Genomic DNA, 56429 nt, shown 5'->3' on the forward strand with positions numbered 1-56429 from the left:
CAGGAACAAGATCAGCACGCACCCCGCCCACCCTGCCGACCAAGATCGTCGAGCACAAGACCGGCAGCTCAACTCATTCTGAAACGATCAGTAAGTACGGCAACAGCGAGGGAGCCTGCTACGCGCTGAACGTACGGGCAGCCACGGCGGCTCAGCCCGGCGCCAACAGCGCCGCCGACGCCCCTTCCGCCGGATCGCCGACGGACGACACGTCAGACCCAGCGGCCGGCCCGGACGCCACACCCGCGCCCGAGGACACTGCCGCGGAGGCTGAAGCATCCCAGTCCACTGCCGCCTCGGCGTCGGCCTCAGGCAGTGCGGCTCTCGCTGCTCTACAGCACCAGGCCCTGACCCGCACCTACACGCTCGGCGACTACACGGTGAACCTCACCAACGCCGACCCCTCCGGGTATGACATCAACGACCAACAGATCTACATCGCCGGCACGGTAACCTCCCACTCCTCCGATACCGGCACCATGAAACAGTTCGGCGTCGTCGTCACCCTGCTGCGCGCGAACGGCTCGGTCGACACCAGCGGCACACTGTGCGTCGAGCTCATGGGCGGAACCTCCGACGTGGTCGACACCACTACGGACGGCGGCACGCCGGACTGGACCTCGATCCGCATCACGCGCAGCCCCACGACGCCGTGCTGAACGGGCTCAGACGGCCTCACCGTGCAAGGCCGTCGTCCGGTTCGGCCCGACCCCTGTGAAAGTGCGAGATCTCGTGGGTTCAATCCCGCTTCTTTCCCTCGCTCTACGGAGAAGACGTCGCCGAGGCCCATGTCATGCTGAGGAAGCAGTATCGAGTTCACGGCTTGTCGAAACCGTAAGCATGCTCAAAGCACATCGGGCAGAGATCGCGGCGGCCGTCTTTGGTGGGCACCACCACGCTTCCGCAGCCGTACTCGCACGCGACCAGCTCCTCGTAGCTGTTGCCGCAGGAGAAGCACAAGGGGCTGGGTCTGTCCGGGGCGGCGGCGGTGCGCGCATCCAGGACCAAGAGTCCGGACCTGCAGTCGGGGCATGCGCGGGGCAACGGTCCGTCGCCACCGTTCTCGAAGTCCGCGTAAGCCTTTGGGTCCAGGACGTTCCTGGCGTAATGGTGGGCGAGTTGCTCTGGGGTGGCCCAGGTCTCTTCGCAGAAGCGACAGCTGAGCGGGCTGTCGACAACCAGGGGCAGGGCCGGCTGCGAACACTCGGGACACGCGACGGTCTGGGCGGCGTACGGCTCGAGTTCGGGACGCAGCCGGTCCATGCGGGTCTTGATGAAGGCCTGAATCTTCGCCAGTCGGCTGCGGACAGTGTAGATACCTTCGTCCGCGAACTCCGCCTCCCCACCGCTCAAACCAGGAACCAGATGGTCGGTGATGAACCGGAGCAGAATGTCCAGGACCTGGGCGGCGCGGGACTCCACGGCGGGGGCGGGCACGGACAGGCCGTAGTGCTGGAGAGCGTTGCGCCACTTTGCGAGCTGGGCTATCTGCTTCGTGTCCTTCTCGGAAACGACGATTCCTACGATGCCGCGCAGGCGGCTGATCGCCTCGGCGGTGCCGCAACTCTCGAACTCACCGTTCTCGAAGCGCACCCGGTCGGCCTTGCCTGGATCCTTGAACACCAAGCTCCAGTGCTCCTGCTGTAGACGTGCCTTGAGTAGCACCTCGGTGGCGGATTGGAGGTGAAGCACGGCGTACTTCAGATCCCAGACGGTCGGCTCGCCTGCCAGGTGGTTCACGACGCTTTGCAGGTAGTCGATGCCGTTGGCGATCGGGGGGAAGTGCACGCGCGGGCGCTCGCTCGGGATCAGCTCAGTCATGCACGCAAGCTAGCGAAGCGAACGATGTGGTCCCTGCCCCTCCTGTCCCTGCTTCCGACGTTGTTCGAACGGTTGATGCCCGGTGCGACTGGGTGGCCCCAGCCGTTCTACCGCCCGCCGAATCGAGCGCCGACGGGCGCCGGGAGGTACGGCCATCGGATATCGCCCCCCGATACCGATCATGATGGCTCTTCCAACGAGACACGGAAGCGGGAACGAACCCACAGGATCTCGCACACGAAGGAAGCGACGCCATCGCCGTACCACCGCCACGATGTCCGACGACACCCTGGACCATGTCCGGTGCGGCGAGAAAGCCCTTGTCCTCGCAGAAGCGAGCGAGGTCCGCAACAAATACGTCCTCGCTCCCCCGACAGGCGCGATCTGATCTCCGGCCCCCCTGATCCCTCGGCCTTGGCGGCCCGCCATCCACTACAATTGAAGAGTTGTTCAATTCACTAGTTGCCCTGTCAAGCAAGATTCAACAGGAGGAGGTCCTGGGTGGGCGGGTTCGTCGAAGCCGTACGGGAACGGGTCCGTGAGGCACGTGCCCGGCTCGCAGCCGCGCTGGCAGCCGAGGACGCCTACGAGGTAGCCGTGGCGGAGGACGAGCTGGACGACGCGATGCGGGTTGCGCGGCGGCACGGTGTCGACGTCAGTGCCGGCCCGGCCATGGACACGACCGAGGAGTGACCCGATGCCGGTTCCGCTGTACGAGGCGAAGGCGGAGTTCTTCCGGATGCTGGGGCATCCGGTGCGTATCCGGGTGCTGGAGCTGTTGCAGGACGGGCCGAAGCCCGTGCGGGAGCTGCTCGCGAAGATCGAGGTCGAGCCGTCGAACCTGTCCCAGCAGCTTGCCGTGCTGCGCCGCTCGGGCATCGTGACAGCTACGCGCACCGGTTCCACGGTGGTGTACGAGCTGGCCGGCGGTGATGTGGCGGAGCTGCTCGCCGCAGCGCGGCGGATCCTGGCCGTCCTCTGGTCCGGCCAGCGGGACCTGCTGGGTGAGTTGCAGGCTGCGGAGCCCTCACCGTGACGAGCGGGGGAGGGTTTCGACTGCCATGGCGGCGGGCTCGGCCGGCGGCCACGATCGAGCATGTGCCGCCAGCGGTGCGGCGGCACATCGTCTCGCTGAAGCTGGGGCCGGACACGGTCAGGCGGACACGCGAGGCGGTGGCCCGGCACCTGCCGGACGCGGGCGTGTCCCCGGGTTCGGCGTTCGCGGACGCGGTGCTGCTGGTGACCAGTGAGCTGGTCACCAACGTGCTACGGCATGCCGCGCACTCACCGGTGATCGATGTCGGGCTGACGAGCGCGGCCGGACAGCTCGTCGTCAGCGTCGCGGACGCCGAACCGCGCCTGCCGGAGCTCACCGACAGCGGCATGCGGGCGGGGCTGCGGACGGTGAGCGAGCTCGCTGCCGACTACGACGGTGACATCAGTGCCGAACCGGCTGTCGACCACGACGGCAAGGTCGTCCTCGTACGGTTCCGGATGCCTTCGTAGAGCGCACCGGACGGGAGCCAGGCAGGAGACACTCCAATGAACAGGGAAAAGAAGAAGGCCCAGGACAGGGAGAGCCGGGAGGAGCGCGGCATGTGGCTGCGCGCCTTCTACTACATCTTCGGCACGCACATCATCGCGGGCTGGGTGATGCTGCTGTTCTACCTCGCAGACCACGCCGGCAAGTGACAGGGCGTACATCCGCAGCCCAATGCCGACGCGCCTTCACCATCGGACGGACCAGAGCGAGGCGAGCCAGAGTGGCCGTACCCGGAGAGACGACTCCCTGAAGTGATCACCGTCTCGGGGCACCCCGATCTCACCGCGCCCGCTCTGGCGCTGCTTGAAGAGGAACTGGGCAGGCGCCTGACCACCCGCGCACGAATGGGGAAGGCCGGTCTGGTGCAAGCCGGGCAGGAGCTGCCGGTGGTCTTCGGGCGGGCCGCCCGCCCGGCGGAACTGGCGCCGGTCACCGTGCTGCCCTCCAGGAACGGCGTCCCGGAGGTGTTGGAGGCGCGAGACCGTCGAGCGGCGGGGGAGTTGCCGCTGCTCTCGCAGCAGGCGCGGCTGCTGGAGTACGGCCCGAGTGCCCCTCACGCTTGCTGATCATGGCCTGCGGAGACGTCTTCGGGGCTGTGCGTAAAGCGACCCTGTTATCTCTGGCAAGGAGGAGACCGTGCCTCCGTCGTGCCGCTCGTCGATTTCTGAAGTCGCCTGCACGGATGTCCAAAGTCCTCTGCACGCCTGCATCTCGAAGGCGTTCGTCAGTACTCTGGATTTCCGGGATGTCGTCTTGTCTGGTGGTCGATGATTGGGTGTCATGACGAGGCATGGATGGGTTTGGGGCGGAGCTGGCGTCATAGCCGTGGCGGTGGCTGGACTGAGCGCCTACTTCGCGGTGGTCGGGTTGGACAAGGCCGACAAGATGGCCAGTGTGGTCGGGGGCTTGGCCGCGTTGGTCGGGCTGGCCTTAACGGCCTACGGGGTCAGAGCCCCCGGCGAAGGCCCGCGTGTGGTGCAGCGGGCCAGGGCGTCTGGCCAGGGTCGGGTGACCCAGGTCGGCGGGAATGAGACGACCGGTGAGTCGGGGGGCGGGGCAGCGAGGGGCGTTCCCGGAGGCGTGCAGCAGGACGCCGAAGCCACGGAGAAGGGGACGATCTCCCAGGTCGGAGGGGATCAAGACCCTCCGGGTCGGCCGTGACCGGGCGCTGGCCCCGCCGGGGGCGGGGGTCTCAGGAGGTGTCACAGGAGGCCACGGCGTCAGGTGACGCCCGGATCTACCAGGCGGGCAGGGACCAGCACGTCCATCACCACCACCCGACGGGTGAAGGGTCTACGGCAAGGGTGCCGGTAGGGCGGACGGTGGATCATTGGGATCCCGTGGAACTCGGGGTACACCGGGCCATCGAGGGTGGGGCACTGCCGCCGTACGTGCGGCGGCAGCATGATGATCTGCTGGATGCAGTGCTCAACCCGGAGCTGGCCACCAACCGGCTTGTGGTGCTGCGTGGGGGCTCCTCCACAGGCAAGTCGCGCACGGCCTACGAAGCGGTGATGGCGCGGTGGAAGCGCTCGCCGTTGTTCTACCCACGCACGGCGGCCGAGTTGGCCCGGCTGTTGCGAGAAAGGAGCATGCGCAGTGCGGTGCTGTGGCTCAACGAACTGCGCCACTACGCCGATGAGCCCGGTAGATCGGAGGTGTTGTTCGAGCTGGCCGAGCTCCTGACCGGCCGCGACCGCATCCTGGCCATCACCGCGGTGTGGCCGAATTTCTGGGCCAAGTATCGTGCCAACCCACCCGGCGAGCCAGGCAGCCCCGATCCGTACCGGGCGGTCCGGGAACTACTCTCGCCATTGGCGGACCTGGCCAGCACCGATCCTCAGAATGTGGACGCTGGTCGTGGCTGGGTCATCGACGTACCCAACCACTTCACCGCCAATGACCTCGACTATGCCCGCCGCCTCGACGACACCGTGCTACACAATGCCATCGCCGCTGCCGTAAACGCCGATCCACCGGGCCAGGTCACGCAGTACCTGGCCGGTGTTCCCGATCTACTCAACCACTACCAGGGGCCCGGCGCCGACCCCTACGGGCAGGCCCTGATCACCGCGGCCATGGACGCCATACGACTCGGGCACGACCAACCTTGCCAGCCTGAACTACTACAGGAGGCCGCGATCGGCTACCTGGGCTCTCGGCGCCGCACCGTCCCGGCCGCACAGTGGCAGCAGGACGCCTTGGCCTACGCTATTCAGCCTCTCAAAGGCGCGGTCCAGGCATTGGAACCGGTTCCGCCCGAGTGCGGCACCGGCGTGGTCAGCTACGTGCTGGCCGACTACCTCGACCAGCACGGCCGCAAGACCCGGCGTACCGCGGACGTTCCCATGGCCCTCTGGCAAGCACTCCTCGATCACGGTGATCCCCGCGAATACCTGTCCCTAGCTGCCGCAGCTCAGGCACGAGGGCTGCTTCGGCTCTCGTTTCGCTTCTCCTCTGCTGCGGCGGCAGCCGGAGAGGAAGCCGGGCTCAGCATGACTGCGCGCCTCCTGAGAGACTCCGACCGGATCGACGAGGCGATCACCTGGTATCGCCGTGCAGCTGAGGCTGGAGTCGAGGACGCACTATATAGCCTGGCTGAGGCATTGCGCTCTGCGTCCCGTGCGGATGAAGCGCTTCTCTACTACCAGCGCGCTGCCAAGGGCGGCAACAAGCAGGCCATGAGTCACATGGCTGACCTGTTGCGGCGGGAGGGCAACCTCGATGGAGCCATGGTCTGGGAACGACGTGCTGCCAACGCCGGAAACCCCGACGCGGCGCTCCGTGTGGCGGAGCGGCTGGTCAAGGTGGGCAGCTTGGATGAGGCGATTGTCTACTACCGCCGAGTGGCGGGAAACGGCAGCCTGTCTGCCGCGAGGGAACTCGTCGTTCTGCTGACCGAGGTCGGCAGAGCCGAAGAGGCCGCAGAAGTGGAGCAAGACGCTGACACACGGGAGTACTACGCCGACCTGGATGAAATTCGTGCCATCGAGGACGAGGACAGGCGCGATCTTCAGTGGCTGAGTGAGGAGGCCGAGGGTCTGGCCGATGCGGGAGCCATCGAGAGTGCGCTCTTCTATTACGAGAAGTGCGCCGATGCGGCAGGCGACGACATCACGCCCTATGCGGGGTGGTACGCATTCGGAGCCATGCGTGATGCCGTGCGCCTACTTCATCGAACGCGTGGGCTGGAGGCCGCTCTGTCCTGGCTGTGGAATCGAGCCAAAGCTGCCGATGACAGGGCCCTCGACGAGGCCGTCAATCTGCTGCGGGAGGCCGGACGGGCATCAGAGAGCGATCAACTGCGCCGTTTCGGGTGGGAGCTTGACGGGTCGATCTCCCCTCCCTGGCGGTCTTTGCCCGCCCTGCCTCGGTCCGGCTGAACCGCGATATCGGCGAGCAGTACCATCCACCTGGTGAAGGATGTGGAAACTCGTCCGGCAGCCAGCGGCCCGAGCGGGGGTTGGGGTGCAACTGCTGGGTCTCCTCCCGCCCGTGCTGCACACGACTACGGCCAAGTCGACCCGCAGTGCAGGCCACTTCGGGGCGTCCGAGAGTTCACAGCCCCCTGCACTCGGTAGCGGACTCGCAGCTCACCAGTACGGGCGACTTCGGACATTGACACAGCTGCCCGCCGGGAGGGCGTTGACCGTTCGCAGGGCGGCGGACGTGTTCCTCGACTCGCTTGACAACGCGAACACCCTCCGGTCGTACGGCATCGGGGTCGGCAAGTCGGCCGCACGCCTCGGCGAGATGCGTCCGCTCGCCACTGTCTCGGACGACGAGATCGGCAAGGCTCTCGAACTTCTTTGGGGTACCTCGGCAGTCAACACGCGGAACGCTCGCCGGGCGGCGGTGCTGTCCTGGCTGGGCTGGTGCGCCGAGCGCGGGTACGACGGCCCGCGGTGCCGGCCTGGGTGAAGCGGCTGCCTCCGCCGGAGTCGCAGACCCCGGCCCGCTCGAAGATGGCGATCGATCGGCTGATCGCCCGCCGCGATGTCCATCTGCGGGAGAAGACGCTGTGGCGGTTGCTGTACAAGACGGTCGCGTGGGTGGAGGAAATCCTTGGCCCGATGTTCACCCACGGCAGGCCCGGTCCCGGGAAGGTCCTCGGCTCCCGCGATGTCTGCCCCGATACCGGGCTGGCCCGGCTGTCGTACGGGCAGGCCCGCGCTCTGCTGGATGCGCACACGGCCGTCGGCGGGTGCCAGGCACAGGATGGGGCCTGCACGAGTACCGGCACTCGGGACTCACCCACCTCAGCGAGGGCGGGGCCAGTCTGCCGATGCTCATGGCGAAGTCGCGGCACAAGAAGCCGGAGAACGTACGGCGCTACTCCCATCCGTCAGCGGAGGCGATCGCCGAGGTCACCAGCCTGCTCGCGCCCGGCGACAGCCGACACTGAACCCAACGCTGTTGGCCGGCGGGCTCGTCGTCGAAGCCGGCCGACCCCCGTCTCGTCTCCGCGCCAGCTGATGCCGGTACGGCATGGAGGGCGGATCGGTTCGGCGAGCCCTGCCCAACCCAACCCGGCACCCCTGCTGCGCCTCCAGCCCGCCAGAACTCGCCTTCGGCAAATCTCTTGTACTCATTCAAAATCTTGTGCATCATTCAATGCATGCCTTCACAGGAACTGCTGAACGACATCTTCGACATCCGCTGGCCGCTGCCGCACTTCCCCGAAGATGACCAGGCCCCTCCGGGCCAGCGCAGAGCCGCGGAAGACGCGTTGGGACAGCGCGCGGCCTACATCAGGAGAATGGGAGCCGCAGCGGCAGAGCACGGCGGCCCGGACCACGATCCACTCCTCGCCTCTCTCGGGGACCTCGTCGCGATCAAGAAGGCCGCCGACGAGCAGATCCGGCTGCTCCTGGCCTACGGCCGGGTCTACGTCACCCCGCGGCCGCACACGCTGGAAACCCTCGGCCAGGCCGCCGGTCTCACGCCCTCCGGCGTCAGCCGCGCCTTCGGCGCCAAGGAGATCCTCGCCGTCGGGAACCTGACCGGCCGGCGCCCCGCCGCAGTCGAGATCAGCGATCACCACCCCGACCTCTTCCCCGGTGATGACAGCCGACGGCGGTGCACCTGGGGAGGCAGCAAGAACAACCCCTGCACCGACGAGCCCAAGTACGCCGTCACCGACAAGTCAGGCACCAAGTGGGCCTGCTGCGACAGCCACCTGCCCGGTTACCTCCGCTCCCGCCCCCACGCCTGAGCAGCCGAACGGGCTCTCCATGTACACCCGGTACTGCCGAAGCTGCCGCCGAGTAGCGCTGCGGAGGTACGCCAGCACACTGCGAGTACACCGTGACCCCTGCCTTGAGCGGCCGTCCTGGCGGGGGGTCACGGTCTCATCGCTTCTACGAACCGACCAGGTCGCGGATGCGGTCGAGCTTCTACTCCGGGGTCAGCACTTCGCCGTGATCCGCCAGGGCCTCCAGTGCCGCCCGGACGGTCGCGCTGGTCCGGGTGGAGAACGGCGTTGATGATCCGGGCGCGGGTGCCGCCGTCGTTCTCATAGATCCAGACCCTCTGCGCCTGGCAAGGCACGGTGTTGTGCTGCGGGTCGAGCGTGCCCTCCGGGAAGCAGCCCAGCCTTTCCCTGTCCAACGCCTCCGCCACCTCGACGAGCACCCACTTGCCCAGCTTCGTGTGACCGAACTCCTTCCTAAGGCCCCGAGGTTGGCCCAATCAGCCCGCCCTCCGCACGGCACCATGCCGCGATGGTGGTGCTTTCGCCAGGGCCGAATCATCCGTGATTGACATGCCCACTTCAGTGGCGGGTTACAGGTCGTTTCCGGCGTAGGAGAGGTTGAAGCTCTTGTTGGTCAGGGGGAAGTCCGGAACGATCGTGTCCGCGAGGGCGACCGGCAGGGCGGGCCAGTTGAAGAAGGACGGGTCGACGGGCTTGACCCGGGCCAGGGTGTTGTCGGGGGCGAGTTCGACGCGGGTGGCGATGGTGCCGCGCCATCCCTCGACCAGGCTCGCCCCCGTGCGCGGGCCCGCGCCGGGCTCCGGCGGGGCGGCCAGTATCGCCTTCGGGGCTTCGAGGTCCGCGGCGAAGTGCTCGATCAGGGCGAGGGAGGTGTCGATCTCCTCGGCGCGGACGAGGAAGCGGGCCAGGACGTCGCCGCTGTCGTGGACGGGTACGTCGAGGGCGTTGGCGTAGAGCGTGAAGGGGTGGGTGATCCGGGCGTCGGCGGGGATGCCGCTGGCGCGGGCGACGTAGCCGAGGCAGCCGATCTCGCGGGCGGCGTCCGTGTGCAGGATGGCTGTACCGGTGAAGCGGTCACGGACGGTGGAGTGGCCCAGAGCCAGGTCCGTGATCTCGCGGATGTCCGCGCCAATGGTCTTGAGCCGGGCTGGGTCGGGCAGGGCGCGCAGGGCCGCTCCGCCCGGGACGACTCCGCCGCGCAGCAGACGGTGGCCGGTGGTCTCCTGGTTGAGGCGCAGCAGTTGTTCGCGGACGCGCTGGGCGTGGGTGTTGAGGATGCCGTGGCCGACGTCGTTGCAGAGCATGCCGAGGTCGGCGACGTGGTTGTGGACTCGTTCGAGCTCCAGGAGCAGGGCGCGGGCGCGCTGGGCCTCGGGGGGAACCTGGGTGTCCGTGCCTTCCTCGACGGCGAGGCAGTACGCGAGGGCGTGGCCGACGGCGGTGTCACCGCTGATGCGTTCGGCCAGCGGCAGTCCGGCCGCGATCGAGCGGCCCTGAAAGAGCTTTTCGATGCCCTTGTGGACGAACCAGAGGCGGGCCTTGAGTTTGAGGATGGTCTCGCCGACGACGGAGAAGCGGAAGTGGCCGGGTTCGATGAGGCCGGCGTGGACCGGGCCGACCGGGATCTCGTAGACGCCGTCGCCCTCGACCTCCAGGAAGGGGTAGGGGCCTTCCTGCTCACCGAAGGCCGGCGGAGGCCCGGCGTCGGGCCGCATGGGGTACCAGCCGCGCGGCCAGTGGAAGTGGCGTACGAGACGGCGGGGCAGGGGGTGGTCGAGGGGGGTGATACCGAAGAGGTCGTGCATCTCGCGCTCGAACCGGCCCGCGGGGAAGGAGAGGTGGGCGAGGGTGGGCACCTCGGGGTGGTCGGGGTGGAGGCGGACGTGGAGTTCGGTGCGGGTGTCGGGCGGTCCGGAGGTGAACAGGTACACCACGCGCGGGCCGGTGTCGTCCATGTGTGCGGCGACCAGTGCGAGCCGGTGGCCTTTGCTGAGCAGGTCCTCGGCGTGCTGGGGCAGTGCGGCGGGGCTGATTTGGTACGTCGTACGCGTCACTGTCAGTGGCCTCCGATCGCCTGGGCGGCGGCGTGGAGCAGGTCGGTGAGCGGACCGGTGGCGATGCCCAGGGCGGCGCAGGCCGCCAGGCCCAGCGACAGAGGCCAGTCGGCGGCAGAGCCGCGTTCAACCGGTGTGCCCGGGCCCAGGAGCATGCGGGCGGTACGGGCGGCGAGCGCCGCGAAGGCGACGAGGACGAGCAGCAGGGCCGCCGCCGTGGCCCAGGCCAGACCGCCTCCGGCGGCGAACCCGGCGCGGGCGATGCCCAGTTCGGAGGCGAAGAGACTGAACGGCGGAAACGCCATCAGCGCGACGATCGCCAGCCCGAACGCCCCGGCCACTGCGGGAACTTGGGAGAGCAGGCCGCGGACCCGGCCGATCCGCGCCGTACCGGTCAGGTGAAGGATGCGGCCGGAGGCGCAAAACGCGACGGACTTGGCGAGCCCGTGCCCGGCGATGTGCAGCAGGGCCGCGGACAGGGCGAGCGGGCTGCCGATCGCCGTGGCCAGGGCGATCAGGCTCATGTGTTCCATGCTGGAGTAGGCGAGCATCCGTTTGTAGTCGCGCTGGGCCAGCAGCAGTCCGGCCGCGAGCGCGAGCGTGAGCAGGGCGATCCCGGTGAGCAGGACACGGGTGAAGTCGGGGCCGAGGGCGGCATCCGCGATGACCCGGTAGCGCAGGATCGCCGCGAAGGCGACGGACAGCAGCACGCCGGACATGAGGGCGGAGACCGGGGCGGGGGCCTGGCTGTGGGCGTCGGGCAGCCAGGCGTGCAGCGGGATCAGACCCGCCTTGGCGCCGAAGCCGAGGACGATCAGGGTGATGCCGAGCCGGGTGACGGCCGGGTCGAGTCGGTCGGCGCGGGCGACGAGGGTGGGCCAGTCCAGCGCCCACGCCTCGGCGATGCCGGCCTGCCGGGCGGCGTAGTAGATCAGGACGGTGCCGAGGAAGGCGAGCGCGATGCCCGCCGAGCAGATGACGACGTACTTCCAGGCGGCCTCGACCGAGGTCCGGGTGTGGCGGTGGCCGACGAGGAAGGCGGTGACGATGGTGGTGGCCTCGACGGCGACCCACAGCACGCCGAGGTTCGCCGTCACCACGGCCAGGCACATGGCGGCCAGGAACGCCTGGACGAGGACGTGGTAGCGCCACGCGGCCCGTGCCGATGCCCGTCCGGCGGTCCGCTCGCCGGCCAGATACGCGGGAGCAGAGGCGCAGGCGATCAGCGCCACGGTGCCGACGACCAGCAGCATCCAGGCGGTCAGGGCATCGGCCCGCAGCAGTCCGGCGTACACGGACAGCGGTCCGTCGTCCACCACGGCCCTCGCCAGCAGGCTCCCGCACACAAGGATCACAGCAGGCGAGACGAGGACAGCCCAGGCAGAGGGATACCGCTGCGGAACATCCCTCACCTCGGGTGCTTCTGTCACCAGGAGGGCGCCCTCCCCTGGCATCTGTCGAGGCGCTGCCGGCACCTTGGCCGGGGTCCGGACCCGCAGCCCGGTCAGCGCGTACACGCCCGCCACGGCGAGCGGGACGGTGACGGGCAGCGTGAGGAGCAGCGCGGAAGCGGTGGCCCCTTGTGATGGATGCAGCATCAGTCGTGCAGCTCCCGCAGGTCGTCGATGTCGGTGGTGCCGAACGCCTCCCGCATCCGGGTGGTGAGGACCTGCAGGACGAGGACCGCGAGGAGGACATCGAAGGAGACACCGAGTTCGACGATGAGCGGTACCCCGGAAGTGGCCAGGAAGGCGGTGGCGGTGATGCCGTTGTCCAGGAGCAGGAAGCCGACGACCTGGGCGAGGGCACGGCGGCGGGTGACCAGGACGAAGAAGCCGATCAGGACGACGGCGAGGCCGACGGGCAGGGCCCGGGTGGCGGGGGTCGGGTTCAGCGCGGTCAGGGGCCGGGCGACGGCGTAGGCCAGCAGGGTCAGCAGGGCGGCGGTCAGCAGCGAGGCGGCGACGTTGACTAGGGGCTGGGTCTCCCGTACCTCCTCACCACGCACCCGGTCGGCAGCGAGCGCTGTCAGCGCACGCCGCATCAGATACGGCAGGGCGCCCGCCCTGAGCAGGCCGACACCGATCCCCACACCGATCAGGTCCCACCGCTCCTCGTGTACGCCGAGGAGTACGGCGATCGCGGCGAGCGCGATGCCCTGAAGGGCGAAGACCCGGACGATCGCGGCCAGTTCACGCAGCCACAGCACGATCACGGCCGCCAGTAGGAACGCGCCGCAGGCCAGATCAAGGAGCTGGGTGTACAGGCCGTCGCTCATGCCGCTCCGTTCAGGAAGTAGGAGGCGGTCACCGCGAGCAGCGCCAACAGGAAGGACCCGGCCAGGAGTTCGGGCACCCGGAACAGCCGTACCTTGGCCCAGAACACCTCGGCCGCCGCCAGCACCGCGCCCAGGAGCGTGACCTTCGCCGCGAACAGCACCAAGGCCAGGACGAGCGCACCCCAGGAGCCGTCGGTGGCGATGCCCCAGGGGAGGAACAGCGAAGACAGCAACCCGAGCAGCAGGGTGAGCCGCATCTGGGCGCCGAGTTCGACCAGCGCCAGGTCAGGTCCGGCGTACTCCAGGACCATCGCCTCGTGGATCATCGTCAGTTCGAGGTGGGTGGCGGGGTTGTCCACGGGGATCCGCCCGGTCTCCGCGAGTACGGCGACGGCGAGCGCGGCGGTGGCCAGCAGGCCGGCCGGGGAGGCGAGGCGGGCCGGATCACGGACCGCGCCGGTGACGATGGCCGGGATGTTGGTCGTACCCGACGGTATCGACAGGGCGAACACCGACAGCAGGATGGTCGGTTCCACCAGCGCGGCCACCGTCATCTCCCGGGAGGCGCCCATCCCGCCGAACGCGGTACCGGTGTCCAGCCCGGCCAGAGCCAGCGCCAGCGTGCCCAGCGCGATCAGCGCCACCACCACGATGAGGTCCGCGTGCCCACTGACCGGGGTGTCGGTGGACAGCAGCGGCACCAGGGCTGCGGCGACCACGGTGGTCGCGACCAGCAGAGCGGGGGCGGCTCGGAAGGCGGCACCGGTGCCCACCGGTGTGATGGGCTCCTTGCGCAGCAGCTTGCGCGCATCCCGCCACGGCTGGAGTACTCCGGCCCCGGCCCGGCCCTCCATATGGGCGCGTACCTGCCGCATCCACCCGGTCAGCAGCGGGGCCCCGGCACCGACCACGACGATCTGGCCGGCCACGGCCGTGTATCCGACAGCACTCATCTGTTCGCTCTCACCAGCCCACCGCCAACGCCAACAGCAGGACGACCAGGCCGACGAAGCCGTAGCCGAGATAGAGGTGGACACTGCCGTTCGCCAGCCGCCTGGCGGCCCGACCGGTGCCGGCCAGAGCCCGCAGCACCGGCTCGTACAGCCGGTGCTCGATCCGGTCGGGCACCCGGTGCTGGAAGCGCACCCGTTCCACCAGGTACGCCGACTCGCGCACCGGTGTGACATCCACGTCCTGCTCGGGCGCGAGAACGTCGTCGAAAACCCGCTGCAGCGGCTCGGCGAACGAGGTCGCCGTATAGGCCATGCGCGGACTCGGCGCCCCGCCGCCGCAGTCCCACAGCCGGGCGTTCACCCGGCGCCGCCGCCGCTGGTACAGCCGGGGCAGCCCCACGGCCACCCCCATCGCGGCGGTCAGGGCGGCCACCACCCACAGCGGCGACAGCGTTGCCGAGACATCCGCGAGCCGAACCTGCAGCCCACCGCCCGACACCGCACCGCTGCCCGGCAGCCCGGTCGCGCCCACAGCTCGGTCCAGGCCGTCGCCCAGCAGCCCGGGCACCAGCGCCAGAGCCACGCACGCCGCCCCGAGCAAGCCCATTCCGGCCAGCATGAGGAAGTGGGCTTCCTCGGCCGAGGCGGCCTTCTCACTGCGCGGCCGGGCGAAGAAGCCAACGCCGAGGGCCTTGACAAAGACCGCCGCCGCGATGCCGGCGGACAGCGCGATCAGCGCCACCGACAGCGGCAGGACGACGGCCATGGCGACGCCGGGCACGTCCAGTCCGTGGATCAGGGACTGCAGCAGCAGCCACTCGCTGATGAACCCGTTGCCGGGCGGCAGGGCCACGGCACCCAGCGCGGCCAGCGCGAACAGCCCGGCGGTGGCCGGCATCCGCGGCCGTAGCCCGCCCAGCTGGTCGAGGTCGCGCACGCCGGTCGCCCGTAGCACCGACCCGGCCGCGCAGAACAAAAGGGCCTTGAAGGCGGCATGGTTGACGACGTGGAGCAGGGCCGCCGCCAGTGCCAGTGCCGCGAGCGGCTCGTCGCCGTAGGCGGCGAACAGCCCGGACGCCCCCACGCCGATCAGGACGAGCCCCATGTTCTCCGAGGTCGAGTACGCGAGCAGCCGTTTCAGGTCGGAGGCCATCGCCGCCTGCAGGATGCCGTACACCGCGCTCGCGCCGCCCACCGTGATCAGCCCGAGCCACCACCACGCCGGTCCGCCGCCGAGCAGGTCGAGACCGGTGCGGACGAGGCCGTAGATCCCGAGGTTGACCATCGCGGCGCTCATCAGCGCCGACACCGGGCTGGGTGCCTCCGGGTGGGCGCGCGGCAGCCAGGCGTGCAGCGGCACCGCGCCCGCCTTCGACGCGAACGCCGCCGCGACCAGCACGAACACCAGCCCGCGAACCTCGGGCGACACCGCCGGCTCGCCCGCCCGCAGCGTGGCGAACGTCTCCCCGCCGGCCTGCGCGGCGAAGAGGGCGAACCCCGCGAGGAGCAGCACCAGTCCGAGGTGGGTCATCACCGCGTACCAGACCCCGGCCTGCCGCACCGAGGCCCGCTCACGGTGCTCGGCCAGGACCAGCAGCAGGGAGGCGAGCGCCATCAGCTCCCACAGCAGAAGGAACGTCGACACCGACGCCGCCACGGGCACCAGGACCAGCGTCAGCGCGAACAGCGGCAGCACCGCCTGCGCCGTACGGGAGGCGAGGGCGTGCGGCCCGTGCCCGGCCGTGTAGCCGATGCCGTACACCGCGACCGCCGTCACGACCGCCCCGGCCACCGCCATGAACAGGCCCGCGAGCGCGTCCACCGCGAGATGCGTCCCGGCCAGCGGCAGCACCCCCGGGAAGACGGCCGTCCAGCGGTCTCCGCCCAGCGCTGCGACACCGGCCGCGCCACCGCTCACCCCCACACCCGCCGTCAGAACCCCCACCACCGCACCGCGCATCCGGTACGGCAGCACGCTCCCGGCCAGCGCCCCCGCGCCGCCCAGCGAAGTGGCCGTCGCCAGGGCGGCCGGGATCACGCTCACCGGCCGGTCACCCTCCTCAGGGCCGCCACGATCTCCCCCGGCTGCGGCGGGCACCCGGGCACCGCCAGGTCCACCGGTACGACATCGGCGACCGCGCCCTCGACGCCGTAGCCGCCGGCGAACTCCCCGCAGTCGATCGCGCAGTCCCCCACCGCGACCACCAGCCGCGGCTCCCCCATCGCGGCGACCGTCCGGCGCAGCGGCTCCGCCATGTTCCGTGTCACCGGCCCGGTCACCAGTGCCACGTCCGCGTGCCGGGGCGAGGCCACCAGCCGGGCGCCGTAGCGTTCGGCGTCATACACCGGGTTGAAGGCCGCCGCGATCTCGATCTCGCAGCCGTTGCAGGAACCCGCGTCCACGCACCGCACCTGCGCCGAACCGCCCAGCTCCGGCGCCCGCTCGGGCACGTCGCCGGTCGGGCGCGGCGGCGCGGGTTCGGCCACCCGCCCGGTGTCATGGATCTTGCGCAACAGCCCCATGAACCTCTCCTCGTTACGGTGAGGACCTCTCCGCAGATGACCAACGAGCCTTCCCGCGGTCGGAGTCACGGCATTTTCCGACGCTTTTACCTGTAGGGAGGAGGCGGCCGCCTCCCTGACCCTTGAGCGCTGTCCAGCTCACGGGAGACGGCCGCCGTATGTGGGCCGTCGTCACGACGGCGGTTTGCCCTGGGGCTGGGCGGCCTGGAGGTCGGCGAGCAGTTCGGCCTGTCCGCTCAGTACCCCGGAAAGAATGGTGCGGGCGACCCGCAGCAGCTCGGCGACATGCGGGCTGGTCAGCGAGTAGTAGACCGTCGAGCCCTCCCTGCGCGTCACGACCAGGTTCGCCCGCCGCAGCACGGCCAGTTGCTGGGAGAGGTGCGCGGGCTCGATGCCGACCTCGGGCAGCATCTCGGCGACCGCGTGCTCGCGCTCGCTCAGCAGCTCCAGGACCCGGATGCGGGCCGGATGCCCGAGCGTTTTGAAGAACTCGGCCTTCAGCTGGTACAGCGGCGTACTCACCTGGCCTCCCCCTTCCCGCAACAACAGCACGGCACTGCCGGCCGGACCTCGGCGCATCGCATCCACCCACTCGTCACACGCATGCGGCCCATCCTCACCCGCGCGAGCGGCCGCACCGAATCCGCGCTGAGACACCGGGCCGCCGATTCCGGCGATGATGAACTCTGGAATTGCTAACATTAGCAATTACTGAGGCTGTGTGAGGGAGGTTTGCGTGAGGATCACTCCGCTGCGCGGTAACGGCGTCACCTGGTTCAAGTGCCCGGCCTGCCGCCTGAAGTGCCGCCCGGCCGCCGTCGGCGAGGACGGCAGCTGCCCGGGATGCGGCCATGGCCGCATGCTGAGACTTTCGTTCGGCGGTCGTACCACCAGGCAGCCTGTACGGAACGACCGCGACTGATCCGCGCACGGCAGGCCGACGGGGAGGGTGCGATGGGCGGCTGGGGGTCCCAGTCCGGCAGCGGGGTACGTTTCGAGTGGGGCCCCGCGGGCGCGGCGCACCTCACCAAGGGGGCCGCCTGTGTGGTCGTCGTTGACGTGCTGTCCTTCACCACGGCGGTGAGCGTCGCCACCGCGAAGGGCATCCGTGTCCTTCCCTTCTGGTGGCCTGCCGCGGGCGCCGGTGACGCCGAGCGCGCCGGTGCGGCCATGGCCGCCGAGGCATACGCCCGCCAGTCGGGCGCCCGGCTGGCCGCCGGACGCCGGACGGTCAGCCCCGACACCCCGTGGTCGCTCTCGCCCGCGCATCTGCGGACCGCGCCGTTCGTCGCCCGTCTGGTGCTCCCCTCGCCGAATGGTGCGTCCATCGCGGCCACGACCCCGCGCGGCGTGCCACTGGTCGCCGCGTGCCTGCGCAACGTCACGGCGGTCGGCAGCTGGCTCACCTCGCGTGGTTACGGCTCCCCCGCGCGCCCGGTCGCCGTCGTCGCGGCCGGAGAACAGTGGCCGGACGGCCGACTGCGCCCCGCCGTGGAAGACCTCATCGGTGCCGGAGCCCTCATCAGCGACCTTCACTCGCAGGGCGCCGGCCCGCTTTCCGCCGAGGCCGCCGCCGCGAAGGCGGTCTACGACGGCACGGCCGACCTCGGCCGCGCGGTCGCCACCGGCGCCTCGGGCCGCGAACTGACGGCGCTGGGCTTCGCGGAGGACATCGCCATCGCCACGCAGGAGGACGCCTGCACGCACGTGCCGGTACGGGACGGCGACGGCGCTTTCGCCCGGGGCTGACCGGGCCGGATCAGCGGTCGGCGTCCTGGGTGGGCCAGCCCGTGGTGCGCCACTCCTGGCGCTCCTCGCTCTGCTCCGCTTTCTGCCCGGTCCGGTGTGCGGCGAGCGCTGACAGCAGATCCGCGTGGACCGGGATCGGTGGGCAGTCACCGGCCGGGACGAGGGAGCCGTCGGCGGGGATCGCGGCCAACTCGAGGCTGCGGCCCGCCTCGGCGAGGAGCTGAGCGGCGTCGATGATGGCAAGCTGCCCCTCGGGCGACCACCCGCGCAGCTCGGTGAGGTCCACGACGACCGGGCCGGTGCCACGGGCGAGGGACCAGCCGATGGCTCCGCGGAAGCGGTGCACGGCGTCGGGGCCGAGATGCCCGGCGACAGAGAGGACGCCGAGATCGTCCTGGACGGTGTAGCGCCAGTCGATGGTCATGGTGGTGCACTTCCTTGCGCGATCGGATGGTGGAGGTCTGCGCTCCGGTCAGAGAGGGAGGGTGATCCAGATGCTCTTGCCCTGGCCGTCGGCGTCACCGCGGACGACGGCGGTGCCACCCAGGGTGATGACGAGCTCCATGACGGTGCCCAGCCCACCCGCGCCGTTTCCGGTGACCGCCCCGTACAGCTGTGGCTGGTAGGGGTGGCGGTCGTGCACGGCGAGGGCCAGACAGTCCGCGCCCGCCGCGTAGATCACGGTGACCTGAGGGGAGAGCACGGCGGCATGCCGGACACAGTTGGTCACCAGCTCGCTCAGGATCAGCAGCGCCGGATCCACAGCGGGGTGGCGTAGGCCGATGCCCCACTCGACCAGCACCTGTTCCGCGGTCTCGCGCGCCAGGCGGACGGCGGGCGGCCGGCTGGGCACGGTGAGCACATGCCGACGGGGCAGCGCTTCGAGCCGGACGGACATCAGCCCACCGCGCGGGCGAGGCGGAAACCGGTCACCGTCTTGGGGTGGATGCGCAGCACGGTGTCGTGCGGACCATGGGTCCAGCCGGCCAAGGTACGCCGGTGGTGGGCGGCCTCGTTCGGGTCGTCGATCACCTCGGCGGGGCCGGACAGGGTCACGGTCCAGCCGGTGCCGGCCGCGACCCGGATCTCGTCCACCTGATACGTCACCACCTCAGGCACGACAGCCGCCTGGACGGGAGCCCGGACGATCAGACGCCCGTACTCCCACACATGCCGGGCAGGCCGCACGACGGTCTGCTCCCGCTGCGCGTACACCAGCCGCCCCAGACTGCTTCCCTCCACCAGCCACAGCGCCTCCGCACCGGAGACCTCGGCCATGCGCAGGGCCGCGGGAAGCGTCATCGGGCAGGCTCCTCACGGGATTCGGGGGACTTCGTGGCGTTCGGGATCGCCGTCCGCCGGCGGGGGGCGGGCAGGACCCCGGCCAGCTCCAGGTGGTCGCGGGCGCCCCGGATGGCCTCCGGGGTGGTGGTGTACTCCCGGCCGTCGTGCCGAAGCAGCTCCAGCGCGCCGACCGAGTCCAGGACCTGGCGCTGGCCGGGGCGAACGCCGGAGGCCAGGACGAGGATGCCGCGCCGGCGCAGTTTCTGGACCGCGTCCTTGAGGACGAGGGCGCCGGTCGCGTCCATCGTCGACACCCGGGACATGCGCAGGATGACCACCTGGACGTCCGCGACCTCGGTCAGTTCCAGCAGGAAGCGGTGCGCGGCGGCGAAGAACAGCGGCCCGTCGATGCGGTAGGCCACGATGTGTTCGGCGAGCAGGGCGTGTTCCTCCGCGCTGTGATCGCCGCGGTCGAGGGATACCTCTTCGAGGCGGACCTGCCTGGCCACCGCCCGCAGCGCGAGTGCGCCGGATACGACCAGGCCGATGATGACGGCGTAGACGAGGTCCAGGGCCAGGGTGGCGACCGCGGTGAGGACGAGGATCAGCGCGTCCGAGCGGGTGGCCCGGGCCATGGCTCGCAGCGAGCCCACCTCGACCATGCGGATCGCGGTAGCCAGCAGCACACCGGCCAGTGCCGCGAGGGGAATCCTCGACACCAGCGGCGCGGCGGCGAAGACGATGACGGCGAGGATCGCGGCGTGGGTGAGGGCGGCCAGGCGGGAGGTCGCTCCCGTACGGACGTTGACGGCGGTGCGGGCGATCGCGCCGGTCGCGGGGACACCGCCGAACAGCGGGGCGGCGATGTTGGCGAGGCCCTGGCCGAACAGCTCCCGGTCGGGGTCGTGCCGCTGCCCGACGGTCATGCCGTCGGCGACCGACGCGGACAGCAGGGACTCCAGGGCCGCGAGGGCGGCGACCGCGACGGCGGGAGCGAGCAGCGAGCCGAGCGCGCCCGGGTCGAGGAAGGACAGGGACGGGACGGGCAGTCCGGACGGCAGGTCGCCGATCGGCTTCGCCGCGTCCAGGCCCGCCACCTGCGCCACGACGGTCGCGGCGATCACCGCGACAATGGAGAAGGGAATCGTCGGCCGCCACCGGGCGCCGACGAGCATGACGACGGCCACGGCCACCGCGAGGCCGACGGCCGTCCAGTTCGAAGACTTCGCGAACTCCTCGATCGCCCGCCAGGTGACCACGAGTACGCGGTCGCCTTCGGGCTTGGGCACACCGAGGGCGTTCGGGATCTGCTGGAGCCCGATGACGCAGGCGATACCGAGGGTGAAGCCCTCGACCACGGGGGCGGGCACGTACTGCATGTACTTCCCCGCCCGCAGCGCCGCCAGCGCCACCAGCATCACGCCCGCCATCAGACCGACAGTGAGGACGCCGGTCGTCCCGTACTGGCCGACGATCGGCACGAGGACGACCGTCATCGCGCCGGTCGGCCCGGACACCTGGAGGTTCGATCCGCCGAAGACCGCGGCCAGCGCGCCCGCGACGACCGCGGTGGCCAGTCCCGCCTGCGCGCCCAGCCCCGAGGAGACCCCGAAACCGAGCGCGAGCGGCAGCGCGACGATCGCCACGGTCAGCCCCGCGAGCAGGTCCCGGCGCGGGTCGCGCCGCAGGTCCGTCAGGTCGGCGCGGCCGGGCAGCAGGTCGGTGAGCCGGGCCCACGCCCGGCTGATCCCCGAGGTCATCACGCGACGACCCCGGCTTCCCGCAGCTCGGCCAGCAGCTCATTGCGCCCGGCGAGCATCTCGGTCAGGATCCGGCGCGCGGCCTTCATCAGATCGGCGACGTCCCCGCCGGCCAGTTCATAGACCACCGTGGAGCCCTTCCGGGCGGACGTGACGATCCCGGACCGGCGCAGGACGGCCAGTTGCTGGGACAGGCCGGAGGGTTCCACCTCGATCGCGGCCAGCAGGTCTCGCACCGGCATCGGTCCGTCCTGGAGGAGCTCCAGCACGCGGATCCGTACGGGATGCCCCAGCATCCGGAAGAACTCGGCCTTGGCCTGGTACAGCGGAACCGACACGACTCCTCGACTTCCCTGGACGACACCCCACCCGGGGGCCACGCGGAAGGTGCTGCGCCCGCGGCAACCGTTGGCAGGCGCAGCCAACAAAGCATCTAACCAATTGCGAAATTTTGCAATTCAGCATCCATGCGCGACCGTCTGCGACCACCCACGGCTCAGCCCGTCCGGCCGCTCACCGCTTGTCTGCCCGCTCCCACTCACGCCCCGGCCCGAGCGTGGGACTGCGCCTTGCTCTGCCCGGTGCGCGTCGCGGGAGAAAGGGTCCGCGCGCCGAAGAACTCCATCTCACGGCGCGAAAAAGTCCGACGCGGGAGACGAACAAGCCGATCGCCGGGTCCCACCATGCGGTTGCCGCACTTCTCCAGCCGGCCAAGGGGACGCATCCACCGACATGGAGCCACAGCCTCGCGCCCTGCGTCAGGACAGGGCGCGAGGTTGTGCCCGCAGCTACCTACGGGTACAGCCATCACAGCATCTAGTCAATTGCGAAAATACGCAATCCGCCGTCCGACTGGCGCCTGGAACACGTCCGCGGGCAGGTCAGGCCTTCTTGACCACGCTCGACTTGAGCTGCATCGCCCCGAAACCGTCGATCCGGCAGTCGATGTCATGACCGTCGACCCCGTCGACGAGGCGGATACCACGCACCCTGGTGCCGGCCTTGATGCCGGAAGGGCTCCCCTTGACCTTGAGCGCCTTGACCACGACCACGGAGTCACCGTCCCGCAGAACGTTGCCGACAGCATCCTTGACCACGCGCTCGACGGGAGCATCGGCCTCCTGGGCGCCTTCGGCGGGCACCCACTCATGGCCGCACTCCGGGCAGACCACGAGGGCGTTCATCTCGTAGGTGTACTCACAAGAGCACTTCGGGCAGGGAGGAAGGTTCTCGATCATCCCGCCAGGGTATCCGGCGCCATCCTTTCCCCGACCAGGTGCGAGGAGCCCCGCACCACCCGCCCGAATCCGCGGCGCCCCGTTCGCAGCCGCGAATGTCCTGCTGATCCGGGGACCGGCGAAGACGGATCGCCGAGCCGCAGCCGGAGCTGGTCAACGACGTCGACGGCCGAGACCCTGGCTCGTGAGTACGGGCGCGGTGTCCCCGCCGACGCCCACGGCATCACCACCGCGATCCGGGCCGCCGCCGGACTCGCGGCCGGTCTTCTGGTCGGGGCCCGGATGCACGAAACGTACCCGCGTCCTGCTCCTCAGGACACCTGACCGCACGGTGACCTGCCGCCTCGCGTGGCACCGCCCGGCAGGCCGACGACTCCCCGCCAGGACAACCGAAGCGTCGGTCAGTCGGAGAGCCGGATCCCCGAGCGACGCCATCGCCGATCCTCACTGTCGGTCGTTGTCACCCCGGTCGTCCGTGGCGGCCTTGGAAAAGCCGTCCTGCCAGGCGGCCTTCGCCCCGGAGTCGCCGATCCGGTACACGTCCACCACCGCGCCTGCGGCCACCCCCACGGACAGCACCGCTGCCGCCACGCGGACGACCAGCGCGGACCGGGGCGAGGCCGACCGAGTCCGCTGCTCCCCGGAAGCGGCCTGTGCCGCGGCCGGCCTGCGGGTCGTCCACCAGACCGCCGTCGCCAGCACGAACAGGCCCACGGCCCAGGGGAGCAACCCGTCGCCGAGCTCGGCGTGCCTGCGTACCAGGGCGTTGCTGTCGACGTGTTCCTCCAGCCACTCGCCGGCCTCCGTGGCCAGCGGCACGCTCGCCAGCGTCAGCAGAGCCAGCACCGGCAGCACGATCCCCATCCGCCGGGCGGCACTCGGCCATATCGCACCGACCACGACCGCCAGAGCACTCAGAGGAACCAGCACGACGACGAAGTGCACGATCAGGACGTGTAGCGGCAGACCGTTGACAACGGTGAGGCTCATCAGGTGTTCCTCCAGAAAGCGACCGTGAGGAGTAGCCGGCTCGGGCTCGTCCCGGCGTGCCGGCGGGTGGGGCGCGTCAGCCTGACACAGGAACCTCTCAGGTTCTTCTCAACCCCCGCCCTGTCGGGAGGCAGTGGACGCGGGTCTCGCGACCTCCACTGCCCCCTCCACGGAGCGCTGAGGGACGAACGGCCCCTTGTGGCGCGGGCGGGCCGCGGACGCAGACTGGATGACGTGGGGCGTAGCGGATCTCACCGTCCGAAAGCAGGTCTGACGCATGAACGGGCAGGTCGCGGGCTTGACCGAGGGAACGCAGGTGCTGGTCGTGGAGGACGACCGCAGCATCGCGGAATCATTGGTGCGTGGCCTGCGGCAGGCGGGATACGCGGTCGAGGGGGTGCGTACCGGCCGGGCAGCCCTGACGGCTGCGTCCCCCGACGTCGTACTGCTCGATCTGGGGCTGCCCGACATCGACGGGATCGAGGTGTGCCGGATGCTGCGCGCGCGGTCGGATGCCGCGATCATCGCGGTGACCGCGCGCGGCGAGGAGGCGGACCGGGTGGTGGCCCTGGACGAGGGCGCTGACGACTACCTGGTCAAACCGTTCGGGCTGGCCGAGCTGCTGGCGCGGGTCCGGGCCGTGCTGCGCCGCAGACGCCCCGTCGGACCGGAGATCCTGCGGCACGGGCCGCTGGCACTCGACCTGCGCACCCGCCAGGTCTCGGTGGACGGCCGGCCGGTCGCGCTGACCCCGAAGGAGTTCGGGATCCTGGAGTGCCTGGCCGCCGACCCGGGCAGGGTGGTGAGTCGGCAGCAGATCCTGGAACGGGCCTGGGACGCCCACTGGTACGGCCCCACGAAGGTCCTGGACGTGCACATCGCGGCGCTGCGCCGCAAACTCGGCGTGCCGGGGCTGATCGAGACGGTCTACGGGCACGGTTTCCGGCTCGGTGCGGCCGAAGGGGCGCGGGAGCGGCCGTGAGCCGGCGCCTCACCTGGACGCTGCTCGCCCTGACCTCCGTCCTGCTGGTGCTGGCGGTCGTACCACTGGCCGTGCTGATGACGGCACGCGAGCGCGTCGCCTTCCGCGACGACCAGCGCGCGGCCACCCGCGTGATCGCCGCGGCGGCCGAGGAGCACCTCTCCGACCGCAAGCCGGCGACCGGAATGCGCCAGGAGTTGGACGCCGCGGCACGGGCCGGGGATTGTGCCGCCGTGTACGACGCCTCCGCGCGCCTGGTGGCGAGTACGCCGTGTACCGCCGCCCAGGGTGAGGACTCACAGGAGGTGGTGGCGGACGTGCTGGCCGGGCACGAGCCGGAGCCGCCGGAGAGCGAGGGCCGGCTGCTGACGGCGGAACCGGCCGGTGAGGTCCGACAGCCCGCCGGCGCCGTCGTCCTGGCCCGCTCGGCGGCCCCGCTCGATGGCCGTGTCGCCGCGATCTGGGGGTGGTCCGCGGCGATCGCCGCCGCGGGGCTCGTCGCGTCCGTACTGCTGTCCGTCCGTCTCGCCCGCTGGGTGAGCCGTCCGTTGTCCGCGCTCGATGCCAGCGCCCGGAAGCTGGGCGAGGGCACTCTCGACGAGCGGGCCGACGTCGGCGGCGGTCCGCCGGAAGTGCGCCGTCTGGCCGCGACGTTCAACACCATGGCGGCCCGCACGGAGGCCCTGGTGCACGGCCATCGGGCCGTGCTCGCCGACGTGTCCCACCAGCTGCGCACCCCGCTGGCGGCGCTTCGGCTGCGGCTCGATGTCCTGAGTACCGGTGCCGAGGGCGACACCGCCGCGGAGCTGGACGCGGCCCAGGAGGAGATCGCGCGGCTGTCACGGCTGGTCGACGGGCTGCTCGCGGTGGCACGCGCCGAGCAGGCGACGCCCCGGCCGGCCGCGGTCCGGGTCGACGACGTGGTCACGGAGCGGGTCGCCGCCTGGTCGCCGGTGGCCGAGGAGCGCGGCGTGCGTCTGACGGCGTCGGAGGGGCCAGCCCTGACCGCCTCTCTGGGCAGTGGTCACCTGGAGCAGATCCTCGACAACCTGATCGCCAACGCCTTGGACGCCGTTCCCGACGAAGGGAACGTGACCGTCGACTGCCGGCTGGTGGGGGACGCGGCCCGGGTGTGCGTGAGGGACGACGGCCCGGGGATGCCCGCCGAGGCCAAGGCGGTCGCGTTCCGGCGGTTCGGCAACCCCGCGGCCAGGGGCACGGGTCTGGGGCTGGCCATCGTCCACCGGCTGGTCACCGTCAACGGGGGCGGCGCGCGGCTGGAGGACACTCCGGGCGGCGGGCTGACCGTCGTCCTGGACCTGCCTCTGTGGGCGGGAGAGCCCTGAGATCTTTACCGGTTCTGAAGAGGACGTGAGCAGGTTCCCGAGTGCCGTGCGCACAGCCTGGAGTTGCACGCAGCCGATTTTCCGGGCCGCCGATCCACCAGGAGCCGCTGCCATGTCCCCCTCGTCCGACGATTTCGACCAGCTCCTGCCCCCGCCGGACCCGGCACGCGCACACGATCGTGATCGCGGCCTGCGGCGGAGCCGCCGCCTCACCCGCTGGATCGCCGTCGCCGCAGTGACCGGCGCGGCGGCCCTGGGCAGCCTCTACACCCACCTGCTCCCCGGGAGTTCGGCCTCACCCGTGCCGTCGAGCCCGCCCCTGCACAACCCTGCGGCACCCTCCGCCGTCACCCCGACATCCGGCGGCGACAACCACGGCGACTCGGCCCGTCACGAGAACGACGACGACGGCGAGGACGACGACCCGGGTGCGGCCCCCGTGTCGCGGCCGGCACCGCAGCCCCCGGCGCAGCCGCCCGCTCCCACCCAGCAGCAGCCTCACACCACGACGGGGGCGTCATGACCGCCCACACTCCCGTACCGTCCCTCCCCGAGGCCGTGTTCCCGGCGCTCGGCACCACGGCCGTGCTGCTCGTGACCGACCCGGACGCCGTGCCGGACGCGGAGGCCGTCCTGCGCGCCGAGCTGGCCGCCGTCGACCTCGCGTGCAGCCGTTTCCGGCCGGACTCCGAACTCACCCGCGTCAACCGGAACGCGGGCAACCCGACGACGGTCGGCGAACGCTTCGCCGAGGCACTCCAGGCCGCCCTCCGCGCCGCCCGGCTCACCGACGGGGCCGTCGACCCGACCGTGGGACGCACCATGACCGCCCTCGGCTACGACCGCACCTTCGCCGCTCTGCGTCCCGAGGACACCCGTCCGCTGCCCCTTGCCCTGCCCGCCCCCGGATGGCGGCGGATCGTCTTCGACCCGCGCTCCCGGCGGCTGCGTCTGCCCCGGCACACCCACCTCGACCTGGGCGCGACCGCCAAGGCCCTCGCCGCGGACCGCGCCGCCCGCCGCGCCGCCGCGGTCACCGGGTGCGGAGTCCTGGTCGGTCTCGGCGGTGACCTCTCGGTGGCCGGTCCGGCCCCGGCAGGGGGCTGGCGGATCGCCCTCGCCGACGACCACGCCCGGCCCGCCACGGACCCCGGCCCGGCCGTCGCGGTGACCGGCGGAGCGCTGGCGACCTCGGGCATCCGGGTACGCACCTGGCGGCGGGCAGGACGCACCCTGCATCACATCGTCGACCCGGCCACCGGCGAGCCCGCCACTCCCGTCTGGCGCACGGTCACCGTCGCGGCCGCGACCTGCGTGGACGCCAACACCGCCAGTACGGCGGCGATCGTGCTCGGCGGCAGGGCGGTCGACTGGCTGCTCGGCGCGGCTCTGCCCGCCCGCCTGGTGGACCTGGACGGCCGTGTCGTGCGTCTCGGCGGATGGCCGTCCGACACCGCCGCCGTCCCCGGAGCCACCGATGGAGGTCCGCGATGACAACCCTGGCCCTGACCGGAAGCCCCCTGTGGTACTCGAGCCGCGCGGCCGGAACCCTGGCCCTGCTGCTGCTCACCGCCACCGTGATGCTCGGCATCGCATCCGGCGTACGGGTACGGCCGCGTCGGCTCGGCCGCTTCGAGCGCGCCGCGCTTCACCGCAACCTGTCCCTGCTCACGCTGGTGTTCCTCGTCGTGCACGTGGTGACGGCGGTGCTCGATCCGTTCGTCCGCCTCGGGTGGGCGGTGTCCGTGGTGCCGTTCGGGGCGTCCTATCGTCCGCTGTGGCTCGGGCTGGGCACGGCCGGGCTGGATCTGCTGCTGGCCGTCGCGGTCACCAGCGCGTTGCGCCGACGCCTGGGGGCGCGCCGCTGGAAGGCCGTGCACTGGCTGGCGTATGCCGCCTGGCCGCTCGCCCTCTTCCACGGGGTGGGCACCGGCACCGACACCCGGCTCCCCTTTCAGCTGTGGCTGTACGCCGGGTGTCTCGGCGCGGTGGTCGCGGCCGTGTGGTGGCGGCTGGTGAAGGCCGGTCCGGGCCGGGTTGCCGGGCGTCTGACGGCGGCGGTCGCCGCGACCGCCATTCCGGTGGTACTCACCGCTTTCCTCGCCGCCGGGCCGCTGCAGCCTGGCTGGTCCCAGCGCGCCGCCTCGACGGCAGTCCTTCTCGGGGGTGGACGGTGAACTCCTCGGCCGCGGCGCCCTTCGCGCCCCACCACCACGCCCCCGGAACGGACGATCCGGCCGGCCCCCGGCTGCTGGCGGGCTGGTACGCCACCGGCCGGCCTGCCGACCTGACCGAGCATCTGAGGCGCTACGGGCCACCCCTCACCGGCGACCGCGGCCCCCTCCCCCTCGTGGAGGCCGTGACGGCGGCCGGGCTCACCGGGCGCGGCGGCGCCGGGTTCCCGACCGGCCGCAAGCTGGGCGCGGTCGCCGCGCGACGGGGCCGCCGCGTGGTCGTCGTCAACGCCATGGAGAGCGAACCCCCAAGCCTCAAGGACCGGTTCCTGATCGCCGTCGCACCCCATCTCGTCCTCGACGGCGCCGTGCTGGCCGCCACGGCGGTCGGCGCGGACACCGTCCACGTGTGTCTCGCCCGCGACCGCGCCGCTCAGTACCGGCAGCTGAGCAGCGCCGTGCACGAGCGCCGTCGCGCCCGCCTCGAGCCGGTACGGCTGCGTCTGAACGCCCTTCCGCACTCCTATGTCGCCAGCGAGTCGACGTCGCTCGTGCGCTGGCTCAACGGCGGCCCGGCCCTGCCCCAGGGCAGCCCGCCGCGGACCTACGAGCGGGGTGTCGGCCGGTGTCCCACGCTGGTCCACAACGCCGAGACCCTCGCCCATCTGGCGCTGATCGCCCGCTACGGACCGGCCTGGTTCCGGCAGGTCGGCACGCCGGACGAGCCCGGCACCCTGCTCGTCACCGCCTCCGGTGCCGTCCGCGCCCCCTCCGTGCTGGAGGTGGCTCTGGGAACGCCGCTCGCCACGGTCCTCGACCGGGCGGGCGGTGCCACGCAGCCCTTGCGAGCGGTCCTGCTCGGCGGCTTCTCCGGAAGCTGGCTCCCCGCCGAGCATCTGCGCACCCCGCTCACTCGGCGCGATCTGGCCCCGCTGGGGGCGGCACCCGGTGCCGGGGTGCTGGTCGCGCTGCCCGAAGAGTCCTGCGGCCTGACCGAGACGGCCCGCATCCTCACGTACCTGGCAGCGCAGGGTGCCCGCCAGTGCGGGCCCTGCCGTCTCGGTCTGCCCGCCGTTGCCGAGGACTTCACCGCCCTGGCCGTCGGCCGGGGGCATCCGGCCCTGCTGTCCCGCCTGCGCCACCGCGTCGGTCTGCTGCCCGACCGGGGCGCCTGCCGCCACCCCGACGGCGCCGCCCGCCTGGCAGCCTCCGCCCTGCACACCTTCGCCGACGACGTCGACCACCACCTCGCCCACGGCACCTGCCCGGCCGCCCATCTGCCGCCCCGGATCCCCGTGCCACCTGCCACCGCCCCGGAGAGCCGGCGATGAGCCGCCCCCGCACCCTGCGCATCGACCGCATCGCCTGTACCGGGCACGGCCTGTGCGCAGAGTTGCTGCCCGAACTGATCGACCTCGACGAATGGGGCTACCCGATCCTCCAGGACACGGCCGTCCCCGACCGACTGCGCGCCCACGCCCGGCGGGCCGTGGCAGCCTGTCCCGTCCTCGCCCTGCGCACGGACGACGAACGGACCTGACCAGCTGGAGTCCGGCCCGGCGTACGGCCCAGGCGGCGGGGCCGTTCGTCCCCTGGCGGGAGTGCGGGTGGCGGGGTGTGCTGGACGGGGACCGAAGTGAAGGTCGTCGCATCGGACCGAGCGAGGTGTGCCATGGTCAACGCGACCGAAACCACCGTCGGGGCCCGGCTGCGCCGCTTGGCAGGCGCGGTCGTCTCGTCACGGCTGGAACCCGCACTCCTGGCCGTCACAGCGGCGGCTCTGACGGCCGGCGGCATCGCCTGGCTCGTCGGCGCCGGCGGCCTCGCGGACCTGTTCTGGGGCCTGGGCACGGTGTCCGCCGTCGTCCCCGCGGTGGGGTGGGTGCTGGACGCGCTGCGGCACGGGCGGGCGGGCGTCGACCTGATCGCCGTGCTCGCGCTGGGCGGCACCCTGGCCGTGGGCGAGTACCTGGCCGGGGCCCTGATCGCGCTGATGCTCGCCACCGGCCGCACCCTCGAGGCCGCCGCGCAGCGGCGTGCCTCCCACGACCTGCGCGCCCTGCTGGAACACGCGCCCCGCTCGGCGCGCCGCCGTACGGACGCCGGGGTGGACTCGGTGCCGCTGGCAGAGGTCGACCCGGGCGACCTGCTGGTCGTGGGTCCCGGTGAGGTCGTCCCCGTGGACGGCCGGGTGGAGAGCACCACCGCCGTCCTCGACGAATCGGTGCTCACCGGCGAGCCCCTCCAGGTCGAACGGCCGCAGGGCGAAACGGTCCGCAGCGGTGTGGTCAACGCCGGCGGCGCCTTCGAACTGCGCGCGACCGCGACCGCGGAGGACAGCACCTACGCGGGAATCGTCCGTCTGGCCCGGCAGGCCGGGGCGGAGTCGGCGCCCGTCGTGCGGCTGGCCGACCGCTACGCGGCCTGGTTCCTGCCGCTGTCGCTCGCGGTCGCGGGGCTGGCCTGGCTGGTCAGCGGGTCCGCAGTACGGGCGGTCGCGGTCCTGGTCGTCGCCACGCCGTGCCCGCTGCTGCTGGCCGCGCCGGTCGCGATCGTCTCCGGTCTTTCCCGGGCCTCCCGGCTCGGCGTGGTCATCCGCGACGGCGGCGCCCTGGAGAACCTCGGCCGCGCCCGCACCCTCCTGCTGGACAAGACCGGCACCCTCACCGGCGGCCACCCCCGTGTCCTGGACGTGAGCGCGGCCCCCGGCCGCAAGCCCGCGGAGGTGCTGCGCCTGGCGGCATCCCTCGACCAGTACTCGCCGCACGTCCTGGCCCGGGCCATCGTCGACGCGGCCCGTGAACGCAGGCTGGAGTTGTCGGTGCCGTCGGACGTCACCGAGGAGGCAGGACGGGGTGCCTCGGGCACGGTGGACGGGCACCGGGTCCACATCGGCCGTCTCGGCCCCTGGGACGGTCAGCCTCCCTGGGCCCGCGCCATCGACAACCGCGCTCTCCTCGACGGTGCGGCCGTCGCCTGGCTGACCGTCGACGACAAACCGGCCGGCGCCGTCCTCCTGCGCGACCCCGTCCGGCCCGACGCGCCCCGCACCCTGCGTCACCTGCGAGCGGCGGGTATCGAACGGTTGCTGATGCTCACGGGCGACCGCGCCGAACCCGCCCAGGAGGTCGCCGCCGTCCTCGGCCTCGACGACGTGCGCGCCGAGCTCAGCCCGGCCGGCAAGGTCGCCGTCGTGCGCGCCGAGCGCGAACGCGCGGTCACCGTGATGGTCGGCGACGGCGTCAACGACGCGCCCGCCCTCGCCGTCGCCGACATCGGTGTGGCCATGGGCGCACACGGCTCCACCGCCTCCTCCGAAGCCGCCGACATCGTCCTGACCACCGACCGCGTCGACCGCCTGGCCGACGCCGTCTCCATCGCCGTACGAGCCCGGCGCATCGCCGTGCAGAGCGCGCTCGGCGGCATGCTGATGTCGCTCACCGCCATGGCCGCGGCCGCCTTCGGCCTCCTCCCGCCCGCCGTCGGCGCGCTGCTCCAGGAGGGCATCGACGTCGCGGTCATCCTCAACGCGCTGCGCGCCCTGCGCGTCGACCAGGCCGCGCGGCCGGCGCTCACTCCCACCGCCGAAGCTCTCATCCACCGCTTCGCGGCCGAACACGACGACCTCCAGGACGTCCTCGAGGCCGTACGCGACGCCGCCGACCGGCTCTCCGACAGCCCCGGCCCCAAGGCCCTCTCGGCCGTCGAGGAGACCCACCGGCTGCTCACCGAACGGCTGCTGCCCCACGAACACGCCGAAGAACACCAGCTCTACCCCGCCCTGGCCCCCACCCTCGGCGGCCCCGAAGCCACCGCCACCATGAGCCGCGCCCACGCCGAGATCGAACGCCTCTCCCGCCGCATCGCCACCCACCTGCGCCTCGCCCACGCCGACGGCGGTCTCAGTCCCGGCCAACTCGACGACCTGCGCTCCAGCCTCTACGGACTGAACACCGTCCTGCGCCTGCACTTCACCCAGGAAGAGGAGAACTACTTCTCGCTGGCCCCGTGAGACAAAGGGGCCGACGCCCTGCTGTTCGCCGACGCGCACCGGCTCGTCGGGCTGCTCACGGCCCGGGACCGCGCCCCGGCTCGGCATTCACGGGGCCGCTTGGACCACATGAGTACCCGATCGGCCCAGTGCACGCGTCGGCCCGAGGAGCACCCTCGAAGAAAGGACCTGCGCGAGAACACCGCGAAGGAGGCCGGAGGCCCGGCGTTCGCGGTTCACCAGCAGGACGGCCGCGACCGAAGAGTACCCACGAGCGCCCCCGCCCGTGGCAGGGACACCGTCGGAGGAGCGGCCGGGACAAGGAACGAAGGAACGACGTCATGGCCAGAGCGATATGGACGACAGCAGATGTGTTCGCCGGGCGGGGAGGCGCCCGTACGGACGAGGGCGGCGTGATGAGTGGCAACCTGACCCTGCGCACGACGTGGGACGGTGTTCAGGCCGAGGTGGCGGTGCGGTACACCGGCACCTCCCAGTGGTACGCCCTCGCCGGAAGTCCGGTGACCTGCCTGTCCCAGCAGGACAGCAGGCAGCTGCACCAGGCGGTGGTGGACGCCGTGCGAGCGGGCGGCGGCGCGACCGTTCCGCGGTATGACCACGTCGGCTGGCCTGCCCGATCCCGGTGATCCCGGTGGGCGGCGGCTGGTCGCGGCCTGCAGGGGGCATGTCGGGCCCAGCGCGGGTGCGCCGTTGCCGCGCATCAGGGAGCCGGCCGCGCGCGGTCGGCCACCTGGCGGCTCCCGACGGCTGGGGTCACGCTGGAAGGACGGCGGCACGGGATTTTTCTGGAGGTGCCATGAGCGGTGCGGACGGGCGTGGACCGATCGTCGTGGGCGTCGATCCCGACCCCTCCAAGCGGCTGGCGCTCGCTTGGGCCGCGGACGAGGCGGATCGCCGCGGGCTGCCGGTGCGGCTCGTCCAGGCCCAGGGGGTGCCGACGGGTGGATACCGGTCGGGCGAGGTACGGCCGTCCTGGGAGGAGTGGAACCGGGCACTGCACGAAGCGGGCGCCGAGGTGCTCAAGGCGGCGGTCGACTTCGTCGAGTCCCGACGGCCGGCGGTGGAGGTGTCGACCGTGCTGGCGGAGGGCGAGCCGGCGTGGGTCCTGCGCGAGGAGGCACGGAACGCTTCCCTCGTCGTGGTGGGCTCCTGGCATCTGAGCACCCGGCGCGAACTGTTCACCTCCACCGCCGTGGCGCTGCCGCTCACCGCCCACGCGCCCTGTCCGGTCGTGGTCGTCCCGGAGCCGGAGCACATCACCCAGGCGCCCGCGTACTTCGTGGTCGGCGTCGACGGCAGTCCGCACTCCGCCGCGGCGGTGGACCTGGCGTTCGAGGAGGCGGCCTTGCGCGGAGCGGTCCTGCGGGCCTTGTACGTGTGGCATCCGCCGCTCCTCGGTGTGCTGGACGAGGACGCCGCGGTGCGGGAGTGCCGCCGGGTGCTGTCCGAGACGGTCGCGGGCCGCACCGCGACGCACCCGGAAGTGGAGTTGCACCACGAGGTCGTGCGCGGCCATCCGGTGCGGGTCCTGACGGAAGCCTCGGAACACGCCCTGGGCCTGGTCGTGGGAACCCGGGGGCACGGAGGGTTCACGGGCATGCTGCTGGGCTCGGTGAGCCAGGGAGTACTGCACCACGCCCACTGCCCCGTCATCACTGTCCCGGTGTGAGGAAGCGCCGGACGGCCCCGTCCCCTGCACCGGACGGCCCTGGTGGTGCCGGCCCGCCCGTCACACGATGAGGTGACGCCGCAGCTCGGGGGCGGCGCACCGGCGGAACGGCCGCCGCACTCACTGGAGTCCGTGATGGAAGCCTCACGCAAGGCCCCGATCCGCCCGGTTCGGCCGGAGACGAGCGCCTCGGCGCCGTACGGGTTCGGATGATGCGCGCCGGTACGGACCCGCTGGTACCGGGCAGAGGGGCGGACGAGGCGGTCGGCGCCCCTCCCGGTTCCGGTCCGCGTCCGCGTCCGCCGGTACGGGAGCTCGCCGCCGGTGATGTCTTCACCGCGCTCGGTACGTCACGGCGCGGCCTGTCGGCGGAGCGGGCACGGGCGGGGCTCGAGCGGTACGGGGCCAACGAACTGCCCCGTACGAGGCGCCGCCCCGTCTGGAGGCAACTGGGCGCACAGTTCACGGACCTCTTCGCGGTCGTGCTGCTCGTCGCCTCGGGAATCACCTTCCTGGCGTACGGGCTTCAGGAACCGCGTGACGTGGGCACCCTGCAGCTCGCGGTGGCGATTCTGGGCGTCGTGGTGCTGAACGCGGCCATCGGTTTCGCGCAGGAGTACTCGGCCGAGCGGACGGCTCAGGCCCTGGAGGCGATGGTGCCCCACACCTGCCGGGTGCTGCGCGGCGGGGAACGGCTGGAGGTGCCCGCCCGGGACCTGGTGCCGGGGGACGTGGTGGTGCTGGAGGCCGGGGACGCGGTGTCGGCGGACTGCCGGGTGGTCGAGGCGCACGAACTGGCCGTGAACAACGCGCCGTTGACCGGTGAGAGCAACGCGGTGGGCCGCACGGCCGATCCGGTGGCGGCCGGGCCGCCGCTCGAGGCCCGCAACTGTGTGTTCATGGGGACCGACGTGGTCGCCGGGTCCGGGCGCGCCGTGGTCTGTGCCACCGGTGCGGCGACCGAGTTCGGTCGGATCTACCGGCTGGCCGCGGCGGCCCCGCGGCAGAAGACCCCGTTGCAGCACCAGGTGGCCTCCATGGCGCGTCGGGTGGCGGGGGCCGCGCTGGCGATCGGCGCCCTGATGTTCGCCGTGCGGCTGCCCACCGGGCAGTCGGTGGTGAGCCTGTTCGTGTTCGCGCTCGGGGTGATGGTGGCTCTGGTGCCGGAAGGGCTGCCCGCCACCCTCTCGGTGTCCCTGGCGATCGGTGTACGGCGGATGGCGCGCCGTCAGGCCCTGATCAAGCAGCTGCTGGCCGTGGAGGCGCTCGGGTCGACCACGGTGGTGTGCACCGACAAGACCGGGACGCTCACCCAGGCGGAGATGACCGTCACCCAGGTGTGGGCGGGGGGTACGACGCATGCGGTGACCGGGGTGGGATACGCGCCGGACGGGGAGGTCGCTGACGCGGCGGTGCTGCGTGAGCTGCTGCGGGTGGCGGGCCTGTGCTGCAATGCCCGGCTGGTGCCGCCCGAGGACGGGCAGCGGTGGCGGGTGCTCGGCGACACCACGGAGGGCGCGTTGCTTGTCGCCGCCGCCAAGGCGGGTCTCGATCCGGGCGCGGAGGAGGCGGCGGCTCCGCGCGTGACCGAGTTCCCCTTCGACTCCGACCGCAAGCTGATGACCACGGTGCACAAGAGCGGTCTGGGCTACCAGGCGTGTGTCAAGGGGGCGCCCGCCGAGCTGCTGGCGCGCTGCACCGACGTGGAGTGGGAGGGCCGGGGCGGGCCACTGAACGAGCGGGACCGGGCGGCGGTCCTGGCGGCGAGTGACGAGCTGGCGTCGCAGGGGCTGCGGGTGCTGGCCGTCGCCCGCGGGGAGCTCGACGGGCCCCGCCCCGCACAGGAGGAGGCCGAGTCGTCACTCACGCTGCTGGGGCTGGTCGGCATGCAGGATCCGCCGCGTCCAGAGGTCACCGCCGCGGTCGCCGCCTGCCGTCGGGCCGGTATCCGGATCGTCATGGTCACCGGCGACCATCCCCTCACGGGCGAGGCCGTGGCCCGGCGGGTGGGGATCGTACGGGGGCCGGATCCGATCGTGGTCACGGGGGCCCGGCTGGACGCGATGGACGACAAGGCGCTCGACTCGCTGCTCGCCGAGCCGTCCGAGCTGCTGCTGTGCCGGGTCAGCCCGGAGCACAAGATGCGCGTGGTCACCGCCTTCCAGCGACGGGACGAGGTCGTGGCGGTCACCGGCGACGGCGCGAACGACGCCCCCGCGCTCAAACACGCGGACATCGGCGTGGCGATGGGGGCGTCCGGCACCGACGTGGCCCGGGAGGCGGCGTCGATGGTGCTGCTGGACGACTCGTTCGCCTCGATCGCCGCCGCGGTGCGGCTCGGCCGGGCCGTGTACCAGAACATCCGCAAGTTCCTCGTCTACCTCTTCAGCCACAACATCGGGGAGCTGGTCCCGATTCTGGCGGCGACCTTCGCCGGCTTCCCGCTGGTGCCGATCAGCGCGGTGCAGATCCTGGCGATCGACCTGGGGTCCGACGTACTGCCCGCCCTGGCCCTGGGAGCCGAACCTCCCGAGCCCGACGTGATGGAGCGCCCGCCACGGTCACGGCGGGAACGGCTGTTCTCGGCCGCCGTGGTGGAGCGGATCCTGTTCCTCGGCGGCATCCAGGCGGTGTGCGTCACCGCCGTCTTCTTCTGGCACATCGATGCCTCGGGCATCCCGTTCGACGACTTCACCAAGGACACGCCCGCCTACCGGGAGGCGATCACCATGGTCCAGGCCGGGATCGTGCTGAGCCAGTTCTTCAACGCGCTCGCAGTGCGCACCGACCGGCAGAGCATCCTGCGGGTGGGGCTGCTGTCCAATCCGGCTCTGCTGGCGGCGGGCGGCTTCGGCGTCGCCCTCATGGCCGCGATCAGCTACGTGCCGCCGCTGCAGGCCGTCTTCAACACCGCCCCGCTCGACGCCGCCGACTGGGCCCTGCTGACCGGGCTCGGGACCCTGCCCCTGATCGCGGACGAGATCCGCAAGTGGCGGCTGCGCCGCCGCGCCGAGCGCCGGAAGGGAGCACAACGGTGAAGGTGATCGTCGTCGGCTGCGGACGGGTAGGGGCCACCCTGGCCGGTCTGCTCGCCTCCGAAGGGCACGACGTGCACGTCGTCGACCGCCGTGCCAAGGCGGCCCGGCGGCTGCCCGACAGCCCGCGCATCCGCTTCCACGAGGGCAACGGCTACAGCCGCGCCGTGCTCCGGGCCGCCGGCGTCGAGCACGCGGACGCCTTCGTCGCCGTCACCTCCGGGGACAACAGCAACATCGTCAGCGCGCGCACGGCGAAGGAGACCTACCGGGTGCCGATCGTCCTCGCCCGCATCTACGATCCCCGGCGCGCCGACATCTACCGCGACCTCGGCATCCCCACCATCGCCAGCGTCCGCTGGACCGTGCACCAGATCCACCAGATGCTGCTGCACCGCCACCTCAGCCCCGAACTCAGCTTCGGCAACGGAGAGACCCTGCTCCTGCGCTCCGAGGTGCCCGGCTACCTCATCGGGCGGCGGCTGGCCGAGTTCGAGGTCGACGGCGAGATCCGCGTCGTCGAAGTCACCCGCGCCGGCCGCTCCTTGATTCCCGTGCACAGCACGCCGGCGCGAGCGGGCGACCTGGTCACCTTCGCCGTCGCCGCGACGGCGCTCGGCAGGCTGCGCGGCTTTCTCGACAAGGAGCTGGGGACATGAACGTGATCATCGCCGGGGCCGGACGGCTCGGCACCCAGATCGCCCAGGTACTCTCCGCCGCCCGCAACGAGGTGACGCTGATCGACGCCGACGACGACCGCCTCGCCGAACTTCAGGACCGTGTTCCGGTGCGGCTGGTCGCCGGGGACGCCTGCGAACCCGCCCTGCTGGAACACGCCGGCGCCCTGACCGCGGATCTCGTCATCGCCACCACCGGGGACGACGAGGACAACCTCGTCATCAGCCTGCTCGCCAAACGGCAGTTCTCGGTGCCCCGAGTGGCAGCCCGCATCAACGACGCCGACAACGCCTGGCTGTTCGACAGCCGTTGGGGCGTCGACGTCGCGGTCCCCGCCGCCACCCCGCTGGTCTCGCTCATCGAGGAGGCCACCGGGGCCACCGACACGGTCGCCCTGCTGCGGCTGAGCAAGGCCGGCGTCGACGTCATCGAGACGGCCATCACACCGCGGTCCAGGACGGCAGGTCGGGCTTTGGGCGACGTCCGGCTGCCCGAGGGGACGGTCGTCGCCACGATCGTCCGGGACGGACAGCCCACCGTGCCGGATCCGGCGGTCCGGCTCCGCCCCGGGGACGAGATCCTGCTCGTCTCGCACACCGCGACCGAGCAGGAGATCCACGCCGCGTTCCAGTGAACGGTCACCGCCCGGTGCTCCGGGCCGCCCAGCGCCGCCGGACCCCGTCCTCGTGCTCGGCCTGTTCCAGAGCGAGGTCGGCCCGGTCGAGCGCCTCCCGCAGGCGGGGGATCCAGTGCCGTCGCAGGGCGCGGACCCGGTGCCGGGTGCTGATGACCTCGGTGCCCAGCAGTTCGGCGGCGGCGTGGGCGGCGGCGTACTCGGCGGCGGCGCGCAGGGCACGGCCGTACGCCGCTTCGGCGTGCACGAGTGCCGTGTTCCCGGGAGCGGCGGCGGTGAGCGGGCGGGCCGGCACAAAGGCAGTGGCCGTCGCGGGGTGGCGAACTCCCATGGAGGTGGTCCAGCGCACCGTGACCTCGGCGGGACCGACTCCCTCGGCAGCCGTGTCGAGGGCCTGTTCACCGCCCAGGAGAAGCCCTCGCAGCAGCCAGTCCTCGGCCTCGGACAACAGATCCCGCCAGGCACCGGCGGCCTTCTTCTCCGCGTTCAGCAGCCGCTCGTGCTCGGCGCGCAGGATGCGGAGCTTCTGCTCCAGCAGGTCGGCTCCGCGCTCGGCGACATCGAGGCTGTGCCGCAGTCGCAGCCGCCCCGCCCGACCGGGCGGCGCGGGCCGGGCGCCGGTCATCGGGAGGTCTCCGTGTCCGGGGCGTCCTTCGCCCCGTGGGCGTCGAGGAGTGCGGCGGGGAGCATGGAGAGCTGGCCGCGGGGCAGCGTGAGCAGGGCCCGCCAGCCGCGTTCCAGGGAGGCGTCGAGGCTGCGGGGCTCGTCGCTGCGCTGGTCGGCGAAGTCCCGCAGGAACGCCTCGTCGAAGTCGAGGTAGCGGCGGTCGGTGGGGCTCAGCGCCGCCTGGCCGACCAGGTCCGCGAGGTCACGGATCTGCCGTGCTCGGGCGAGGGCGGCCAGCAGCTGGGCGGCGACGTCGAGGTGGTCGTCGCGGGTGCGGCCGGGCCCGGCGCCCTTGCGCATCAGCCGGGACAGGGAGGACAGGGCGTCCAGCGGCGGGTACACGCCCCGCGCGTGCGTCTCGGGCGAGAGCACGATCTGGCCCTCGGTGATGTAGCCGGTCAGGTCGGGTACGGGATGGGTGATGTCACCGGCGGGCATGGTGAGCACCGGCAGCACGGTGACCGAGCCGGGCCGTCCGCGGACGCGTCCGCAGCGTTCGTACAGGGAGGCCAGGTCGCTGTAGAGGTAGCCGGGGTAGGCGCGGCGGGCGGGGATCTCCCCGCGGGCGGCGGACACCTCGCGCAGGGCTTCGGCGTACGTCGTCATGTCGGTCATCACGACCAGGACGTGTCGTCCGTCGGTGAAGGCGAGGTGCTCGGCGACGGTGAGCGCGATCCTCGGGGTGAGGATCCGTTCGATCACCGGGTCGTCGGCGGTGTTCAGCAGCAGGACCAGTTCCCCGGCCGCGGACCGCTCCTCCAGGGCGTCGCGTACGAAGGAGGCGTCGGCGTGGGTGAGTCCCATGCCGGCGAAGACGACGCTGAACGGTTCGCCGCCCGCGGTGGCCTGCGCGGCGATCTGGGCGGCGAGTTCCAGATGCGGCAGCCCGGCCACCGAGAACACCGGCAGTTTCTGTCCCCGTACCAGCGTGGTCAGGGCGTCGACGGCTCCGACACCGGTGAGCACCGGTTCGGACGGCGGTTCGCGCCGTACCGGGTTGAGGGGAGCGCCGCCCACCTCGGCCTGGTGGGCGCCGAGGACGGGTGGCCCGTCGTCGAGGGGGTCGCCGCGGCCGTTGCAGACGCGGCCGAGCCAGTCCGTGCCGACCGGGACGCGCAGCGGGCTGCCCGAGAAGACCGCGCGGACGCCCTGCGGGTCCATGCCCGCCGTGCCCTCCAGCACCTGGACGACGGCCAGGTCACGGTCGGCGTCCAGGACCACGCCGTGGCGCCGTTCACCCGAGGCGAGGGTGAGGCGCGCGTACTCGTCCCAGCCGACCCCCGAGACGCCTTCGACGATCGCGAGCGGCCCGCGGAGTTCGCGCACCGCCGTGTACTCGATGCCACCGGACAGGCTCACGGCCGCACCTCTCCCAGCCTGGAGAGCATGGCGTCACGCCGCGCCGCCACCCCGTCGGTGTCGTGCGGGCCGGTGTCCTCCCGGGCGCGCAGCAGCGGACCGAAGTCGACCTCCTCGACCGACGCCGCCGGTACACCGGAGTCCACGAGCTCCCGGCAGCGGTCGACGACCGCCAGGACGGCGTCGACCAGGGCCGCCGTCTTCTCCGGCCCGCAGTAAGCGTCCCACTCCGACAGCGCGCTCTGCTGCAGCACGCCCTCCCGCACCAGGCGGCCCGCGAGCACGCTGATCCGCTCCCGCTCCGGGAGGGCGGCGATCCCGATCAGGTCCACGAGGTCGGCCAGCCGGTCGGCTTCCGCCAGGGCCGCTCCCACCCGGTCGCGGCGCCGGGACCACGCCGGATCCCCGGCCGCCCGGTGTCCGGCGGCCAGCACGGGAACGTCCCGTGAGAAGGACCCGGCCCAGGAGACCGCCGGGTAGTGGCGGGCGTAGGCGAGGTCGCGGTCCAGGGTCCACAGGCAGCGGACGAAGCGTTCGGTGTGGGCGGTGACCGGTTCGGTCATGTCCCCGCCGGGCGGGGACACCGCGCCGATCACGGTCACCGAGCCCCGGTCACCGCCGAGCGTGGTCACGGCGGAGGCCCGCTCGTAGAAGGCCGCGATGGCCGAGGCCAGGCCGGCCGGGTAGCCTTCCTCGGCGGGCAGCGCGCCGGTACGGGAGGCGAACTCGCGCAGCGCCTCGGCCCATCGGGAGGTCGAGTCGGCGATGACCACCACGTCCAGGCCCATGTCACGGAAGTACTCGGCGACCGTCACCCCCGTGTGGACACTCGCCTCGCGCGCCATCATCGGCATGTTGGAGGTGTTGGCTATCGTCACCGTGCGCTCCGCCAGACGTCCGCCCGTGCGCGGGTCCTGAAGCTCCGCCAGCTCGGTGATGACATCGGCCATCTCGTTGCCGCGCTCTCCGCAGCCGACGTAGACGATGACGTCCGCGTCGCACCATTTGGCGATCTGCTGCAGCAGCACCGTCTTGCCGGTGCCGAAGCCACCGGGCACCGCGACGGTGCTGCCACGGGCCACGGGGAAGAGCAGGTCGATCACCCGCTGGCCGGTGTCGAGGGCCTCGTGGGTGTCGACGCGCTCCCGCACGGGGCGGGGCCTGCGCACCGGCCACAGGGCGCCCAGCCCCACCTCGGTGCCGCCCACCACAGCCACCGTCGCGTCCTGCGGCTGGTTCCCGGGGCCGGCGATCTCCGTCAGCGTGCCCCCGCGGCCCGGTGGCACGAGGACCTTCACCCGTACCGGTCCCGCGTCGCGGATCTCCCCGACCGCCTCCCCCTCGGCGAGTTCCTCGCCCGCCGCTGCCAGCGGCGAGAAGAACCAGGTGCGTTGCTCGGCCCCGGTCCGCCGCGTGTCCGGCAGCAGCCAGTCGCCGGCGCCGGACAGCGGGCGCAGCAGCCCGTCGAAGATCCCTCCGAGCAGGTGCGGACCGAGCCGTACCGACAACGGACGGCCCTGGGGCAGCGCCGGCTGTCCCGGCGCGAGCCCGCCGGTGTACTCGTACGCCTGGACGGTGACCACGTCACCGCTGATGGCCACCACCTCGCCGGGCAGTCCGGCGGGGCCGATCGAGACCAGGTCGTACATCGCGGTGCCGCTCGTGTACTCCATCTCGACCAGGGGTCCGGTGACACGCAGGACCCGGGAGACCGGTCGCCGGGCGGTGGGCGGCCGGTCCGTCCCGGTGGACGTCGTCACGGCTCCCACAGGTTGCGCACCTCCGCTCCCATGCCGTCCAGGGCCCGATCGGCCAGCGCGGTCAGCGACAGGTCGACCCGCCTTCCCGGTGTCCGGGCCACCACTCCCCCGTCGGCGTGCTCGGTGACCTGGGCGTCAGGGCCGAGGACCGCGCGGGCCCGCCGCTGGAGTCGCTCCCGGACAGACGCGTAGCCGTCGGCCCGGCGCAGTTCGCGGACCCGTTCCGCCGCCTCGCGGCGCAGCTGCTCGTACGGCTCACGGCGCGCGGAGAGCGTGCGGGATCTGGCCTCCCTCCGGGCCCTGACCAGGAGGTCACGGGCGGCGTCCGCGCCGTCGGCCTCCCCCTGCCGGCGGGCGTCGTCGAGGATCGCCCGGGCCTCGGCCCGGGCCTGGTCGAGCCGGGCGGCAGCCTCCCGTCCGGCGCGGGCCAGGAGCGTGTCCGCATCGGCGTGAGCGGCTCGCAGCAAACCTGCTCGGACCGGCTGGAGCGCGTCCGTCTTCTGGTCGGGGGCACGGGTCGTCACGGCGGCATCACCACGGTCAGGCGGCGGTGCGCGGGCGGCGCCGGATCGTGTTCGAGTGCCTCGGCCGCGGCAGGGGTGAGGATCACCAGGTCGATGTCGTCCGGCAGACTGCGCCGGCCCCGGCGTACGGCCTCGGGGTCGTCCGCGACGACGACGACCGCGCCGGCCAGAGCGAGACCGGCCACACGGGACCGCTCTCCGAGGGCGGCGACGCGTCCCATGGTCACGCCTTGCCGATGAGGATGACCGCGACGACCAGGCCGTAGATGGCGATGCCCTCGGCCAGACCGACGATGACCATGGCACGACCGAAGAGTTCGGGCCGTTCGCTGAGCGCCGCGAGGGCCGCCGCACCGGTGTAGGCGACGGCGATGCCCGCCCCGATCGTCGCCCCGGCCACCGCGATCGCGGCACCGATGAGGGCGGCGGAGCCGGAGCCCGAGTCCTGCGCCGCCGTGGTCGCGGCCTGGGCCGATCCTCCTCCGAGTGCGAGCGTCAGAACCACGGTGGCAGCCACCAGGAGAACGGCGTCGGCGGCGATCATCCACCACAGGGCCGTCCGTCCCGAGCGCCGCAGCACCAGGCGTGCGGCGACGAATCCGGCCGCGATCACGGGCAGGGCCAAGAACCAGGTGCTCACGACTGCTCCTCCCTCACCGGGCTGTGCTCGACGGGCAGCTGCCAGGGTCTGAAGGGACGTCCCTCTCCCTCGAAGAGCCGGGAGAAGAGTTCGTAGTACTCCAGGCGCAGTGCCTGGACACCGGCCACCAACGCCTCCAACGAGAAGGCCAGGCCATTGCCCGCGAGGAACACCAGCAGCGCGGCGGCGACGCCGACCGGGCCCCGCCCCGCCAGCGCTGTCGTGCCGTCCCAGACGATCGCGCCGAGCGCCGCGTGGGTGAGCCCGAAGGCCGCCAGCCGCGCGAAGGACACGACGTTGGAGCCGATCCGGACCACCGCGTCCAAGAGCTGGACGCCGGTCTGCACGACACCGCCCGGCCCGCCCGCCGTGGTCGCGTAGAGACCCGCCGCGACCAGGACCAGACCGGCGACGGCGACCACGACCCACGCGGCGGCGAACGCCGTCCGGCCGAGCCACAGGCATCCGGCGCCGGCCGCGAGGCCGAGATAGAGCGCGGCTCCGGCGATGCCGGTCTGCGCGTACAGGGCCGCGGCCGGTCCGCTCTCCCGCCACCGGTTCACGATCCCCGCCGCGTAGGCGAGGGCCAGCAGCACGGCGCCGAGCACGACGGCGGCGGCCAGCAGCCGCATGGGCTCCTCCAGCGGCGCCAGCCACAGCACGGGCAGCACTCCGGTCGGGCCGAAGAACTCGCCGTACGCCACGCCCGCCAGGGTCGCGGCCAGCCCCGCCCCGGCGACGAAGGGCCACAGGGGGCGCAGCGCCGCCAGTCGGCGCGGCCGCCCCGCGCGCAGCAGAAGGGCGAGGGCGACGAGCAGCAGCCCGTGCCCGGCATCACCGAACATCAGGCCGAACATCACCACGTAGACGATCCCGGCCGGCAGGGTGGGGTCGAGGTCCGCATAGGGCACGGCGCCGTACGTGCTGACCAGCGGCGTGAACGAGCGGCGCACGGTTCTCGCCGGTGGCTTCGCGGCCGCCCCTGTGAGCAGGGTCGGCGGATCGACACCACGCGGGGACCTCAGCACCACGAGCGCGCCCCCGGCACCGGCGATGCGCGCCGCCGTGGTGCCCACCTCCGCCTCCGGGCACCAGCCGGCCAGTGCGGCGGCCTCGCCATGCCGGACCGCGCTGCCGAGTCGTTCCTCCAGCTGCGCCTCACCGGCCAACAGGTCCGCCCGGCCCGCGCGCTCCAGGGCGTCCAGGTCCGGAGGAGTCTCACTGAGAACCGATTGTCCGGGTTCGGTGCGCAGCCGCCGCAAGCGCGTCGTCGCGGGCCCTCGGACGCCGTCCGGCCCCCCGTCACCGGCCAGATCGATCTCGACGCAGCCGGCCTCGGCGATCCGCACCAGGCTCTCCCGCAGCGCCTTCTCGGGGGCCACGACGGCCACCCTGCGCATCCGGACCGGGACGGCCGCCTCAGCCCGGGGCACGGAACACCTCCGCGGGCCAGACCACGGAGCCACCGCCCCGCGCGGCCAGCTCCAGCGCCCCGCGGGTCCGCCACGCATCGGCCGACAGCAGTGCCGCGGCCCCCACGACCGGCTGCGGACCGAAGCGGGCCCGCCGCAGCAGTTCACGGCCGTCCCGCTCGACCGCGTCCCACCAGCGTGCCTCCGCCCGCCACAGGTCCGCCGCCTCGCCGACATCGGCGAGCAGCCATCCGGCGGTGGCCGGCAGCGCCGGCCGGAAATCGGCGTACGACGCCGCGCCGACCGCTCGCGGGCCGAGCAGGCGGGCCGCCCGGCGGGCGGTGACGTCCGGCAGCGGGCGGCCGGCAACGAACACCTCGCGGCCGAAGAGCAGGGCGAGCCGGGCCGCGGCCCAGCGCGCCGCGTCGGGAACGGCGGCGGCGAGCCGTACGGCGGCGGAGACCCGCATGCCCGTGGCGATCGCGGCCGGCGAGTCGCCCCCGGGGTCGCCCCAGGCGGAGGCCGCCAGCGCGGTACGCAGCTCCGACGGCGAACGGGTGCGGGCGAGCCGCGTCCAGGCCGTCGCCAGCGCGCCCAGACGGTAGGGCGGGGGGTGGAGACGTTCCGTGCCCGGCTGTCGCGGGTCGGCCAGGAGTTCGCTCAGACGGTGCTCGGTGTTGGAGATCTCGAATCCCGCGGCGAGGGCCCGGACGGCGTTGGCGCCAGTGGCAGGCTGCCAGCCGGCGAGGACCCGGAGATGCCAGAGCAGTGTCGCCGAGATCGCACGCTGGGCTTCGGCGAGCGTGGCGCCCGGGGTGACGTCGTGCCGGTACGGAGTGGCCGCCAAGTAGCGCAGGGCGTCGTCGAGTTCGCGGGACGCGGCCACCTGCCCGGCGGCCTCGGCGCCCAGGCACCTGGTCCGCAGGGCCCGTGCCCGGGTCACACCCGCCACCCAGTCTGCGCCCATCAGGAACCGCCTCCCCGGCCTTCCGGTGCCACATCGGCCTCGACGTACTCCAGCACGAGGGCGAGCACCTGGTCGACGAGCGCGGGCGTGCGGCTCCTGGCACGGTCACGTACGGCGATCGCCTCACGCTCGGCCTCGGCGAGCAGGGCCGCGGCCTCGCCCTCGGCCGCGCGCAGCACCTGCTCGGCGGTACGCGCCCGTACCTGGCGGGCCTGCTCACGCGCCGAGGCCACGATCGCCTCGGCGCGCCGCTCTGCTTCTCGTCGGCCCGAGGCGGCAGTGGCCGCGGCCCGTTCGCGTATGCTCCGGGCTTCCGCCTCCGTCTGTTCGAGCAGGGCCAGCGGCGGTGCCAGTTCCGCACGGAGTTCGGCGGAGCGGTCCGTCGGGACACCACCCGGAGCGGCGCGGCCGGGCGAGGCCGCCGGCCGGAACCGCGTCAGAAAGTCCCGGAAACCCGTCACACGCTCTCCTCAAGGTGGGCCAGGGCCCCGCTTCCCAGTCTCCCCGGTGGGTGGTGACCTGTCGCGTCGCCCTCGGCCACCCGTCCTCGCCAGGGCCGTTCGGCCCAGAGGCCGCACCGGTCGATCGATGCGAAACTGAGCCCGTAGGTGAACGGCGTCCCCAGGAGGCAGCCGTGAGCGACTTCGAGCACAGCTCCGCGGAGAAGGACGCCCGCCGTACCCAGCCGGGCCGCCCCTGGACGCCCCAGGAGGATTTTCGCCAGGACGCACTGCGCCGCTACCTCGCGGCGGTCGCCGGTGCCGCGTCGGCGAGGAGCACCGAGGAGTCCGAACGCCCGCACGGCAGGGAGCATCTCGAGCCGCGTGCCACGACCGCACCCGAACCGCCCGTCCGGAAACCGGCCGTACCGCGCGTACGGGACGTCATGCGGGTACCGGCGGCCTCCGTTCCCGGTGACATGACGTTCCTGGACGTGGCCCACGCACTCGCCCGGGAGCAGGTGAACGCCCTGCCGGTGGTCGACGCCGACGACCACGTGATCGGTGTCGTCTCGGAATCGGATCTGCTGGCCAAGGCCGCCGTGATGGCGGAGCCGCGTCGGCACGGAGCGGTCGGCAGGCTGTGGCAGCACCGCCTGTACGACAAGAGCCACGGCGACACGGCCGCCACGTTGATGACCTTCCCGCCCGTCACCGTCCACCCGGAGCAGAAGGTGGCGGACGCGGCATGGACCGCCGCGCACGGCCGGTTGAAGCGCCTCCCCGTGACCGACCATCACGGTCGGCTCGTCGGCGTGGTGAGCCGACTCGATCTGCTGCGTGCCCTGATCCGCGACGACGCCGAGATCCTCGCCGAGGTCGAGTCGCTGGTCGGCCGGCACCTGCTGGATCCGCGCGGCGTCGAGGTCACGGTGGAGCGCGGCGTGGTGACCGTGGCGGGGAGGGTGGACAAGGCACTCGTCCCCGAACTGCTCGCCTCCGTACGGGACATCGACGACGTGGTGGATGTCGTCGACGACACCGAAGCGGTCTGAGTCGTTCCCGTCCACGGGGCGCGGGTCACCGTGCGCGGGCGACCAGGAAGTCGGCGCTGCCGGACAGCGTGGTCAGCCGAGGCGTGTCCTCGTCGTCGATACGGACGCCGGACCGTTCGCTGAGCACCTCCACGAAGCTCAGGAAGTCCAGGGAGTCCATCTCCAGCACGTCACGGAACGCCTCGTCGGGCCCCAGGGCGGCGACGTCGGCGTCAGGAACCACCTGAGAGATCGATTCCCGCACCATGTCGAGCGCGTCGGTTCGGTCGATGTTGTTCACAGCTGCTCCGGGTTCTGCAGGAGGCGGGTGACCGCCGTGAGGTAGCGGGCGCCGACGGCGCCGTCCGTTGCCCGGTGGTCGGCCGAGAGGGTCGCCGTGACCACGGGCCGCACGCCCAGCAGGCCGTCGACGGCGCACGGCCGGTCGACGACGCGCCCGAAACCGACGAGGGCCACCTGCGGCGGATAGATCACTCCGAACACGGTCTCCACACCCTGGTCCCCGAGGTTGGTGACGGTGATCGTGACGTCCGACACTTCGGAGCCCCGCAGTCTGCCTGTACGGGCCCGGGAGACCAGGTTCTTCAGGTCCGCCATCAACTGTGGGAGTGCCAGAGTGTCGGCGTGGTGCAGGGCGGGGGCGACGAGCCCTCCGCCACGCAGCGAAACGGCCACGCCGAGGTGTACCCCCTCCCCTGCCGTGAAGTGGCCGTCGGTCCAGGAACCGTTGAGCTCGGGGACCTCCCGGGCCGCCAGGGCCGCGGCCTTCAGCAGCAGGGCGGCGGGGAGCAGCCGTTCACCGACCGGGCTGCGCCGGTTGTGTTCGTGCAGCCAGTTCATCGCGGCTGCCATGTCCACGGTCGTGGAGAGGTAGTAGTGGGGAATCTCCCGGTTGGCCCGGCTCATCAGACCGGCGATCGCCTCGCGCATGGCCGTCCCCCGGTCCTGCGGGAGGCGCTCGTCGGACGGACGTACGGGAGGAGCTTCGGCGTGCGCGGGCGGGGCCTCCGTCGCCGGACCTGGGGCTGCCCGGCGTACGTCCGCGGCACGGACCGCCGAGTCCTTGCCGGTTCCCCTCACCGTGGTCAGGTCGACACCCAGTTCGGCGGCGAGCCGCCGGGCGAAGGGGGTTGCCCGCAAGCGCGGTGGGTGTTCAGTGACGAGGGCGGCCGCCGCTTCCTCGACGTCGGTTCGGGTGACGCGCCCCCCGGGGCCGGAGCCGTGCAGCGTCTCCAGGTCGACGCCGCTCTGCTCCGCGAGGTGCCGGACCAGAGGGCCCGCCTCCAGGTGGCCGCCCCGTCCGGCGGTGGACGGTACCGGGCCCGTGCCGGTGGCTGGTTCGGGGGTCGGCACCGTGGCGGGTTCGGGGGCTGGGACCATGGCAGCGTCGGGGGGCGGCACCGTGGCGGGTTCGGTGGCCGGCACCGTGGCGGGTTCGGGGGCCGGCACCGTGGCGGGTTCGGGGGGCGGGGGCTTGGACGGCTCGCCCTTCTTCGGAGTGCGAGAGGCCGCTCGTCGCTTCTCCGCCTTCGCGGGCTTCTTCCTCGTCGCCCTCTCGGGTTCTTCCGTCGCCTTCCCGCTCTTCTCCGCCGTCGTCCCGATCAGCGCGAGCGGTGTGCCCACCGGCACCGTCGTACCGGGCTCGACGAGCAGCTCGGCCATGGTTCCGGTCTCGAAGCACTCCACCTCGATGGTCGACTTGGCGGTTTCGACGACGGCGACCGGATCGCCCTTGTGGACGGGGTCGCCGGGTGCCACCAGCCACTCGAGGAGCGTGCCCTCGTCCATGTCGGCGCCGAGGGACGGCATGGTGAACTCGGCCATGGTCAGCCCACCGCCCGCCGGGCGGCCGCCACGATGTCGGCGGTCTGCGGCAGGGCGGCCTCCTCCAGCCTGCGGGCGTACGGCATGGGCACCTCCGCGCTGCACACCCGCTCGACGGGCGCGTCCAGTTCGTAGAACGACTCCTCCGCGATGCGGGCGGACACCTCGGCGGCGAGGCTTCCCGTTCGCCATGCCTCGTCGACGACCACCGCGCGGTGGGTGCGGGCCACGGAATCGGCGACGGCCCCCGTGTCGAGGGGCCGGAGGGTGCGCAGGTCGATGACGTCGGCGCTGATGCCCACGGCAGCCAGCTCGTCCGCCGCCGCGAGGGCCTTGGGCAGCGAACCCCCGTAGGTGATCAGTGAGATGTCGGTGCCACTCCTGCGGATCGCCGCGTGGTCCAGGTCCACGGGCGCGGTAACGGGAAGGAGTTCACCGGAGACGTTGTAGAGGCTCCCGTGCTCGAAGATCAGTACGGGGTCGGGGTCCGCGAGGGCCGGAGCCAGCATGTGGCGTGCGTCCTCGAGCGTGGCGGGGGCGAGAACCCGGATGCCGGGGATGTGCGCGTACCAGCCCTCCAGACTGTGCGAGTGCTGGGCGGCGAGCTGCCGTCCGGCGCCCGTGGTCATGCGGATGACCAGCGGTACGGCCAGTTGACCGCCCGACATGTGCAGGAGGGTGGCGGCGTTGTTGAGGATCTGGTCGAGGGCGAGCAGGCTGAAGTTGACGGTCATGATCTCGACGATCGGCCGCATCCCCGCCAGGGCGGCGCCGATGCCGGCCCCCACGAACCCGGACTCCGACAGCGGAGTGTCGCGGACACGTGCGGGGCCGAACTCCTCCAGCAGCCCGAGGCTGACGCCGAAGCATCCGCCGTAGCGGCCCACGTCCTCGCCCATCAGGAAGACCCGGTCGTCGGAGCGCAGCGCCTCCCGGAGTGCCTCGCGCATCGCCTCCCGGTAGGTCGTCTTCGCCGCCTCGGGCCGCTCGCCGTCCCCCATGGTCAGTCCACCTCCGCCGGAGCGCTGGTGACGTGGTGCAGGAGATGCTCCACGGGTTCCTCGGGCGCCCGCTCGGCCGCCTCCACGGCGTGGTCGACCTCGGCGGCGACCCGGCGCTCGATCCCGGCGAGTGTCTCGTCGACCGGGTCGCCGTCCTCGCGCATGCGGTCGAGGAGCCGGATGATCGGGTCCCGGTGCTTCCAGCGCTCGACCTCCGCCTTGTCCCGGTAGCGGTCCGGGTCGTACATGGAGTGGGCCCGGAAGCGGTAGGTGCGCAGTTCGAGGAAATGCGGCCCGGCACCGGCCCTGATGGCCTCGGCGGCCCGGCGGGCGGCCTGTTCGACGGCCTCCACGTCCATGCCGTCGACGGCCCAGGCGACCATGCCGTACGAGGCGGCCCGCATCGCCAGGTCGGTCTGCGCCTCGTGCCGTTCCAGGGCCGTGCCCATGGCGTAGAGGTTGTTCTCGCAGACGAGCAGCAGGGGTAGTTTCCACAGGGCCGCGAGGTTCGCCGTCTCATGGAACTCGCCCTCGGCGAAGGCTCCGTCACCGAAGAAGCAGCAGGTGACGTGGTCCTGTCCGCGCATGCGGTCCGCGAGCGCGAGGCCGGCGGCCAGGGGAAGCCCGCCGGCGACGATCGCGTTGCCGCCGTAGAAACGCCGGGTCGCGTCGAACAGGTGCATGGACCCGCCCCGGCCGCCGCTGCACCCGGTCGTCCTGCCGTACATCTCGGCCATGACGGCCTCGGCCGTGATCCCGCGCGCCAGGGCGTGGCCGTGTTCGCGGTAGGTGGCGACGACCGCGTCCTCGGGTGTCAGCGCCTCGTTGACGCCGACGGCGACGGCCTCCTCACCGATGTACAGGTGGACGAAGCCGCGGATCTTCGTGGCGCTGTAGAGCTCGACGCACCGCTCCTCGAAGCGCCGGATGCGCAGCATGGCTTCCAGCAGATCCGTCCGGTGCCCCGTGCTCGTCGCCTTCCTGGGCGCCTTCTTGGCCGTCGCGGTCTTCTTCCTGCCGCCCTTCCTGGGCTTCGGGTCCTTGCGCGTGCGGGTGGGGCGGGCCAGGCTCATGAGGATCCCTCCAGGGTGGACAGGTCGCCCGTGGGCAGGCCGAGTTCACGTGCGCGCAGCAGGCGGCGCATCACCTTCCCGCTGCGCGTCTTGGGCAGGTTCTGGTCGAACGCGATCTCTCTCGGCGCGACGGCGGGCCCCAGCTTGCGGCGGCCGAAAGCCAGCAGCTCCCGTTCCAGACCCGGACTCGGCGGGACACCGGGGCGCAGCGACACGAACGCCTTGACGACGTTCCCGGCGACCGGGTCCGGCCGTCCGATCACGCCGGCCTCGGCCACCGAAGGGTGCTCCATCAGCGCGCTCTCCACCTCGAACGGGCCGATCAGATGGCCGGCCGACTTGATGACGTCGTCGGCACGCCCCACGAACCAGTACCAGCCGTCCGCGTCCCGGCGGACCAGGTCACCGGTCAGGTACCAGCCGTCCGCGAACGCGGCGTCGTAGCGCTCCTTGTCGTGCAGATAGCCGCGGAACATCGACGGCCATCCCGGCCGCAGTGCCAACTCGCCCTCGGCATCGGCGCGTCGCACCTCGGTGACCCGGCCGTCGACGACCAGGGCCCGGCCGTCCTCGCCCTGCTCCAGCACGGTCGCCTCGACGCCGGGCAGCGGTCGCCCCATCGAGCCGGGCCGGACCTCGCAGGCGGCGAAGTTCGCGATCATGATGCAGCCGGTCTCGGTCTGCCACCAGTTGTCGTGCACCGGCAGACCCAGCACGTCCCGCCCCCACAGCACGGCCTCCGGGTTGAGGGGCTCGCCGACGGAGGCGACGAAGCGCAGGGCCGACAGGTCGTGGGAGCGCGGCAGGTCGTACGGGCCCTGGCGCGGTGTGGCGCGCATGAGCATGCGCAGGGCCGTGGGCGCGGTGTACCAGACACTCACCCGCTGCTCGCCGAGGATCCGGTACCAGCGCCGGGCGTCGTAGTCCCCTTCGTCGACGACCACCGTCACGCCGTGGACGAGCGGGGCGATGATCCCGTACGACATGCCGGTGACCCAGCCGGGGTCGGCGGTGCACCAGTACACGTCCCCGGGGTGCAGGTCGAGGGCGTACGCGGCCGTGGCGTAGTGGGCGACGACGGCCTGGTGGACGTGGACCGCGCCCTTGGGGGTGCCGGTGGTGCCGCTGGTGAAGTGCAGCAGGGCCATGTCGTCGGGGGACGTCGCCGGGATGGTGAAGGTGTCCGGGGCGGCGGCCATCAGGTCGTCGAAGGAGGCGGTGCCGGGAAGTTCCGCGCCGCCGGGCCCGACGATCAGGACGTGTTCCAGTCCGGCGAGCGATGCCCGGCGTTCGGCGACCTTGCGCCGGTAGAGAGCCGCGGTGGTGACCAGGACCCGCGCGTCCCCCAGGCGCAGCCGCTGCTCCACCGGGTCGGGTCCGAATGCGGAGAAGAGCGGGCAGAGCACACTGGTGTTCTTCAGCGTGCCCAGCACCGTGGTGTACAGCTCGGGGCAGCGGCCGAGCAGGGTGAACACCCGGTCGCCGTGTCCGACGCCGAGTGACCGCAGGACGTTCGCGAAGCGGGCCGTGCGGCGGGCCAGTTCCGCGTATGTGACGGTGGCGACGGAGTCGTCCCGGGCGACGCATCGCAGGGCGGCCTTGTCCGCGTGGTCGGAGGCCGCGTGCCGGTCGACCGCCTCGTGGGCGATGTTGAGCCCACCGCCGGGCAGCCCGGCCAGCTCGGTGCGCGCCTGCGACCAGGTGAAGTCCGAGCGTGCCCGGTCGTAGTCGGCGAGACGGGGCGGGACGACCGGCGTGGTGTCCTTGCGGATTGTTTCCCGGTGCATCGGCGCTCCTCCCGGCCCTTCGGTCATGCGACTGGCCGGCCCGCTCCGGCTCCAGTCCCCGCGGCCCCTCTCACTCTCGGTGCAGCACGACCTTGAGAGCACCCGTGGTGGCGCCCTGCGAGAACACCTCGTAGGCGTGCTCCATGCGGTCGAGGCCGAAGGTGTGGGTGACGAGCTGGGACACGGGCAGGCGTCCGAACATCAACAGTTCCAGCAGCCACGGTGTGGAGGACGTGTCCACCTGGCCGGTGCTGATGGTCACGTTCTTCCGCCACAGGGACTCGAGGTGCAGCGTGGCCGGTCTGCCGTGCGTCCCGATGTTGGCGATGTGTCCTCCGGCGCGGACGGCCTGGGTGCACAGCACGAAGCCGTCGGGTTCGCCGGATGCCTCGATGGCGACATCGGCGCCCGGCTCGTCGGACAGCTCGGCGATCATCTTCCCCGGCAGTTCGGCGGCATCGGCGCCCAGCCTGGCGGCGGCTTCCAGCCGGGCTTCGGACAGGTCCACGACGATGATCCGGCGGGGGGAGTAGAGCCGTGCGACGACGACCGTGGCGAGACCGACGGGCCCCGCGCCCACCACGACGACGGTGTCCCCGGGCCCGACGTGTCCGTTCTGTACCCCGACCTCGTATGCGGTGGGGAGTACCTCGGCGAGCAGAAGCGCGTCATCGAGCGGGACGCTGGGAGGTCGTGGGTGGGTGGAGTGGTCGGCGAAGGGGACGCGTACGAACTCGGCCTGCGTTCCGTTGATCTGGTTTCCGAGGATCCAGCCACCGCCTCCTCGGCACTGCCCGCGCCTGGTGTCGCGGCACGCCTGACAGCGGCCGCAGGCCGAGACGGACGACACGATCACCTGGTGGCCCGGGCGCAGGCCGTGGACATCGCTGCCGACCTCCACGACCTCGCCCACGGCCTCGTGGCCGAGGACCGTTCCGGGCTTCACCTCGGGGAGGTCTCCTCGCAGGATGTGCAGATCGCTGCCGCAGACGGTGGTGGCGTCGACGCGCACGATCGCGTCGGTGGTCTCCTCCGTCCTGGGGTCCGGGACGGTGTCCCAGGAGATGTGTCCCGGGCCGTGATGGACGAGCGCTCGCACGGTACTCACTCCCTCGCTCCGCATCACCTCCACGGTCACCCCGGCGGTGCACCCCGGCAACACGGGCCTCCGCGTCGCACTCGTCTCTCCCTTCAGTCCGGCTCCAGGTAGGGGCGGCTCTCCCGTCAGTCCGGCTCCATGTAGGGGCGGCGGAAGACCGGTGCCTGGCCCGCGCCCCAGGGACGTACGGCCTCCAGCGCCCGGCCGACCGCGGACTCCAACGGGCCACTGGTGTCCACGGCGACGGCATCGGGCCACGCGGGTTCCCTTGCCGCCATGGCGGTGGCGATGTCGAGGTCGGCGTCGGACGGGCCGGCGGAGCGTTCCCTCAGACGGGCCGCTGCCACGTCGTCCGGTACCTGGCAGTGGAGGGCGACCAGGTCGGCGCCGGTGCGTTCGGCCACGCGCTGTGCCGCTTCTCGCTGTGCCGTGTCGGACCAGGTGGCGTCCAGGACGACGGACTCGCCGGCGGACAGCAGGGCGGCCGCACGGTCGAGGAGAGTGGCGTAGGTCCTGGCGGTCCACGCGGGTGTGTACAGCCCCTCGCCGTAGGGGGCTGACGCGGACCGCTCCACGGGAATGCCCGCGAGTTCCTTGCGGACACGGTCGCTGCTGAGCAGGGTGAGCCCCAGCCGGTCGGCCAGGGCGCCGGAGAGGGTGGACTTCGCGCTGCCCGGCAGCCCGCCGACGAGGGTCAGGCCGACGGCGGAGGTGCGAAGGTGCCGCAGCGTCGTCGAGACCAGCCGACGTGACGCCGAACGCGCGCCGGGCGCGCCCTGACGGGCCTGGAGCAGGGAGACCTTGGCGCGGACGAACGCCCGGTAGGCGACGTAGTGGTGCCACAGGGACGCGGGGGCGGGGTCGCCGGAGTACTCGCTGTACCGCGCGAGGAAGTACGCGGCGGCCTCCGGGGCTCCGAGTTGTTCCAGGTCCATGGCGAGGAACGCGGCGTCGTCCAGGCCGTCGACGTAGCGCAGGCGGTCGTCGAACTCCAGGCAGTCCAGGACGCGGGGGCCGTCGTCGAGGCAGAAGACGTCCTCGGCGAGCAGGTCGCCGTGGCCGTCGACCACCCGGCCCTGCTCGATACGGGACGCGAACAACCGCTCGCGGCCGGAGAGATAGCGGCGCACCAGCCGTTCCACCTCCGTGACCCCGTCGGGGACGGAGCCGTCGTCGGCCGACGCGCGGACCTGCGCGAAGCCGGCCTCCCACCGCGATGACAGGGCGTCCCGCGTGCCTTGCTCATCCACGTCCCGGCCACGGGGCGCGTCCGCGTGCCACGCGGCAAGGCGCCGGGCGACGCTCCGCAGGACGTCGTCCAGTGCCGCCCCTTGTCGTACCAGGCGGGACAGGCGTCGGTCCGCCGGCATGCGCCGCATCACCACGAGTGGCTCGGACACCTGGGTGTCGGGGCCGCGGAACTCGCCCAGGCCGAGATAGACGTCCGGGGCGAAGCGGCGGTTGAGCGTGACTTCACGTTCGCAGGCCGCTCGCCGAGCCGCCCGCGTGGTGTAGTCCAGGAACCCGAGGTTCACCGGCTTCTTGACCTTGTAGGCGCGCTCGCCGGCGAAGAACACGATCGCGGAATGGGTCTCGCACACCTCCGCGCGCGGCGGCTGCTTCCCGTGGTGGCCGGCCTCAGTCATGGGGGACGACGGCGACGGGGCAGCGTCCGTGATGGAGGGCGGCGTGGGCGACGGGACCCAGGTGGGGTGCCACACCGTGCCGGTGGGCGCGTCGGCCGACGACCAGGAGCGCGGCGCCTTCCGCGGCCTGTACGACGGCCTTGGCCGGGCTCGCGAGACGGATGCTGTCGGCCACGTCCACCTGTGGGTACTTCTCGTGCCAGGGGCGGAGCGCCTTGCCCAGCTCCTTGCGCGCGTCCTTCGTCATCTCCTCGCTGACGTCGTGATCCACACCCCAGGGCAGGCGCGCGTGGAGTGGCACGCTTCGGCCGTGGACCGCCATCAGGGGAACGCCCCGGGCGGCGGCACTGTGGAACGCGAAGTCGAGCAGGTCGTCGCTGGAACCACGGAGTTTCAGCGCCACGACCACGCCGCTCGCGGGCGCTGGGTGTGCGCCCTCCTCGCGGGTCTCGGCGCGGACCAGGATCACAGGCCGCTCCGCCCGCGCCACGACGGGCATGCTGATGTCGCCCAGGAAGTAGCTCTCGACGGACTCCAGCCCTCGCGAGCCGAGCACGAGCATCTCGGATTCCGACGCCGCCTGGAGCAGGGCGTGCTGGGCGTCGTCGGCCATCAGGCTCCCGACAATGGTCAGGTCGGGGTGGCGGGCTTGGAGTTCCGCCCGCGCGGTGTGGACGAGACGCTTCGCCCAGTAGTTCTGATCGACTTCGGAGGGGGCATGGGCCGGTTCCGGTGCGAGCAGGGGCCACGCGTGCAGCAGGCGCAGCGTGAGCCTGCGCTTCTCGGCCTCGTCGGCGGCCCATCGGGCGGCGGCAAGGCTTTCGGGTGAGCCGTCGAGGCCCACGGTGACGACCGGTTGCATGGCGGCGGCCTCCGTCTCGTACGAAGCTGGATACGACGGTGGATGACGGTGAACGAGTCCGATCGCGTGCAGGGTCCGGACGTCGCTGGCATGCCGAGCGCGGTGCTTCTCTCCTTCGAGGAGTACCCCAATCCCCTCCTCGGCGCATGTGGAGCCATGGAGGAGGAGGCCGGGCATGTGGCACCCGCCACGAGAGGAGACAGGTGCGGTGGCGATTCCCCTGGTGGTCGGCATCGACGGGTCCGAAGCGAGTCTGCAGGCCGTGGACTGGGCCGCCGACGAGGCGGTCCGGCACGGCGTGCCGCTCCACCTCCTGCATGCGGCCGCCGGGGAGCACGAGGCGTCCGACGTGATCAGTGCCGCCTCGGAGCGCGCC

55 protein-coding genes and 2 pseudogenes (1 of these 57 running past the window's edge) are annotated in these 56429 nt (G+C 72.2%); 25 read left to right on the forward strand and 32 right to left on the reverse strand.

Annotated features, from left to right (window positions below; all coding sequences use genetic code 11):
* Window positions 1-659 (forward strand): annotated as a pseudogene (locus ACIRF9_RS47115) (hypothetical protein); the annotation flags it as partial.
* A 157-nt stretch (window positions 660-816) separates the two neighbouring features.
* Here ACIRF9_RS47115 and ACIRF9_RS47120 read toward each other — a convergent pair.
* Entirely contained in the window at window positions 817-1821 is a 1005-nt protein-coding gene (locus ACIRF9_RS47120) for a hypothetical protein (protein WP_403836115.1), read from the reverse strand.
* A gap of 501 nt (window positions 1822-2322) precedes the next feature.
* On the opposite strand from ACIRF9_RS47120, the gene ACIRF9_RS47125 reads away from it, so the two are divergent.
* The 8 genes and pseudogenes from ACIRF9_RS47125 to ACIRF9_RS47160 all read left to right on the forward strand — a co-directional run bounded on the left by ACIRF9_RS47125 (window position 2323) and on the right by ACIRF9_RS47160 (window position 8579).
* A complete protein-coding gene (locus tag ACIRF9_RS47125; protein ID WP_403836117.1) occupies window positions 2323-2514 on the forward strand; it encodes a hypothetical protein in 192 nt (63 codons plus the stop codon).
* Window positions 2515-2518: 4 nt separating this feature from the next.
* The gene (locus tag ACIRF9_RS47130) at window positions 2519-2857 is read left to right on the forward strand and encodes an ArsR/SmtB family transcription factor (protein WP_403836119.1); all 339 of its coding nucleotides are present in this window, start codon (window positions 2519-2521) and stop codon (window positions 2855-2857) included.
* A gap of 62 nt (window positions 2858-2919) precedes the next feature.
* Window positions 2920-3327, forward strand: a complete 408-nt coding sequence (locus tag ACIRF9_RS47135; protein ID WP_403836121.1) for an ATP-binding protein — start codon at window positions 2920-2922, stop codon at window positions 3325-3327.
* Window positions 3328-3363: 36 nt separating this feature from the next.
* Window positions 3364-3513: a DUF6126 family protein gene (locus tag ACIRF9_RS47140; protein WP_403836123.1), complete on the forward strand. Its 150-nt coding sequence runs from the start codon at window positions 3364-3366 to the stop codon at window positions 3511-3513.
* A gap of 102 nt (window positions 3514-3615) precedes the next feature.
* Window positions 3616-3930: a hypothetical protein gene (locus ACIRF9_RS47145; protein WP_403836125.1), complete on the forward strand. Its 315-nt coding sequence runs from the start codon at window positions 3616-3618 to the stop codon at window positions 3928-3930.
* A 774-nt stretch (window positions 3931-4704) separates the two neighbouring features.
* Window positions 4705-6747 (forward strand): hypothetical protein, encoded by a 2043-nt coding sequence (locus tag ACIRF9_RS47150; protein ID WP_403836127.1) that lies wholly within the window; start codon window positions 4705-4707, stop codon window positions 6745-6747.
* A 262-nt stretch (window positions 6748-7009) separates the two neighbouring features.
* Window positions 7010-7769, forward strand: a pseudogene (locus ACIRF9_RS47155) (site-specific integrase).
* A gap of 213 nt (window positions 7770-7982) precedes the next feature.
* Window positions 7983-8579: a hypothetical protein gene (locus tag ACIRF9_RS47160; RefSeq protein WP_403836129.1), complete on the forward strand. Its 597-nt coding sequence runs from the start codon at window positions 7983-7985 to the stop codon at window positions 8577-8579.
* Window positions 8580-9148: 569 nt separating this feature from the next.
* Here ACIRF9_RS47160 and ACIRF9_RS47165 read toward each other — a convergent pair.
* The 7 genes from ACIRF9_RS47165 to ACIRF9_RS47195 form a co-directional block, all read right to left on the reverse strand.
* On the reverse strand, window positions 9149-10633 hold the full coding sequence (locus tag ACIRF9_RS47165) for an NADH-quinone oxidoreductase subunit C (protein WP_403836131.1): 1485 nt from the start codon (window positions 10631-10633) through the stop codon (window positions 9149-9151).
* Window positions 10634-10635: 2 nt separating this feature from the next.
* Window positions 10636-12231 (reverse strand): proton-conducting transporter membrane subunit, encoded by a 1596-nt coding sequence (locus ACIRF9_RS47170; protein ID WP_403836133.1) that lies wholly within the window; start codon window positions 12229-12231, stop codon window positions 10636-10638.
* Complete coding sequence (locus ACIRF9_RS47175; protein ID WP_403836135.1) at window positions 12231-12911, reverse strand: hypothetical protein; 681 nt, start codon at window positions 12909-12911, stop codon at window positions 12231-12233. The genes ACIRF9_RS47170 and ACIRF9_RS47175 overlap by 1 nt, the downstream gene beginning before the upstream one ends.
* Complete coding sequence (locus ACIRF9_RS47180; protein ID WP_403836137.1) at window positions 12908-13864, reverse strand: respiratory chain complex I subunit 1 family protein; 957 nt, start codon at window positions 13862-13864, stop codon at window positions 12908-12910. Before ACIRF9_RS47180 ends, ACIRF9_RS47175 begins: the two co-directional genes overlap by 4 nt.
* 10 nt (window positions 13865-13874) lie before the next feature.
* Window positions 13875-15908 (reverse strand): proton-conducting transporter membrane subunit, encoded by a 2034-nt coding sequence (locus ACIRF9_RS47185; protein ID WP_403836139.1) that lies wholly within the window; start codon window positions 15906-15908, stop codon window positions 13875-13877.
* Window positions 15905-16387, reverse strand: coding sequence for an NADH-quinone oxidoreductase subunit B family protein (locus ACIRF9_RS47190; RefSeq protein ID WP_403836141.1), 483 nt, complete (start codon window positions 16385-16387; stop codon window positions 15905-15907). The genes ACIRF9_RS47185 and ACIRF9_RS47190 overlap by 4 nt, the downstream gene beginning before the upstream one ends.
* Before the next feature lie 171 nt (window positions 16388-16558).
* A complete protein-coding gene (locus ACIRF9_RS47195; RefSeq protein ID WP_403836143.1) occupies window positions 16559-16909 on the reverse strand; it encodes an ArsR/SmtB family transcription factor in 351 nt (116 codons plus the stop codon).
* A gap of 432 nt (window positions 16910-17341) precedes the next feature.
* Here ACIRF9_RS47195 and ACIRF9_RS47200 point away from each other — a divergent pair, with 432 nt between their 5' ends.
* On the forward strand, window positions 17342-18136 hold the full coding sequence (locus ACIRF9_RS47200; protein ID WP_403836145.1) for a 2-phosphosulfolactate phosphatase: 795 nt from the start codon (window positions 17342-17344) through the stop codon (window positions 18134-18136).
* Window positions 18137-18146: 10 nt separating this feature from the next.
* Here the strand turns inward: ACIRF9_RS47200 and ACIRF9_RS47205 are convergent, their stop codons facing one another.
* The 7 genes from ACIRF9_RS47205 to ACIRF9_RS47235 all read right to left on the reverse strand — a co-directional run bounded on the left by ACIRF9_RS47205 (window position 18147) and on the right by ACIRF9_RS47235 (window position 23408).
* On the reverse strand, window positions 18147-18560 hold the full coding sequence (locus ACIRF9_RS47205; protein ID WP_403836147.1) for an STAS domain-containing protein: 414 nt from the start codon (window positions 18558-18560) through the stop codon (window positions 18147-18149).
* Window positions 18561-18608: 48 nt separating this feature from the next.
* On the reverse strand, window positions 18609-19034 hold the full coding sequence (locus ACIRF9_RS47210) for an ATP-binding protein (RefSeq protein WP_403836149.1): 426 nt from the start codon (window positions 19032-19034) through the stop codon (window positions 18609-18611).
* Window positions 19034-19438, reverse strand: a complete 405-nt coding sequence (locus ACIRF9_RS47215) for a pyridoxamine 5'-phosphate oxidase family protein (protein WP_403836151.1) — start codon at window positions 19436-19438, stop codon at window positions 19034-19036. The genes ACIRF9_RS47210 and ACIRF9_RS47215 overlap by 1 nt, the downstream gene beginning before the upstream one ends.
* A complete protein-coding gene (locus ACIRF9_RS47220) occupies window positions 19435-21180 on the reverse strand; it encodes a SulP family inorganic anion transporter (protein WP_403836153.1) in 1746 nt (581 codons plus the stop codon). Before ACIRF9_RS47220 ends, ACIRF9_RS47215 begins: the two co-directional genes overlap by 4 nt.
* On the reverse strand, window positions 21180-21518 hold the full coding sequence (locus ACIRF9_RS47225; protein ID WP_403836155.1) for an ArsR/SmtB family transcription factor: 339 nt from the start codon (window positions 21516-21518) through the stop codon (window positions 21180-21182). Before ACIRF9_RS47225 ends, ACIRF9_RS47220 begins: the two co-directional genes overlap by 1 nt.
* A gap of 543 nt (window positions 21519-22061) precedes the next feature.
* Window positions 22062-22418, reverse strand: a complete 357-nt coding sequence (locus tag ACIRF9_RS47230; protein ID WP_403836157.1) for a zinc ribbon domain-containing protein YjdM — start codon at window positions 22416-22418, stop codon at window positions 22062-22064.
* Window positions 22419-22862: 444 nt separating this feature from the next.
* Window positions 22863-23408 (reverse strand): DUF2231 domain-containing protein, encoded by a 546-nt coding sequence (locus ACIRF9_RS47235; RefSeq protein WP_403836159.1) that lies wholly within the window; start codon window positions 23406-23408, stop codon window positions 22863-22865.
* A 298-nt stretch (window positions 23409-23706) separates the two neighbouring features.
* Between ACIRF9_RS47235 and ACIRF9_RS47240 the strand changes: the two genes are divergently transcribed.
* The 13 genes from ACIRF9_RS47240 to ACIRF9_RS47300 all read left to right on the forward strand — a co-directional run bounded on the left by ACIRF9_RS47240 (window position 23707) and on the right by ACIRF9_RS47300 (window position 37938).
* A complete protein-coding gene (locus ACIRF9_RS47240; protein ID WP_403836161.1) occupies window positions 23707-24390 on the forward strand; it encodes a response regulator transcription factor in 684 nt (227 codons plus the stop codon).
* Complete coding sequence (locus ACIRF9_RS47245; protein ID WP_403836163.1) at window positions 24387-25736, forward strand: sensor histidine kinase; 1350 nt, start codon at window positions 24387-24389, stop codon at window positions 25734-25736. The genes ACIRF9_RS47240 and ACIRF9_RS47245 overlap by 4 nt, the downstream gene beginning before the upstream one ends.
* Before the next feature lie 112 nt (window positions 25737-25848).
* Window positions 25849-26259 carry a hypothetical protein gene (locus ACIRF9_RS47250; protein ID WP_403836165.1) on the forward strand — a complete coding sequence of 137 codons (411 nt, stop codon included), beginning with the start codon at window positions 25849-25851 and terminating at the stop codon, window positions 26257-26259.
* Entirely contained in the window at window positions 26256-27230 is a 975-nt protein-coding gene (locus ACIRF9_RS47255) for an FAD:protein FMN transferase (RefSeq protein WP_403836167.1), read from the forward strand. The genes ACIRF9_RS47250 and ACIRF9_RS47255 overlap by 4 nt, the downstream gene beginning before the upstream one ends.
* Window positions 27227-27913 (forward strand): ferric reductase-like transmembrane domain-containing protein, encoded by a 687-nt coding sequence (locus ACIRF9_RS47260; protein ID WP_403836169.1) that lies wholly within the window; start codon window positions 27227-27229, stop codon window positions 27911-27913. Before ACIRF9_RS47255 ends, ACIRF9_RS47260 begins: the two co-directional genes overlap by 4 nt.
* Complete coding sequence (locus ACIRF9_RS47265) at window positions 27910-29241, forward strand: NADH-ubiquinone oxidoreductase-F iron-sulfur binding region domain-containing protein (protein ID WP_403836171.1); 1332 nt, start codon at window positions 27910-27912, stop codon at window positions 29239-29241. The genes ACIRF9_RS47260 and ACIRF9_RS47265 overlap by 4 nt, the downstream gene beginning before the upstream one ends.
* The gene (locus ACIRF9_RS47270; RefSeq protein ID WP_403836173.1) at window positions 29238-29450 is read left to right on the forward strand and encodes a ferredoxin; all 213 of its coding nucleotides are present in this window, start codon (window positions 29238-29240) and stop codon (window positions 29448-29450) included. Before ACIRF9_RS47265 ends, ACIRF9_RS47270 begins: the two co-directional genes overlap by 4 nt.
* A 132-nt stretch (window positions 29451-29582) precedes the next feature.
* A complete protein-coding gene (locus ACIRF9_RS47275; protein ID WP_403836175.1) occupies window positions 29583-31922 on the forward strand; it encodes a heavy metal translocating P-type ATPase in 2340 nt (779 codons plus the stop codon).
* Between the two features lie 320 nt (window positions 31923-32242).
* Window positions 32243-32548 carry a hypothetical protein gene (locus ACIRF9_RS47280; RefSeq protein WP_403836177.1) on the forward strand — a complete coding sequence of 102 codons (306 nt, stop codon included), beginning with the start codon at window positions 32243-32245 and terminating at the stop codon, window positions 32546-32548.
* A 170-nt stretch (window positions 32549-32718) separates the two neighbouring features.
* Window positions 32719-33591, forward strand: coding sequence for a universal stress protein (locus ACIRF9_RS47285; protein ID WP_403836179.1), 873 nt, complete (start codon window positions 32719-32721; stop codon window positions 33589-33591).
* A gap of 212 nt (window positions 33592-33803) precedes the next feature.
* Window positions 33804-36629 (forward strand): cation-translocating P-type ATPase, encoded by a 2826-nt coding sequence (locus ACIRF9_RS47290; RefSeq protein ID WP_403836181.1) that lies wholly within the window; start codon window positions 33804-33806, stop codon window positions 36627-36629.
* Entirely contained in the window at window positions 36626-37285 is a 660-nt protein-coding gene (locus ACIRF9_RS47295; protein WP_403836183.1) for a potassium channel family protein, read from the forward strand. Before ACIRF9_RS47290 ends, ACIRF9_RS47295 begins: the two co-directional genes overlap by 4 nt.
* Window positions 37282-37938, forward strand: a complete 657-nt coding sequence (locus tag ACIRF9_RS47300; protein ID WP_403836185.1) for a potassium channel family protein — start codon at window positions 37282-37284, stop codon at window positions 37936-37938. The genes ACIRF9_RS47295 and ACIRF9_RS47300 overlap by 4 nt, the downstream gene beginning before the upstream one ends.
* A gap of 4 nt (window positions 37939-37942) precedes the next feature.
* Here ACIRF9_RS47300 and ACIRF9_RS47305 read toward each other — a convergent pair whose 3' ends face one another.
* From ACIRF9_RS47305 to ACIRF9_RS47345, 9 genes are read right to left on the reverse strand one after another with little or no spacing between them, the layout of a single operon-like run.
* The gene (locus ACIRF9_RS47305) at window positions 37943-38563 is read right to left on the reverse strand and encodes a V-type ATP synthase subunit D (RefSeq protein ID WP_403836187.1); all 621 of its coding nucleotides are present in this window, start codon (window positions 38561-38563) and stop codon (window positions 37943-37945) included.
* A complete protein-coding gene (locus ACIRF9_RS47310; RefSeq protein WP_403836189.1) occupies window positions 38560-39963 on the reverse strand; it encodes a V-type ATP synthase subunit B in 1404 nt (467 codons plus the stop codon). Before ACIRF9_RS47310 ends, ACIRF9_RS47305 begins: the two co-directional genes overlap by 4 nt.
* Window positions 39960-41723 carry a V-type ATP synthase subunit A gene (locus tag ACIRF9_RS47315; protein ID WP_403836191.1) on the reverse strand — a complete coding sequence of 588 codons (1764 nt, stop codon included), beginning with the start codon at window positions 41721-41723 and terminating at the stop codon, window positions 39960-39962. Before ACIRF9_RS47315 ends, ACIRF9_RS47310 begins: the two co-directional genes overlap by 4 nt.
* Window positions 41720-42247 (reverse strand): hypothetical protein, encoded by a 528-nt coding sequence (locus ACIRF9_RS47320; protein ID WP_403836193.1) that lies wholly within the window; start codon window positions 42245-42247, stop codon window positions 41720-41722. The genes ACIRF9_RS47315 and ACIRF9_RS47320 overlap by 4 nt, the downstream gene beginning before the upstream one ends.
* Entirely contained in the window at window positions 42244-42468 is a 225-nt protein-coding gene (locus tag ACIRF9_RS47325; protein WP_403836195.1) for a hypothetical protein, read from the reverse strand. The genes ACIRF9_RS47320 and ACIRF9_RS47325 overlap by 4 nt, the downstream gene beginning before the upstream one ends.
* A 2-nt stretch (window positions 42469-42470) precedes the next feature.
* The gene (locus ACIRF9_RS47330) at window positions 42471-42887 is read right to left on the reverse strand and encodes an ATP synthase subunit C (protein ID WP_403836197.1); all 417 of its coding nucleotides are present in this window, start codon (window positions 42885-42887) and stop codon (window positions 42471-42473) included.
* On the reverse strand, window positions 42884-44320 hold the full coding sequence (locus ACIRF9_RS47335; protein WP_403836199.1) for a V-type ATPase 116kDa subunit family protein: 1437 nt from the start codon (window positions 44318-44320) through the stop codon (window positions 42884-42886). The genes ACIRF9_RS47330 and ACIRF9_RS47335 overlap by 4 nt, the downstream gene beginning before the upstream one ends.
* Window positions 44307-45266, reverse strand: coding sequence for a V-type ATPase subunit (locus ACIRF9_RS47340; RefSeq protein ID WP_403836201.1), 960 nt, complete (start codon window positions 45264-45266; stop codon window positions 44307-44309). The genes ACIRF9_RS47335 and ACIRF9_RS47340 overlap by 14 nt, the downstream gene beginning before the upstream one ends.
* The gene (locus tag ACIRF9_RS47345) at window positions 45266-45727 is read right to left on the reverse strand and encodes a hypothetical protein (RefSeq protein ID WP_403836203.1); all 462 of its coding nucleotides are present in this window, start codon (window positions 45725-45727) and stop codon (window positions 45266-45268) included. Before ACIRF9_RS47345 ends, ACIRF9_RS47340 begins: the two co-directional genes overlap by 1 nt.
* 173 nt (window positions 45728-45900) lie before the next feature.
* Between ACIRF9_RS47345 and ACIRF9_RS47350 the strand changes: the two genes are divergently transcribed.
* On the forward strand, window positions 45901-46761 hold the full coding sequence (locus ACIRF9_RS47350; protein ID WP_403836205.1) for a CBS domain-containing protein: 861 nt from the start codon (window positions 45901-45903) through the stop codon (window positions 46759-46761).
* Window positions 46762-46786: 25 nt separating this feature from the next.
* Here the strand turns inward: ACIRF9_RS47350 and ACIRF9_RS47355 are convergent, their stop codons facing one another.
* The 8 genes from ACIRF9_RS47355 to ACIRF9_RS47390 form a co-directional block, all read right to left on the reverse strand.
* Window positions 46787-47041 carry an acyl carrier protein gene (locus ACIRF9_RS47355; RefSeq protein WP_403836207.1) on the reverse strand — a complete coding sequence of 85 codons (255 nt, stop codon included), beginning with the start codon at window positions 47039-47041 and terminating at the stop codon, window positions 46787-46789.
* Window positions 47038-48585 carry a 2-oxo acid dehydrogenase subunit E2 gene (locus ACIRF9_RS47360; protein WP_403836209.1) on the reverse strand — a complete coding sequence of 516 codons (1548 nt, stop codon included), beginning with the start codon at window positions 48583-48585 and terminating at the stop codon, window positions 47038-47040. Before ACIRF9_RS47360 ends, ACIRF9_RS47355 begins: the two co-directional genes overlap by 4 nt.
* 2 nt (window positions 48586-48587) lie before the next feature.
* Entirely contained in the window at window positions 48588-49586 is a 999-nt protein-coding gene (locus ACIRF9_RS47365; protein ID WP_403836211.1) for an alpha-ketoacid dehydrogenase subunit beta, read from the reverse strand.
* A gap of 2 nt (window positions 49587-49588) precedes the next feature.
* Window positions 49589-50659, reverse strand: coding sequence for a pyruvate dehydrogenase (acetyl-transferring) E1 component subunit alpha (pdhA, locus tag ACIRF9_RS47370; RefSeq protein WP_403836213.1), 1071 nt, complete (start codon window positions 50657-50659; stop codon window positions 49589-49591).
* Window positions 50656-52446, reverse strand: a complete 1791-nt coding sequence (gene acsA / locus ACIRF9_RS47375; protein ID WP_403836215.1) for an acetate--CoA ligase — start codon at window positions 52444-52446, stop codon at window positions 50656-50658. Before acsA ends, pdhA begins: the two co-directional genes overlap by 4 nt.
* A 70-nt stretch (window positions 52447-52516) precedes the next feature.
* Complete coding sequence (locus tag ACIRF9_RS47380) at window positions 52517-53545, reverse strand: alcohol dehydrogenase catalytic domain-containing protein (RefSeq protein WP_403836241.1); 1029 nt, start codon at window positions 53543-53545, stop codon at window positions 52517-52519.
* A 125-nt stretch (window positions 53546-53670) separates the two neighbouring features.
* Complete coding sequence (locus tag ACIRF9_RS47385; protein ID WP_403836217.1) at window positions 53671-55191, reverse strand: AAA family ATPase; 1521 nt, start codon at window positions 55189-55191, stop codon at window positions 53671-53673.
* On the reverse strand, window positions 55184-56053 hold the full coding sequence (locus ACIRF9_RS47390) for a universal stress protein (protein ID WP_403836219.1): 870 nt from the start codon (window positions 56051-56053) through the stop codon (window positions 55184-55186). Before ACIRF9_RS47390 ends, ACIRF9_RS47385 begins: the two co-directional genes overlap by 8 nt.
* 208 nt (window positions 56054-56261) lie before the next feature.
* On the opposite strand from ACIRF9_RS47390, the gene ACIRF9_RS47395 reads away from it, so the two are divergent.
* Window positions 56262-56429: the 5' end (the start) of a universal stress protein gene (locus ACIRF9_RS47395; protein ID WP_403836221.1), read on the forward strand. It continues 654 nt past the right edge of the window; only the first 168 of its 822 coding nucleotides appear in the window; it begins with the start codon at window positions 56262-56264; its stop codon lies beyond the right edge, outside the window.

Source organism: Streptomyces sp. NPDC096132 (assembly GCF_044763345.1).
In the GTDB taxonomy this organism is placed as follows: Bacteria; Actinomycetota; Actinomycetes; order Streptomycetales; family Streptomycetaceae; genus Streptomyces.

Bases quoted from the DNA above. Each gene is read 5' to 3' on its own strand.
- ACIRF9_RS47120 (WP_403836115.1), bottom strand. From the start codon at position 1,821: ATGACTGAGCTGATCCCGAGCGAGCGCCCGCGCGTGCACTTCCCCCCG.
- ACIRF9_RS47325 (WP_403836195.1), bottom strand. From the start codon at position 42,468: ATGGGACGCGTCGCCGCCCTCGGAGAGCGGTCCCGTGTGGCCGGTCTC.
- ACIRF9_RS47365 (WP_403836211.1), bottom strand. From the start codon at position 49,586: ATGGGGGACGGCGAGCGGCCCGAGGCGGCGAAGACGACCTACCGGGAG.
- ACIRF9_RS47270 (WP_403836173.1), top strand. From the start codon at position 29,238: ATGAGCCGCCCCCGCACCCTGCGCATCGACCGCATCGCCTGTACCGGG.
- ACIRF9_RS47235 (WP_403836159.1), bottom strand. From the start codon at position 23,408: ATGAGCCTCACCGTTGTCAACGGTCTGCCGCTACACGTCCTGATCGTG.
- ACIRF9_RS47280 (WP_403836177.1), top strand. From the start codon at position 32,243: ATGGCCAGAGCGATATGGACGACAGCAGATGTGTTCGCCGGGCGGGGA.
- ACIRF9_RS47175 (WP_403836135.1), bottom strand. From the start codon at position 12,911: ATGAGCGACGGCCTGTACACCCAGCTCCTTGATCTGGCCTGCGGCGCG.
- ACIRF9_RS47360 (WP_403836209.1), bottom strand. From the start codon at position 48,585: ATGGCCGAGTTCACCATGCCGTCCCTCGGCGCCGACATGGACGAGGGC.
- ACIRF9_RS47160 (WP_403836129.1), top strand. From the start codon at position 7,983: ATGCCTTCACAGGAACTGCTGAACGACATCTTCGACATCCGCTGGCCG.
- ACIRF9_RS47250 (WP_403836165.1), top strand. From the start codon at position 25,849: ATGTCCCCCTCGTCCGACGATTTCGACCAGCTCCTGCCCCCGCCGGAC.
- ACIRF9_RS47255 (WP_403836167.1), top strand. From the start codon at position 26,256: ATGACCGCCCACACTCCCGTACCGTCCCTCCCCGAGGCCGTGTTCCCG.
- ACIRF9_RS47285 (WP_403836179.1), top strand. From the start codon at position 32,719: ATGAGCGGTGCGGACGGGCGTGGACCGATCGTCGTGGGCGTCGATCCC.
- ACIRF9_RS47340 (WP_403836201.1), bottom strand. From the start codon at position 45,266: ATGGGCGCAGACTGGGTGGCGGGTGTGACCCGGGCACGGGCCCTGCGG.
- ACIRF9_RS47260 (WP_403836169.1), top strand. From the start codon at position 27,227: ATGACAACCCTGGCCCTGACCGGAAGCCCCCTGTGGTACTCGAGCCGC.
- ACIRF9_RS47130 (WP_403836119.1), top strand. From the start codon at position 2,519: ATGCCGGTTCCGCTGTACGAGGCGAAGGCGGAGTTCTTCCGGATGCTG.
- ACIRF9_RS47305 (WP_403836187.1), bottom strand. From the start codon at position 38,563: ATGACCGGCGCCCGGCCCGCGCCGCCCGGTCGGGCGGGGCGGCTGCGA.
- ACIRF9_RS47385 (WP_403836217.1), bottom strand. From the start codon at position 55,191: ATGACTGAGGCCGGCCACCACGGGAAGCAGCCGCCGCGCGCGGAGGTG.
- ACIRF9_RS47170 (WP_403836133.1), bottom strand. From the start codon at position 12,231: ATGCTGCATCCATCACAAGGGGCCACCGCTTCCGCGCTGCTCCTCACG.
- ACIRF9_RS47210 (WP_403836149.1), bottom strand. From the start codon at position 19,034: ATGTCCGTCCGGCTCGAAGCGCTGCCCCGTCGGCATGTGCTCACCGTG.
- ACIRF9_RS47275 (WP_403836175.1), top strand. From the start codon at position 29,583: ATGGTCAACGCGACCGAAACCACCGTCGGGGCCCGGCTGCGCCGCTTG.
- ACIRF9_RS47230 (WP_403836157.1), bottom strand. From the start codon at position 22,418: ATGATCGAGAACCTTCCTCCCTGCCCGAAGTGCTCTTGTGAGTACACC.
- ACIRF9_RS47140 (WP_403836123.1), top strand. From the start codon at position 3,364: ATGAACAGGGAAAAGAAGAAGGCCCAGGACAGGGAGAGCCGGGAGGAG.
- ACIRF9_RS47180 (WP_403836137.1), bottom strand. From the start codon at position 13,864: ATGAGTGCTGTCGGATACACGGCCGTGGCCGGCCAGATCGTCGTGGTC.
- ACIRF9_RS47290 (WP_403836181.1), top strand. From the start codon at position 33,804: ATGCGCGCCGGTACGGACCCGCTGGTACCGGGCAGAGGGGCGGACGAG.
- ACIRF9_RS47220 (WP_403836153.1), bottom strand. From the start codon at position 21,180: ATGACCTCGGGGATCAGCCGGGCGTGGGCCCGGCTCACCGACCTGCTG.
- ACIRF9_RS47190 (WP_403836141.1), bottom strand. From the start codon at position 16,387: ATGGGGCTGTTGCGCAAGATCCATGACACCGGGCGGGTGGCCGAACCC.
- ACIRF9_RS47300 (WP_403836185.1), top strand. From the start codon at position 37,282: ATGAACGTGATCATCGCCGGGGCCGGACGGCTCGGCACCCAGATCGCC.
- ACIRF9_RS47390 (WP_403836219.1), bottom strand. From the start codon at position 56,053: ATGCAACCGGTCGTCACCGTGGGCCTCGACGGCTCACCCGAAAGCCTT.
- ACIRF9_RS47200 (WP_403836145.1), top strand. From the start codon at position 17,342: ATGGGCGGCTGGGGGTCCCAGTCCGGCAGCGGGGTACGTTTCGAGTGG.
- ACIRF9_RS47215 (WP_403836151.1), bottom strand. From the start codon at position 19,438: ATGACGCTTCCCGCGGCCCTGCGCATGGCCGAGGTCTCCGGTGCGGAG.
- acsA (WP_403836215.1), bottom strand. From the start codon at position 52,446: ATGCACCGGGAAACAATCCGCAAGGACACCACGCCGGTCGTCCCGCCC.
- ACIRF9_RS47205 (WP_403836147.1), bottom strand. From the start codon at position 18,560: ATGACCATCGACTGGCGCTACACCGTCCAGGACGATCTCGGCGTCCTC.
- pdhA (WP_403836213.1), bottom strand. From the start codon at position 50,659: ATGAGCCTGGCCCGCCCCACCCGCACGCGCAAGGACCCGAAGCCCAGG.